Here is a 57,671-nt window from a genome sequence, read left to right on the forward strand (position 1 = left end):
CTTGTATCGGATCTGCATGCAGATCGACTGTAATAATGCGGTTAGCGCCAACTGTAGTCAGCACATCTGCAACCAGCTTAGCCGAAATCGGCTCGCGCGGCGCTGATTTTCTTTCTTGTCTCGCATAGCCGTAATAAGGCATGACGATATTGATGGTTTTGGCTGACGCGCGTTTTGCGGCGTCAATCATAACCAGCGTCTCAATCAAATGCTCGTTAACGGGATGCGAAAGCGATTGAATGATAAAAACGTCACAGGTACGAATCGATTCCCCGTAGGATACATGGATTTCTCCGCTCTGCTGCCTCGAGATAGCGACATTGCCGAGCGGGAGCTCAAGCTCCTTGCAAAGTTCTTCGGCAAGCCGTTGGTTCGAGGTGCCGGAAAAAATTTTAACCTTTTGCATTTGTTCCTCCTTAAAGGTTTGCGTAGCAAACCTACTTCGTAAGCGTGGGCTTAGGTTTGCGAAGCAAACCTACTTCGTAAGCAAATTTCATCGATAAGCGGTATTCTTTGCTCAATCATATCAAACAAAACATAGGAGAACAAATATTTGCTGTACCGTTTATCGTATTGGAACGAATAATGAAAGGCGACTTTTAATCAAAAAGCCTTACCGGAAACGTTGATCATTAAAAATGCCGTCCATTGAATAGAGAAATCTATAAGGAGACGGCTCTTTTTTTGCTAATTATGTAGGTGTATAATGTGTGCTTAGAAGGGAGTGGGAGCATGTCCGCAGAGATAAGGGCTTATGAGCTGGTCGCGTTGAAGGAAATCGCCGAGACGCTGAACAGCACCAACGACATGGAAGAAATGCTGAAAGACGTGCTTGCCAAGCTGCTTCAAGTAACGGGCTTTACGACTGGCTGGATCTTTATGATCGATAATCATAGCGAAGATTTATGCGTGACAGCGCAAAATTTGCCGGAGGGACTTCGGGCAAATAATCAAGCGGTCATGTGCGGATCAGGATGCTGGTGCGTAGAGAGATTCAAGCAAAAAAAGCTGGAGCAAGCGGTTAATATTATCGAATGCTCCAGAATTACATATGCAATTAACAATGAGCTGGGTGATACGGAGGGCGTTTCCCATCATGCGACAGTGCCGCTTCATGCCGGCTCAGACCGTTTCGGGCTGTTAAACGTCGCGCAGTCCGGCAAGGTTCATTTCTCCGAGGAGGAGCTGGCCCTGTTGCAAGCGGTAGCCTATCAGATCGGCACGGCAATTAAACGGATACGGCTTTACCAGGTACAGGAGAAACATGCCAGTCATTATGCCAAGCTTGGCGATGTTATTCAGAAAATAAATGCCATTCAGGATATTAACAATTTGCCGCTTCAAGCCGTCAGACATATTGGCGATACCTTCAATTGGCAGCATGTATCGTTGTTTATGTACGAGCATCAGCAATTATCACTGCGGGCGCATTATACGGATAAGCATGTCAAAAAAGAGTGGCTTTCCATGGAGATCGATCAAGGCGGAACGGTAAGTACAGCTTTTCGCGAGAATCGGATTGTAACTTTGTCCAATTGCCATCAGGTTCCGAGCTCATCTTTGTTGTCCATCGGTATTCCTCCGTTCTCCTCAGCCGTGGCGATTCCGCTCCGTGTTCGAAGCAAACCGATAGGCGTATTGTTTATTAGTAGTCAGCTCGGCAGACAATTTGATGACTATCTCGAGGATTTTTTATACTCTTTAGGGGATCATTTTACGCTAAGCGTAGAAAATTTACGGGTGTACGAGCAGCGGCGCGAACTTGCTAGAATGGAAGAGAGAAACCGGATGGCAAGAGATTTGCATGACTCGGTCATCCAAAAAATATTTTCATTATCCTTTCTAGCCAAAGGCGCAGAAACGGTTCTTGCGGGCAAAGAGCCGATCGTAGAACGATCGCTTCAAGAAATAAGGCAGCTTTCCCAGGAAACGCTGAAGGAAATGCGAACGCTCATTTGGCAGCTCCGTCCGGCAGGCTTAGAGCATGGCCTACTTACTGCGCTGAAGCAGTATGGCAAGAACATGGGCATAACGGTATTCGAGCAGGTTGAAGGCGTAAGGGAGCTGCCCCGCGCGATAGAAGAAGCCTTCTGGCGGATCGGGCAGGAAGCAATGAACAATGTAAAGAAGCACGCGGATACCAATATTGTACATGTTCGGCTAATAAAATCGGAGCAGTTCGCAAGCATTGAAATCAAAGACCAAGGCCGGGGGTTTTCGCCTGAGAAACGAAAAGGCAAGATGACGATGGGGATGCTGACGATGAGGGAGCGGGCGGAAACGCTAGGCGGCGAGCTGTCGATCATAAGCGCGAAAGGGCGGCCCACCATCGTGAAAGCGACAATTCCGGTTGCGACAGATATGGAAATGTGGGATGAGGAATGAGGAACAAACGTGAAGATCAAAATATTATTGGTTGATGATCATCAGATTGTACTAAAGGGTATTTCTTTTTTTCTAACGATGCAGCCGGATTTCGAATTGGTCGGAGAAGCCCATAACGGACAGGAAGCAGTCGAGAAGGCAGCCGAATTAAATCCGGATATCATTCTAATGGATTTGAACATGCCGATCATGGACGGGATTGAGGCGAGCACGCTGATCGCTAAGCAAAATCCCGAAATCAAAGTGCTCGTATTGACGAGCTTTTCGGATCGGAGCCATATTGTCCCAGCGCTGCAGTCCGGCGCTATCGGTTACATGCTGAAGGATGTCGAGCCTGATCAGCTCGCCGAAGCCATCCGCAGCGCATATAAAGGAAATATACAGCTTCACCCGGACATCGCGAGCGCGCTGCTTGCGGAGGTAGCACCGGAAAATGCGCCGTCGAAAGAGTTGCCGACCCGGGAATTAATCGAATTATTGACCCCGCGAGAGCTTGAAGTGCTTCAGGAGCTTACCAAGGGGATGAGCAACAAAGATATCGCGCGAAACCTGACGGTGGCCGAAAAAACGGTAAAAACACATGTTAGCAGTATTTTAAGCAAGCTGAATATGACGGATAGAACACAAGCCGCTTTATACGCGGTGCATCTAATGAAAGAAAACGACTAGACAACCGTCTAAGACTATAGTCGTAAGACTGGATCTCGGCCTTGAGCGGTTAATTATTATCTTTTTTTCGGTCTATTTACCGATGCTTCCCCCCACTAAACTATATACAATAAAGATACTTACCAAAAGTAAATCATACATTGTGGAGGGAAACAAATCATGAGTACAGTTTTATTTGTTAAAGCAAACGACCGCGGAATCGAACAGGGCACTAGCGTTAAGCTATATCACGCTTTTCTAGATAGCTACAAAGCCAGCCATCCTGAGGATGCTGTAGTTGAGCTGGATTTGTTTAAAGAAGAATTGCCATACCTGAATGCGGATATGATCAACGGTAACTTTAAAGCAGCCCGCGGCTACGACCTGACACAAGGAGAGCAAGCGGCAGTTGCGGTATCCGATAAATATATCAATCAATTCCTTGCTGCAGATAAAGTCGTATTCGCATTTCCGCTTTGGAACTTCACTGTGCCAGCAGTATTGCACACCTACATCGACTACCTTTCTCAAGCAGGCAAAACATTCAGTTATACAGCTGAAGGCCCAGTCGGCTTGATTACAGACAAAAAAGTAGCGCTGCTTAACGCACGCGGCGGTATTTACTCCGAGGGTCCTGCTGCTGGGGTTGAAATGTCGTTCAACTTCATTCGCAACGTTATGGGCTTCTTCGGCGTAAGAAACCTGGAGAGCGTAATTATCGAAGGACACAACCAACTGCCTGATCAAGCGGAAGCCATTGTTGCAGCCGGACTTGAGCAAGCGAAAAAAGTAGCAGCAAGCTTCTAATATCAGCTGAAAAGATAAGGCAACCGGACATCCGTCCGGTTGTCTTTTTTTAATATATGGCTATGTTAAATCTTAATGTTGATATTTGATATTTACGAACGAATGTTCTATAATTGAGGTAACAGTTCGGTTCGGAGATGATATTTCAATGGATTTACGGGAGCTAAAAAAGCTTGCTGATACACTGGACGATAGCGGTAAGCAGGAACTAATCTTTGTTTATAAAAAAAGTCAAGGGAGGATATGGTATGAGTATTCAATTTGAAACGAAAAAAACCTTTAATGTTCCAAGAGAAAAAGTATACGAAGGCTTGTTGGATTTGGAGTCAGCAAAGCATTGGATGCATGGGTTAGTTCGAATAGAGCGATTGGATGAAGGTCCAATAAAGGTTGGAAGTGTGTGGAAAGAAACCAGGAGAATGATGGGGATAGAGGGGGCGGAAGTATTAAAAGTTACGGGTCTGGAGCCTAATAAAATTCAAATCTATGTAGACGGTTCAAAAGGGACAAGCGGTAAAGGTGAACATTTTTATACATATTCAATTAAAGAATTAGGAAATGCTACAGAGGTTACTTTACACGGTGAAATTAAAGGGATGACTGGAATTGCAAAACTGGTTAGTAAACTAATGACAGCCTCATACCGAAAAATTTGTGCCAAGGATTTGGACGGGTTGAAGAATTATCTGGAAAAATAGTATCCAAAGTTTACTCCTTCAACTAACGGAGAACGATAGCTTAATGAACCGCCTTATCACCAAGGCGGTTTTCTTATGCTCAAAAATCAACATCAGAGTTTAACATAGCCTAATATATAAAAATTTATATGTTTTCACATATAAATGTGCTTATATATCTCCGCGAAACGACTGCTTTTGCCACAGAGGACGGCGACAGCCGGTTACGCTTGTTGCAGAGTGCTTTTTGTAAATAAAAAATGGTTGACTCCAACCGCTGATCGATGTTTATATTATATAGACCGATCGTTATAATCGAGGAGTGAATGAATGTCAGAAAAACATAATACACGGCATGCCATTCTTGAAACAGCAGCAAGACTTTTTTTTACAAAAGGTTATCATGCTACTGGTTTAAGCTTAATTATTAAAGAGAGCGCATGTCCGAAGGGCTCACTGTATTATTATTTTCCCGATGGTAAAGAAGAACTGGCGCTTGAGTGCATCAACTGCACACGCGATCTTGTTATCGAGAAATGGAATCGTAAATTTTCCGCCTACGAAGAGCCGGCAGAAGCCGTACAGGCATTCGTTATCGATATGGCAGAGGATGCCGAGAAATACGATTACCAAGGCTATATGCCGTTTAGCTTCTGGATGGCGGTGGAAACCTCATCGATCAGCGAGAAGTTAAGAGCCGCCGGACAGGAAGTGTTTGCGGCATGGCAATCGGTCATTTCCGAACGGCTTGTTGCTTATGGCATGGCTGAGCCCAAAGCAAAAGAGATTGGCGTCGTCGTCGTTTCACTGCTGGAGGGCGCGCTAATACTGACGTTGACGAATCGGGATAAACAGCCGCTTCTGACCGCAGCAAAGTGTATACCTTACGTCATAAACAAATGCCCTTCTTTCTGAGAAGGCATAAATAAAGTTAGATAGATATGGGAGAGTGGAGTAGCTTGCAAGCAACAATGGCAGTATCGCAGCAAAAAACGGAGCAGAAATATAAAGTATTTCCGATTATGATTTCCTTGCTTTTGGCCGGCTTTGTCGGCATGTTCAGTGAAACGGCGTTAAATGTAGCGCTTAGCGATTTAATTCGTGTTTTTAATATAACCGCACCGACGGTACAATGGCTGACGACCGGCTATTTGCTTACACTTGGTATTTTAGTTCCGGTGTCGGGCTTATTGCTTCAATGGTTCTCAACAAGGCAGCTGTTTATAGCTGCGGTAAGCTTTTCGGTGCTAGGCACGCTTGTAGCAGCGCTTGCTCCAAGCTTCGAAGTGCTCATGGCTGCGCGCGTCATTCAAGCCATCGGGACGGCACTGCTTTTGCCGCTTATGTTTAATACGATACTTATTATTTTCCCGCCTGAGAAGAGAGGAGCGGCGATGGGCGTAATCGGGCTTGTTATTATGGTTGCCCCCGCGGTTGGACCGACGATTGCCGGACTTCTCATTGAAAATCTGAGCTGGCATTATATTTTCTGGCTGTCGCTTCCTTTCTTAATCATAGCCCTTGTTTTTGGAATCTTCTATATGCAAAATGTGTCCACGATTACTAAACCAAAAATCGATGTTTTCTCACTTGTATTTTCGACCATTGGCTTCGGAGGAATCGTGTTTGCATTCAGCAGCGCAGGTGAAGGTGAAGGCGGGTGGAGCAGCACGAAGGTTGTAACATTTATGATCATTGGTATCGTCGCGCTAATCGTTTTTGCTATTCGTCAACTGACGATGAAACAGCCGATGATGAACTTGCGAGCCTTTAAGCATCCGATGTTCGTTGTGGGAACACTGATGGTATTTATTTGCATGATGGTTATTTTATCCTCTATGCTCGTTTTACCGATGTATTTGATCAGCGGGCTGGGTCTTAGCGCTCTCACGGCTGGTCTAGTCTTATTGCCGGGCGGACTCATCAACGGCATTTTGTCGCCTGTAATGGGCAGCTTGTTTGATAAATTCGGTCCAAAATGGCTCGTCATTCCGGGGCTTGTTATCCTTGCAGCTGTGCTTTGGTTCTTTACCGGTATTACGACGGCTTCGACGCTCGCGCTCATCATCGTGCTTCATTCTTGCTTGATGATAGGGATCTCGATGGTTTGGATGCCGTCGCAAACCAATGGCCTTAACCAGCTTCCACGTGAACTGTATCCTGACGGCACAGCAATTATGAACACGCTGCAGCAAGTGGCGGGAGCCATAGGCACAGCGGTAGCAGTTAGCATTATGACTGCTGGGATGAACAGCTTTATGAAGGATGTATCGGATCCGGCTGATCCGGCAAATGCGCCGCTAGCATTAACGTCGGGTATACAGGATGCGTTTATTTTTGCCATGGTCGTTGCGGTCATTGGTCTAATTGTCGCTTTCTTCATTAAACGGGTTCATGTGGCCAAGCAGCATTAAATCCTGTATAGACAAACCCCCTTAATCCCGATATGATTGATTAAATAATCGAATATTTGTTAAGAGAAGGTGCAAACAGAAGCTAGCTTTTTGTTTGCTTAAAAGGGAAGTCCGGTATCACGCCGGCGCGGTCCCGCCACTGTATGTGAAGAGCGTTTCTCTGAATTTACCACTGTCTGCCGTTAGGATGGGAAGGTAGTGAAACGCGTTGACGCACGAGCCAGGAGACCTGCCTTTTCTTATTTTGCTTCTCATTCTTCGGGGGTAAGGATGGCGAGCGCAACCGTTAGGCAAAGCGCATGATGTTTATTTTATATGCAGCTGCTAATCTTTCATTTGACATGCAGATCCCCTCTAAGCAGGGGATCTTTTTTTTGTTTTTGCAGCCAAACGGCAGTGAGACGAGGAAGCGTGTGCATGAAATAAGAAATGGATAAAGGGAGTAGGAAGGCAATGATGGCAAAGAAAAGCAATCGATGGTTACCCATCTTTTTCATTTGGCTGCTGATTGTGGGCGCGTTAGTCGGCTGCGCGAATTCGGGAACTAATGGAAATACGTCAAGCAATCAAACGCAGGCGGGCAATGCTTCACAAGTGCCGCAACAATCCGATGATGCCGGCGGCGGTCAGCCAAGCGGCGGAAGTAAGGAAGAGGAAGCGGCCAGTCCGTCTCCGTCTGCGGAACCGACGGCATCAACGCCTGCCATCGCGGAACCTGACGCGGATAAAAAACCAGAAAAGGATAACGCAAGCGAGAAACCTGCTGTATCTGTGAAACCGGCGACGCCGTCGGTTTCACCGGGAACTGGTGATCAGAAGGCGACGCCTTCGCCAAAGCCGCAAGTGACGGAAAAGACTGTCCAGGCACCGTCTGCCTCACCGGCCGAAACTGCGGAGCCGATTAGCTCGGTTACAATATCCATCGTAGCGGACGAAGAAACAGGCACTGTACTTGCAGCTACGGCCGTCGAGCTAAAGAAAGATGATACCGTGCTTGAGGTGCTAAAGAGAACCACCCGGAAAAACAAAATTCAAATGGAATATAGAGGCGCAAAGGCTGCTGCATATATTGAAGGCATTGATAATTTGTATGAATTCGATCTCGGCGCAAAGAGCGGATGGATGTACAGGGTGAACGGCGAGTTTCCAAACAAAAGCGCAGGCGCCTATAAGCTCAAAGACGGCGATGTCATTGAATGGCTGTATACCGTTGATCTCGGCAAGGATCTGGGAGCTGAAGTGGAATGAACAATGCCTTCAGCTCCATTCATCCGATTACCAGCTTCAGCTATTATGCGGGTGTCATTACATTCAGCATGCTGTTATTTCATCCGATATTCCTCATGACCTCGCTTGCTGCGATTACGGCTATTATTGTCATTCATGGAGAAGGGAAGCGGCTGCTTAAGCTGCTTCCCTATTATGTTCTTATGGGCGGCTCCGTTGCTGTTCTCAACCCGCTGTTCTCCCACCGGGGCAGGCATATTCTATTTTATTTTATGGATCAGCCGATAACGCTGGAAGCGATCTTGTATGGCGTGACGATGATGCTCTCGTTATTATGTATTTTGCTTGCGTTCGTTTCCTTTCAACAAATCGTCACCACAGATAAATGGATGTACTTGTTCTCGAGAGTTGCTCCGCGCACGTCGCTGTTAACCTCCATGTCGATCCGCTTCGTGCCGCTTTTCTTACGAAGGCTGGAGCAAATTACGACTGTGCAGCGGATGAAGGGGGTGTCCATTCATGAGGGCAGCCTTAAAAAACGAAGCAAGGACGGCATGCTGCTCGTTCGCGTTCTGTTGACCTGGTCTTTGGAGGAGGCGCTGCAGACAGCGGATTCCATGAAAGCGAGAGGTTACGGCGCAGCCAAACGAAGCTCATACGTTATCTATAGAATGGATCAAAGAGATTGGTATGTGCTCGGATTTTTAATCGTGTTGGGAACAGCTTGCGTGTGGGGCTGGATGCAGGGCTTCGGCGTATTAACCATTTACCCGCGTCTGGAATCGATGGATTTCCGCAGAGGAGAAGGCATTGCATTTGCCTGCTATTGCGCTTTTTTATTAACGCCAGCTGTTCTTGAAGGAATGGAGAGAAGGACATGGAAATCATTCGAGTAGATCAATTATCGTTCTATTATCCTGATACCCCGGCAGCCGCGCTCGATAACGTTTCGTTATCGGTGAAGCAGGGTGATTTTGTCGTCTTATGCGGAGCGTCCGGCTGCGGAAAAACAACATTGCTTCGTCACTTGAAACAAGAGGCGCAGCCAACCGGAAAACGCTCAGGCAGCATTTTATTTAACGGAATCCCGCTTGGGGAGCTTCCTGCGGTGGCCGCTGCAGAGCAGATCGGAATGGTTTTTCAAAATCCGGAAAATCAAATTGTAATGGATCAGGTATGGCATGAGCTTGCTTTTTCGATGGAAAATGTCGGTTATGCCCAAGCGGTTATGCGCAAGCGACTGGCTGAAATGAGTCATTTTTTTGGGCTGGAGGATCTGCTTTACAAATCCGTGCATGAAATATCAGGCGGTCAGAAGCAGCTGATTAATCTGGCTTCAGTGCTTCTTCTGCAGCCGAAGCTGCTGCTGTTGGATGAGCCGACGTCACAGCTTGATCCAGTCGCTGCGCGTGATTTTTTGCAGCTTATTTATCGCTTGAATCAAGAGATGTCAATGACGGTCATCATTAGCGAGCATCGGCTAGAGGATGTTATTCCGCTTGCGGATCGTATCATTATGCTTGATGGCGGAAGGGTGAAATACGATGCTGCGCCAAGGGAGCTGTGCCGGCTCATAAGCTCTGATGATGCGTCAACGGATCTACCGTATCTCCCCAGCGTGTCCAAACTTTATTTATCAGCCGAATCGGCAAGGCTTTCTCCGAATACAATTGAAATTCCGCTCACCGTGCGGGAGGGGAAGCAGTGGCTTGCCGGGATAGGCGGAATACAGTCGGATCCTGCCATGCAAGCGGACGAGTTGACAAATAAGCGGAATGAAAAGAAAGAACTCCTGCTGGCCTGCGAGGAAATGACGTTCAAATACGAGAAAGACGGTCCTGAGGTACTGAAGAAGCTCTCGCTAAACGTATACAAACATGAGTTTTTGGCCGTATTGGGCGGTAACGGCGCTGGAAAGACGACGATGCTGCAAATAATGGCCGGGTTATTAAAGCCGCAGCGCGGCAGGCTGAAGCGAGAGAAAGGTGTTAAGGTCGGTTATTTAGCTCAAGATCCGCTGCTCTATTTTAGCTTTGATACCGTCGAGGAGGAGCTCCAGAGGATGGCTGATTATGCCGGACTCGCGGAGCGGGAGCATAAAATAGCAAGCGTTGCGGCTGCCCTGCAGATTGCCGATCTATTGCCAAAGCATCCTTATGATTTGAGTGGAGGAGAACAGCAGAGAGCAGCGCTTGCGCTGGTTCTGCTTGGAGAACCGGATATCCTGTGCTTGGATGAGCCGACGAAGGGACTGGATCCCATAGCCAAGCAGCGAACGGCGGAATTGCTGCAGCAGCTATGCCGATCCGGTAAAACGATTGTCATGGTCACGCATGATATTGAATTTGCGGCGGAGCACGCTTCGCGCTGCGCGATGCTGTTTGACGGGACCATTTCAGCCGAAGCGGCTCCTGCTCCATTTTTTGGTACCAATTATTTTTATACGACAGCAATTAACCGAACGGTGCGCGAGTGGCTGCCGGAAGCGCTGACGACCGGGGATGTGATGGATCAATGGGCAAAATAAAGCTTTTGTTTCTCGCTAGTATTGCTCTGTTCGTTGCGGCGATGGCGTTGTCTTCGGCTATAACTGATGAGCATTACCTCATGCTGAGCATGGTGCTGCTTTTCGTAACGATGCTTCCATTTTTCGCTCGATTCGAGAGACGAACCATCGAGGCCCGCGAGATCGTTATCCTTGCAGTGCTGGCCGCTATTGCGGCGGTTAGCCGAGTTCCCTTCGCACCGCTGCCAAGCGTGCAGCCTACATCCTTCGTCATTATGATTGCGGCAATCGTATTCGGTGCGGAATCAGGCTTTATTATCGGTGCGATAGCTGCAGTCGTGTCCAATATTTTTCTTGGACAGGGCCCATGGACACCATGGCAAATGTTTTGCTGGGGTATGATAGGGGCTACGGCGGGGTGGTTGCGTCATACGTGGCTAATAAAGACAAAGACAGGCTTGCTCGTATTTGGTTTCGTCTGGGGATTTTTGTTCGGATGGATTATGAATATCTGGTATATCATAGGCTTGCCCGACGCCTTAAGCTGGAAGCTGATTTTTATCGCCTATATACAAAGCTTTTACTTTGATCTGGCGCATGCTTTGTCAAATGTGTTTTTCCTTGCGGTGTTCGGCAGCAGTTGGATCGCAATTTTGCATCGGTTTAAGAGGAAATACGGCTTACTCGAGTCATAGCATGATAAGAAAAGCGTAAATTCCCGCCAAGTCCTAATAAATGCTACAATGGTAGAAAAAACATGAGGGGAAGTAATCGGGCGCTTACGTTAGGGTATGCCCCGGAATAACCGATGGATGAAACAGAACCCCTAGCTTCCAAGCTGTGTGCAAGCTGTAAAGAGATGAAGCCGCTCTCAGAGTTTTTACGCCGAACGGGAAGACGTTCTAGTACGGGATCGCGGCGCGGCGCATGCTGGTCTTGCCGAAAGGCGAAAGCGGCGGCAGCGCCCTTGCCGGATCCAATCGATCATAAACAGAAAGCAATACTAAGAAGAGCACAGGCCAAAAAGCCGAGTACGTCTCCGCCAATGCCAACCATTCCCCTGCCCAATGACTCTGCCGCGCTTAAGAAGACCCGTCAAGGAACGGTTTGGATGAGGGGGAAAACGGATAAAGGGCGTCGTTGGTATCAGGAAATAGAACTGGAGCTAGCGGTTATTCTCGTAAATGAGCATGCCGCCGTACTTGTAAACCGCTCCACGATCCGACGCTTATTCAGTAACAAGGAGTTCAGGCGTTACATCTTGGATCGAGACAACCATACCTGTTTTTTTTGCGGCGAATATGGAGATACGATTGATCATTTGCTGCCGCGCGCAAAGGGCGGGCACACGACACCCGTGAATTGCGTATGTGCCTGTCATGCATGTAATCAATCCAAAGCGGATCAGGATTTGCAAGCGTTTATGAAAAACGAAGACAGTATCACTTAATCGCAATTTAAACTTTTTCTGCAAAGGTATGAAGAGGGGAACTGCTAAAACGATCATTATCGTTCTAGCGGTTCCTCTTTGTTTTTGTGCAATTGCCGACATCCAGCTTTGCAAAGCTCAATAAATAGATAACAAATAACAAAATGTTATGTATAATCTACTAAATATTATTATTTGTAAATTTATGTTATTTTTGTTATGTTTTTGATAACAAAAAACATGTAAATTTATCCAGCTTGCGATCAATTCACCAGCAACGGACTGAAGGTTTTATAAGGGGGTGATCAACATTGGGAGAATCTCGTAATTAACGGAACAAATGGGATTTGGGCAACATCCACAAAGGCAACTGTATTTAACGACAGCAGCACGGCTCTATATGATTTTGAAAGTAGTAATACGCAGGGGTGGACGGCCCTAAATGTTACGGGCGGACCATGGTCGGTAACTGAATGGGCGGCAAGCGGCAGCAGCTCGTTAAAGGCTGACGTCACGCTAGGCGGTGGTCAATTTACGCTGCAATATACCGGTTCGAACAATTTCAGCGGCAAATCCTCGATTTCCGCCAAAGTGAAGCATGCCGCTTGGGGAAGCGTAGGGAGCGGTTTGCAGGCGAAGCTGTTTATTAAGACAGGCTCTAGCTATACTTGGTACGATTCGGGAACGGTGAACATAAATTCAACTGGCGCATCAACGCTTACATTAAGTCTTTCCGGAATATCCAATTTGGGCGATGTGCGAGAAATAGGCGTTCAGTTCCTGTCACCAACGAACTCCAGCGGAACATCTGCGGTTTATGTAGATAGCGTAGAGCTGCAATAAGGATTAAAAAAAGGTTATTCTTTAAGGCGCAATCTCTCATAAAGAATAACCTTCTATTAAATGCATTAATTTCTAATCATAACCTCAGCCTGAATAAGTGTTTTTTCATAACTTGTGGCGGGATTGAGAATGCGCCAAAGAATTTGATCAACGGCCCGTTTGCCTAGCAGCTCCTTATCGACATTTACGGTTGCCAAGAACGGAATTTGCGGATGCGTATTGTCGAAGCCGGTAAAAACAAGATTTTCAGGTATTTCCATACCCATATCCCTCAAGGTCTCCAATGCGAATAATGCAAAAATATCGTTGGCGCAGACGAACACCTCAGGCAAGCCATGCTCTAAGACAGCATCCTTAAAGGTATCATGGAAAGTATCGATCTCTGGTCCCATTAGCGAGGGGATCTGCTTTAATTCGATATCATGGTCTTCAAGGGAAGAGCGGAATCCAAGATAACGTTCGTAAAAGCTTTGTGCGTCTCTGATGTTACCTAAAAACTGATAGCTTTTGTATCCTTTTGAAATAACGGAACTCATAACCTCTCTCATGCTGGACAGGTTATCCGTAAAGATCGAATCGCAATAAAAGCTTGGATCATAATGATCGACCATCACGACTGGAATGCCTAATCTTTTGATGTCTAACAAAACAGGAGTCGAAATAGATCCGACTGTTATTATTCCCATGATCGCTTCTGGATTCAATAGTGAGAACATGGAGTCACCCGTCGGCTCGGTTAAGGTTAAAATGTTAATGCCTTTCTGGTTAAGCCTTAGGGATATGCCGTTAAAGATCGGACCCCAATATAAAGAATCGGTATTCTGATACCGCACATTCGGAAAAAGCACAAGAATCGTACCTGACCAGCTCCTCGCTTCAATGTCCATAAGTTCATTTGGAACGGGTGCAGTTTGTGCATCCTTAAAGTATCCGAGCTGTCCTGCCGCTCTTAATATTAGCTCTCTTGTTTGCGGGCTTACGCCTGATTTTCCGGATAATCCTCTGGATACCGCGAATTTTGACAGTCCAGTAAAATCAGCAATTGATTGAATGGTTACTTTACGCCTCATCATTGTCATCCTACCTTATTTTGTTTTTCGGAGTTTGTGAAATGATAGCCACATCAATGAATAATTCATCTCATTACATTACTGAATTTGCGTTTTGTTATTTTGTTATGTGATCTAATATAACGGGTTTTTTTTTAGATTACAAGCGGTTCAAAAGAAAAGGCGAGCACATCAGCTAAAGATATTATGTTATTTTAAATAACAAATAAAAAACAATTGACCATGTTTGTTTTTGATGATACATTTGTTATGCAATAAAATAACAAAACAAAAAAACAAAACTAAAAAAAGAGGTGGTTGCAGGTTGAGTGATAGGTGAGAAATTTTTTTTGCATTTTATGCAAGCGCTTTAAAATGGAAGTTATTACTTTATACCAACTGATGAATGTAAAAACGGGAGGTTCGGTCATGAGAAAAATACAAGGGTTATCCATTTTGGTGTTATGTTTCATGCTTATTCTTACAGCCTGCAGCGGCGGAAACGGTGAAAATAAAGGAACGAATAACGCTCCAAAAGAGAGCGCTACAACGGAAGCAACGTCAGCTTCTGAGGATACTACCGTGACGCCGGAGCCAGTAGATATGGGTGGCCGTGTTATCAAAATCGCGGCATGGTGGGATTTGAAGCCAGCTGGAACAACAACCTCTGAGAAAGAGCGACTGGCAAAGATTGAAGAAGTAGAGAAAAAGTATAACGTAAAAATTGAATTCGTAAACGTTCCTTTTGAAGAATATATGCCGAAATTTACGGCTACCGTTTTGACAGGCGAGCCGTTCGCCGACATCGTTCAAATGGAATATAAAGCAGCGCTGCCGGCAGTTTTGAAAGGCCAACTGCTACCGATTAGCGAATTTACGACTACAGCTAATAACATCAACAATGAAGAGAACCTAATGGCAAAAGCTCCTCCGATTGCCGGCGAGGTTTACGCATTCGATAACCCAGGCTCAGGCGGAACAGCAATGCACTACAACCGGGATTTGTTCAAAAAGCTTGGACTTCCGGATCTTCAAGAACTATATACAGGCGGGCTTTGGAACTGGGATAAATTTTTAGAGATCGCCAAGCTGGCTACAAAGGATACAGACAATGACGGTAAAATTGACGTTTATGGCTTTTCCGGCTGGTCGATTGATATTTTCCGTAACTTCACAGCCGCTAACGGCGGGAAAATCGTTGACGAGGCGACTGGCGTTCAAGGCTTAACGGATCCAAAAACGATTGAAGCAGCTGAATTCGTAAACCGTTTATACAATACTGAGAACGTTGTTAAAGTAAAAACGGGCGACAGAATGATGTATGAAGAATTTAACACATTTAAAGACGGAGACGTAGCTATGTTTCAAGCCCCGGTTTGGAACATCGGCGAATTAACCTTTGATATCGGCGTTGTGCCAATTCCAAACGGTCCGCAAGGAAGTCCGGAAGTAACCTATGCTAACCCAGGTCAAGCCGCGAAATTTATTCCTAAAGGCGTGAAGGACGCGCAGTTGGTTTACCAAATTTATGAAGAAACATTTGACATCACTCAAACGGAAGAGTTCCCTAGCCAAGAGTGGCTGGAGGGTCTTTACAATCATGAGGAAGACGTAGCCATGCAGCGTGATCATGTCACGGGCACTGGGCAAATTTTGCTGGACGACGCTTATCCTGAATTTCCTACCGGGAAGTTTCTTACCGATATTCTAGTGAATAATCAATCGGTAACTGCGACTGCCGAGAAATATAAGCCGGAAGCAGAAGCTTCCATAGCCAAGCTTGGCAAGTAATCATACGCAGCGATTTTAATGTACAGGCCGGGGGATGTCTACGTGACCTCCCCCGCTTGTATGAATACGAGGAAAATTAATGAATGAAGATATATGGGAATATGGGCTTATATTTCACCATAAAACGTAAGCTTCCCCGCCTAAGGACGGAGAAACCGTTTACGCTTGTAAGGAGGACTTCTGGTGATTAGCAATTTGCGGCTAACCAATATGGCAAGGAAGATAGTCCCTTTTGTTTTGGCGGTATTCATTGCACTTCCTTCAGTACCTAAGGTACAGGCAGTCGGAAGTCCGAATCTTGCTTTAACGGAGGATACAGTCAGCTCTGAATCTAACAAAAAATCGTCCTATAATGAACAAAAATATCATGATTATTTATCGCAATATGAAGCGGCTGCGAGACCAGAACGAGAGATTGTATTGGAAGCAGCAAAATATTCCCGTGTGGAAGGGACTGAATTTAAGAAGCTTGAAGATTTCGAGGGGATGGACGGAACCTCCCTATTAACAGGGGAATCAGGCAAAGTGGAATGGTCTTTCGATGTGCAAGAAGCGGGTTTATACCATTTGTCTTTGCTCTATTATCCTATTGAAGGGAAAAGCTCGGCCATCGAACGGGATTTGAGCATTGATGGAGAACGTCCTTTCAGGGAAGCTGCCTTCTTACAGTTTGACCGTATTTGGAACAATCAGAAGTCTCAGGTTGTACGAGACAACCAAGGCAACGAACTAAGACCAAAGCAAGTAGAAAAGCCCAGATGGAGCGAAAAGTCGTTTCAAGATTCAGACGGTTATGAGAACGAGCCATTCCTATTTTATTTTTCGCAGGGCAAACATACGATTAAGCTTGAATCCACAAGGGAACCGATGGTAGTTAAGCACTTGAAATTATTTCAACAGCCTTCGCCATTAACCTACGATCAAGTGCTTCAACAATATGAAGCGGATGGCATGAAGGCGACGGATGGCCAATTGATAACGATTGAAGGGGAAGCCTCGATTGCGAAATCGTCGCCAACCTTATATCCTCTCAGCGAACGTTCAAGTGCTGCTGTAACCCCGTATAGCGCTTCGAAAATAAAAATCAATACCATCGGCGGCCTAAATTGGCGTCTTCCGGGTCAATGGATGGAATGGGAAATCGACGTTCCTGAAACGGGGCTTTACAATATTGCTTTTAAGACACAACAGAATTACGTCAGAGGCATTTACTCGACTCGAAGATTGACCATCGACGGCGAAATTCCTTTTAAGGAAATGGAAAAGGTTGCCTTCCGCTATAGAAGCGCTTATCGGCTTGATGTGATGGGCGGCGATTCTCCCTATATGTATAGTTTGGAAAAAGGCAAGCATACGCTCAGGCTTGAGGTTAGCCTTGGCGAATTTGCGCCATTAATCCGAGAAGTCGAAGGCAGTCTTTATAATCTGAATGAAATGTATCGCAAAATATTGATGATTACAGGAACGAAACCAGATGAATACCGAGATTATCAGATAGACAAGAAAATTCCTGACTTGCTTAAGGTATTTGATGAAGAAAGTGTACGTCTTAAAGGCATTGCCAAACAGCTTGTCAAATTATCCGGACAATCCAGCGACCAAGAAGCCCTTCTCAAAACGATGGCCGTACAATTGGACGAAATGATTGAGAAGCCGGAGACGGTTCCGAGAAGGCTGACGGCTTACAAAACAAATACAGGCGGACTTGGCACATGGGTTCAGCAGGCAAGGCAGCAGCCGCTTGAGATCGATTCGATTTATGTAGCATCACCCGGCCAAAAATGGCCGAAGAAAGGGATGGGCTTCACTTCTAAACTGAAGCATCAGACATCGACTTTTATATCCTCGTTCTTCACCGATTACAACCAAATCGGAAATATTTCTGAAGATGACGAGCAAAAATCGATTACGGTTTGGATTGGAAGCGGACGAGATCAAGCCAACACCATGAAGGCCATGATTGATGAAAATTTCACTTCGGTGACGGGCATTAATGTCAATTTGAAGCTTGTTAATATGGGTACGCTTCTGCCTGCTACGTTGGCGAATCAAGGGCCTGATATCGCAATGCAAATCGAAAATGATTTGCCGGTCAATTTTGCGATGCGCAACGCTTCGGCCGATTTGACTCAGTTTGCCGATTTCGAAGAAGTAAAAGAACGGTTCCGTTCAAGCGCTATCGTTCCTTACAGCTATGATGGCGGAGTTTACGCATTGCCGGAAACACAAACGTTCAATATGCTCTTTTACCGCAAGGACGTGCTTGACGAGCTGGAATTAGACATCCCCCAAACCTGGGATGATGTGTCTAACCTGCTTGCCGTGCTTAGTAAAAACCATATGCAATTCGGTTTGCCTGTCGTCGCGCAGGCTGCTGTGCAGGGGCAAAATATTCCGCCTAACTCGATGTACGCAACGCTGTTGTTTCAAAACGGCGGGGAGCTTTACCGCAACGGCGGCAAAGAATCCGATCTCGATTCACGGATTGGAATCGAAACGTTCAAGCAATGGACCGAATTTTATACGGATTACAAATTAGAGCGTGAGTATGATTTCTCAAATCGCTTCCGTACAGGTCAGATGCCGATTGGGATCGCGGATTATACCACGTATAACCAGCTTTCCGTATTCGCTCCTGAGATTCGCGGCATGTGGGGCTTCGCGCCCGTACCGGGAACGATTCAAGAGGACGGCTCTATTAATCGCGATGTTCCAAGCGGGGGCAGCGCGGTTGTCATGATGAAAAAAGCCAAAGACAAGGATGCGTCATGGGAGTTCATGAAATGGTGGACAAGCAAAGCGACGCAAACGGTGTTTGGACGGGAAATGGAAGGTTTAATGGGCGCCGCTGCGCGTTATCCGACAGCGAACATTAAAGCTTTAGACAGCTTGCCATGGCCTGTGGACGACTATGAAAATTTGAAAGCGCAATTTGAATGGGTACAAGGCGTTCCGGAAGTGCCAGGCGGTTATTTTACGGGGCGGCATCTATTTAATGCCTTTTATAAAACGGTAGTCGGGCAAGTGGAAGCTCGCGAATCCATTATGGACTATGTCCAATATATGCAGGATGAGATCAGCACGAAACGGAAAGAGTTCGGGTTACCGCAATAATGAGGGGAGGGTCAAGCGTGCAAAATTGGTGGAACCTGAAGTTGCGGGAAGTGAAAGCAAGTAAGCATTCTTATTTTTTGCTGGCGCCGTACATGGTATTGTTCGCCGTGTTCACCGTGCTGCCGGTTTTGGTGTCGGTTGTACTTAGCTTTACGTACTTCAATATGCTCGAGTTTCCAAGATTTGTCGGATGGCAAAATTATACGCGATTATTTCTAGAGGATGACGTGTTTCTCATTGCAGTGAAGAACACGCTGCTGTTCGCCGTCATCACCGGGCCTATCAGTTATATCGCTTGTTTTGTTTTTGCATGGATTATTAATGAACTGTCACCGAAGCTCAGAGCGGTCATGACGCTCGTATTTTATGCGCCGTCCATTTCCGGAAACGTATATTTCATATGGCTCATGATCTTCTCTGGTGACCGCTATGGCATTGCAAACGGACTTTTGCTCAAGTTTGGCTTTATACTGGAGCCGCTGCAGTGGCTTAAAACCGAGGATTATATCTTGCCGATCATTATCCTCGTCCAACTGTGGCTCAGCTTAGGAACAGGCTTCCTTGCTTTTATTGCCGGACTGCAAACGGTCGATAGAACACTGTACGAGGCGGGGGCCGTGGACGGCGTTAGAAACCGTTGGCAAGAGCTTTGGTATATCACATTGCCTTCGATGCGTCCGCAGCTCATGTTCGGAGCCGTCATTCAGATTACGACCGCCTTTGCGGTTGCAGACGTTTCAATAGCTCTCGCAGGTTTTCCTAGTGTAAATTACGCGGCCGAAACGATTGTTACTCATTTGATCGATTTCGGAACTACCCGTTTTGAAATGGGTTACGCTTCTGCCATTGCTTCTGTCTTATTCATGATTATGGTGGGATCGAATCTCATCGTTCAAAAACTTCTTCGCAGGGTAGGTGAATGAGTACATGAACTTCTCTTTTCGAATCCCGAGAAAACGGGTCAATCGATCGTTTTGGGGCAGCTTCTCGTTATTCGTTTTACTGACCGCGTTTGGGGCATTCATGATCGTGCCGCTTATCTACGCCATCAACAATGCTTTCAAACCGTTGGATGAAATCTTTATGTTCCCTCCAACACTATTTGTCCGCAATCCGACCATGAATAATTTCATTGACTTATTCAGTTTGTTGGGTAACTCATGGGTTCCGTTCTCGCGATACATTTTCAATACCGTTTTCATTACGGGCATGGGAATAATAGGGCATGTCCTGCTCGCTTCGGCTGCCGCTTATCCGCTTGCCAAGCATAAGTTTCCAGGTAAAAACTTTATGTTCAGCATCGTAGTTCTATCACTGATGTTCACGCCAGCAGTTACCGCTATACCAAACTATATGATTATGTCGTGGTTAGGCCTGATTGACACCTATTGGGCAGTCATCATACCGGCATTCGCTTTTTCACTTGGTCTTTATTTAATGAAACAATTCATGGAACAAATTCCCGATGTGCTGCTTGAAGCGGCAAAAATCGACGGAGCGAGCGAATACCGCATTTTCTGGACCATTGTCATGCCAAATGTAAAACCGGCATGGTTGACTCTTATTATTTTGCTGTTTCAAATTCTTTGGGGCAGCGACGGTAATGGCTTCATTTACAGCGAGCAGCTTAAATCGCTTCACTTTGCCGCTAACCAGGTTGTAGCTGGAGGCATTGCCCGCGCGGGAGCCGCAGCAGCGGTAGCGCTTATTCTGATGAGCGTTCCCATTACGCTGTTTGTTTTCTCGCAAAGCCGAATCATCGAAACGATGGCTACTTCTGGAATGAAAGATTAAAGGGGGAAACGCACATGTCAGCGAAAAAATGGTTTCTCGTCATCGCGGCGGCTTCCCTATTGTTCATTCAAGCAGCGCCTGCACCGGCGTCTGCTGCGTCGACGCCATATGAGAGCTACAATTATAACTTTTGGGAAGAAGCGGTTCCGGCTCCTGCGGCATATGTACCTAAACTTTCGATTTCCGGAGCAGATATTGGCATAGGCGACTTTGTCGAGCCAAGCGATATGGTTGTCTCTTCAAGCGGCATGATCTATGTCGTTGACAGCGGTAACGCTCGCATCGTCAGCTTAAACGACCAGTGGAAGGTTCAACGCTTGATTAACGGGTACGAGAAAGACGGGGAAACGGTAGGTTTTAAAAATCCGTCGGGGCTGTTTGTTGACGACGATGAAAATCTTTATATTGCAGATACGGATAATGGCCGTATTGTCGTGCTTTCGAAGGACGGCGGATTGCTAAGAACCATTGAGCAGCCTACGTCCGATGTTTTACCCAAGGATTTTAAATTCATCCCGCTAAAGGTGACGGTCGACCGAGCCAAAAGGATCTATGTCGTAGCCCAAGGTATTTACGAAGGCATTATGCAGTTCGATGAAAAAGGTCAATTTATCGGCTATGTCGGGACAAACAAAGTTCAGCGCGACTATACGGAAGTGTTGTGGCGCTTGCTTTCGACCAAAGCCCAGAAGGCCCAAATGGTACTGTTCATCCCAACAGAATTTTCGAATATTGACATTGATGCAAAAGGGTTTGTGTATGCAACGAATATTGATCCGGATTCCAAGGAACCGGTAAAAAGGCTTAATCCTTCAGGTGAGGACGTGCTGAAGCGGTTTGGCTACTTCGATGTCGTAGGCGATATTCGTTACCGTATTTCCGTCGGACCGTCGAAGCTAATCGATGTAAAGGTGCTAGGGAACGGTATGTACAGTGTCCTTGACGCGAATCAAGGTAAGGTATTCACCTATAATGACGAGGGCGATTTGCTCTATGTATACGGAGGCAAAGGAAACCAGACTGGTACCTTTAAAATTCCGGTAGCTGTCGAGCATTTGGGAGAAAAACAGCTTGTGCTTGATCGCGGCAAAAGCAACATCGTCGTCTTCGAGCCGACGAAGTTTGGCTCCAGCGTAAATGAGGCCGTGAAGCTGCACTACAACGGCGAAGATAAGCAGGCGGTACCGTTATGGCAAGAAGTGCTGCGATTAAACAGTAACTATGATATCGCCTATATAGGCATAGGCAAATCTCTGCTAATGGATAAGAAGAATGGCGAAGCGCTGAAATACTTCAAGCTCGGCATGGACCGGGAGAGTTATTCTGTTGCGTACAAAAGATATCGCAGGGAAGTTATGAAGGAGCATTTTGGAACATTTCTGACGCTACTGATGGTCATAGCAGGAGCATGGCTGGCGTTCAAATTGGTTATCTCTCGCAGAAAAAAGAGGAAGCTTGCCATTTCGAACTTCGCTTCGCAAACCCTTAAGGAGGGCAAAACGCTATGAAGCAGGATTTCATTAAGTTTCCGCTGCACGTCATCGTGCATCCGTTCGACGGCTTCTGGGATATGAAGTATGACAGCAAAGGAAAAGTAAAGGTTGCCTTGACTTTTTTGCTGCTGGTCATCATTGCCGTTATTTTGAGAAATCAGTTTGCTGGGTTTCTCGTCAACTATAACGATCCGCGTTATTTGAATAGCTTGACGCAGCTGGTGACGATCGTATTTCCGTTCTTTCTGTGGTGCATATCCAATTGGGCGATTACCACATTGATGGATGGGGAAGGAAAGTTTAAGGAAATCGTGATGGCAACAGGCTATGCGCTAGTTCCGCTAGTGATCATATACGTACCTATGACGATTGCCAGCCGGTTTATGGTTAAGGAAGAAACGGCTTTTTATTATTTGATGATGACGATATCTACCATTTGGTTTTTAGCGCTGCTGTTTGTAGGGACGATGACCGTTCATCAGTATTCCGCGTTTAAAACGATTATAACGATGGCGCTGACGGTCATTGTCATGGGAATCATCGTATTCCTAGGAACGCTGGTGTTAAGTATGCTCCAGCAAATGGCGGATTTTTTCTTTAACATTTACCGAGAACTCATTTTCCGTACGTAAAGGAGGCCGCACCCGTGAAAAATCGTAAAATGCTGGTTGCGGTGCTGGCCTGTACCGCAGCAATTTGTATTGCCGTCTGCTCCGCAATATGGTTTACGAGTCGTGGAGTTAAAGCCGTTGAAGCAGCCGCTTATATGAAAATGACAACCGAATTAGAGACAGGAAGCGCGATAAAGGCATTGCCAGATTCATCAAAAGGCTTACCGGGAATGAAGCTTGTGGCAGACAACTCTGAATTATCGTTGTATTTTAACGCTGAAACAACGGAGGTGGCTGTAAGGGATAAGCAGCAAGGCCAGGTTTGGTATAGCAATCCGCCTAATCGGAGTGAGGATACTGTCGCTTCAGGCTTTGAGAAGGAGATATTATCATCACAATTAACTGTTTTATTCCGTGACGCGGTCGGCACATTGGATACCTTCACCAACTTCTCGCAAAGCATCGGCAATAAGCAGTTTACGGCCGAAAGCATCGAAAACGGGATTCGCATTACGTATACGATTGGCGATACTTCAATCGGCGTAGATGCTTTTCCGAAATATATAAGCAAAGCCAGAATGGAAGAAAAGGTGCTCTCCAAGCTTGATAAAACAACGGCGAAATATGTCGGGCTTCGCTATTATCCGAAAGAGGATAATCCGGAAATATTAGAGCGTTTGGACGCGCAGGTCTCCAAGCAACTCGTGCTGAACAAAATGACGGCTGCTTTTGCGAAGGCGGGCTATACCGAGGAAGATCTAGCTTTTGACAATGAGGAAAATGGCGGCGCAAGCGCAGGCGAATCGTCCAAGCCGAATTTCGTTATTCCTTTAGAATACCGAATTGACGGCGGCTCGCTGGTTGCATCTGTTCCGGTCAATCAAGTCAAAGAAAGCGGAGAATATCAAATTCGCAGCATAGAACTGCTTAACTTTTTTGGAGCTGCGGATAAAGAGAATGAAGGCTACATGTTCGTGCCGGACGGGACGGGCAGTCTGATCCATTTAAACAACGGCAAAGTGAAGGAAGAGCAATACGTGCAGAAGGTGTATGGCTTTGATCCGAACGATAACAGCTTCAGGCGGGGCCAAGTAAGCGAGAGCGCCCGAATGCCTGTATTCGGAATGAAGGCAGGCAGCGCAGCATGGTTTGCCGTTATTGAGGAAGGCGATGCGGTCGCCAGCATATCGGCTGATATTAGCGGCAAAAAAAATTCCTACAATTATATTCACAGCAGCTACGCGCTGCGCGGTGAAGACGAGCTGGAACTTTATACGGGTTCTACCATCCAAGAGATCCAGTTGCTGAATGAAGAAATTTATAAGGGCGATATTCAAATCCGCTATAGCTTTCTCTCGGGCGACAAGGCGAGCTATTCGGGAATGGCAGAGCTTTACCGTGACAGACTCGTAGAAGAGGATAAGCTTCAGCCAATAAATGAAGATCAAAAACTTCCTTTCTATTTGGATATTCTGGGAACCGTCGACAAAAGAAAATCCTTTCTTGGCGTGCCTTACAGCTCCGTCATTTCGATGACCTCCTTTGAACAAGCCTCTCAAATGGCTGAGCAATTGAAATCGGACGGAATCGAACGGGTGATGATGCGGTATACGGGCTGGTTCAGCAACGGCGTCAATCATCAAACGCCTGTTAAGCTGAAAGTAGACCGCGAACTTGGGAACAAATCGGATTTTATCGATTTATCCAACCAGCTGGAACAGTCGGGCGGGATGTTGTTCCCGGATGTCGCATTCCAACAAATTTATCATGACGACGGCGGGTTTGCGCCTTCCTCCGATGCTTCAAGGTTCGTTACGCGCGAAGAAGCGGAGCTATATCCATATAATAGGGCGCTGAGCCGAATGGACATGATGCTGGGCTCCTACTATTTGTTATCGCCGGCAAAGCTTCCTTATTACGTAGATACTTTTATGAATAAGTATGAATCGCTTGGCATGCAAGGATTAGCGCTTCGCGACCTCGGCAGCATGCTAAGCTCGGATTATCGCTCAAGCAGAGTGATTCAACGCGAAACGGCAAAAAAAATCGTTGAGGATCAGCTTAGAAACGTCGAAGAACGTATCGACCAGACGATGCTTTCCGGAGGCAATGCTTATGCTTGGCCATTTGCAGATCATTTGATTAATGTGCCGACGGCATCGAGCGGTTTCGTCATTACGGATGAGGAAGTTCCTTTTTACCAAATGGTCATTCACGGTTATTTGGATTATTCCGGAGGCGCGGTTAACCTGGATGACGAACAGGATCTGCAGCGTCAGCTGCTTCGGTCTATCGAGCTTGGCTCGGCACCGCATTTTGCATGGAGCTATGAATCGTCTTCGAAATTGAAATTCACTCATTTTGACATGATGTTCTCTACCTATTACAAAGACTGGTACGAGCAAGCAGTGTCGATGTACAAGGAAGTGAATGACGTCCTCTCAGGAGTAGAAGCCGAACAAATGGTGAACCATATCCGCCATCAAGAAGGCGTGGTTGAGGTGCAATACAGCAATGGGAAATCGATTATCATTAATTACACCGACAAAAAAGTCATCGTGATTGGCAATACGATCGAAGCTCAAAACTATTGGGTAGGGGGTGAGCGTTCATGAACGGATTTAAGCTAGCTTTACGGCACAAGCGCTCACTTCTAGGAGTGGCATTTATTTTCCCATGGCTGCTTGGATTCGTATTCATGTTCGCAACGCCGCTGATCCAATCCATCCGATTTAGCTTCAGCAAATTAACGGTAGATCCAAGCGGTTTTATGTTGGAGCCGGTGGGCTGGGCTAACTTTAAAGAAGCCTTGTTCGTGGATGCTACCTTTAATCGGATTTTGACGCAATCGGTTTCGGAAATGGTGCTAAACGTGCCGATGATCCTATTTTTCAGCCTATTCTCTGCTACGCTTCTAAATCAGAAGTTCCGGGGCAGAGTACTCGCCCGAGCCATATTTTTTCTGCCGGTCATACTCGCCTCCAATGCGATATCGGCAGCCGAGACGGCGGGATTAATCAATTTGGTTGGCGATTCAACCGTCGTCAACGAAATGGGCGAAACCTCTTCTACTTACAATATCATGTCAATGGTCATGATCCTCAGCGATATCGGTCTGCCGCTTTCTTTCGTAGACTATATCGTTCAAGCCATTACAAGAATATATGACATTATTACGAGCTCGGGCGTTCAGATTCTTATTTTCCTAGCTGCCCTGCAATCCGTTCCAGGAGCGATGTATGAGGTAGCCAAGATGGAAGGGGCAACAGCCTACGAATCGTTTTGGAAAATTACTTTCCCGTTAGTGAGCCCGCTCATCCTGACGAATGTCATCTATACAATTATTGATTCATTTACGGGCAGCGCAGTGACCGATATGATTTTCTCCACTGCATTCACGACGCAAAACTTCGGACTCAGCGCGGCAATGTCTTGGATTTACACGATAATCATAAGCGTCATTTTGGTCATAATCGGCGTGCTGCTATCGAGAAGAGTGCATTACAACTGAGTTAATTGCAAAGGAGGAAGATGCATATGGAATCTTCACAAGCTGTTCGCACCGAGGACAATAAATATCGGCTGATGAAAATAAAAAATAAGACGATCGATACCTTGTACGCCATTTTTCGTTATGCGCTTGTTATCGGAATATCGTTCATCATTATTTACCCGCTGCTTATGAAGTTTTCTGTAGCTTTCAAAGACAAAATCGATATTTACAACCCAACGATTTACATGGTACCCGTCAGCTTTACACTCGACAACATAAAAATGGCCATGGAAATCCTGAACTATTTTCCACTGATTGGGAATACATTGGTATTCGTCATCGTGACCACGCTGCTAACTACTGCTTCCTGCGCATTGGCAGGTTACGGCTTTGCCCGGTTTTCCTTCCCGGGCAGCAACGTGTTGTTCGCTTTGGTCATCCTAACGATACTTGTTCCAACAAGCACTCTGATGGTACCAATGTATCTTCATTTTAGAAGTTTTGACATTCTTGGCTTGCTACATTTATTTACCGGCAAGGAAGGCGTTAATTTGCTGAATACGTATTGGCCTTCGATCATTACTTCGGCGACCGCGATCGGACTGAAAGCAGGATTGTTCATTTATATTTTCCGTCAGTTTTTTAAAGGGATGCCTAAGGAGATCGAGGAAGCCGCATTGATCGACGGTGCCGGCGGCGTGAAAACATTTTTAAAAATCATGCTGCCAAACGCAGTGCCGCCGATTATTACGGTCGTATTGTTTTGCTTCGTTTGGCAATATAACGATACCTTTTTCACTTCCTTATTTATGAGTGAATCTGCTCTCATGCCGATTAAAATATCGACGTTATCTGCCCAAGCAAATGCATTGATTCCAGGATTGATAGGTGTCGGAAGCGGCGCTAACGTTAAGGCCGATCCGAACCATGTGGCGATGATTATTGATACGGGCATTTTACTAGCCATTATTCCGCTCATCATCCTGTATTTGGTCGTTCAGCGTTATTTTGTTGAGAGTGTCGAGCGCAGCGGCATTATCGGTTAGCGCATCACTTGCTGTGCATAGAATGATAAACATGAATAGAAGACAACGAGAAAGGTGAGAAATCATAAATGCTGAATGCGGAGAGACAATCTCGTTTTAATGTAGAGCCAGAGCTTATAAATCCGAATGCTGATGAAAATGCCAAAAGGCTGATGACGTATTTGTGCGACATTTATGGAAGCCGCATACTGACCGGCCAGCAAATCGGGGTAGTGTCTACACTGGAGCTCGAAATCTTGCATGAAGTTACGGGGAAATATCCAGCCGTATACGGCTTCGATTTCATGAATTATTCACCCTCGCGCACAGAGCGCGGGGCAGAATGCTCAGATACCGATATCGCCATCGATTGGTGGCAAAGCGGAGGCATTGTCACCTTTTGCTGGCATTGGAATGCGCCTAAGGATTTAATTGATTTGCCGCCGGACAGAACATGGGGCAGCGGCTTTTATACGAAAGCAACGACGTTTGACGTTCAGAAGGCGATGGCTGATGAAGATTCCGAGGATTATAAGCTGCTCATAAGGGATATCGACGCGATTTCCACCCAGCTGAAAAGGCTGCAGGATGCAGGCGTGCCAGTGCTGTGGAGACCGCTGCATGAGGCATCGGGAGGATGGTTTTGGTGGGGGGCGAAGGGGGCGGACCCATGCGTTCGGCTGTGGAAGCTGATGTATGACCGAATGACGAACATGCATAAGCTGAATCATTTAATTTGGGTGTGGAACGGCCAACATGCGGATTGGTATCCGGGCGACGAATATGTCGACATTATTGGTGAAGATATTTATCCTCCTGATCGAAATTACGAGTCGCAGCTCGAGCGTTTTCAGACTGCTCTTTCTTACACGAAGATGAACAAAATAATTGCTTTGTCCGAAAACGGGCCGATTCCTGATCCAGATCTCATGATGCGGGATCAAGCCCTTTGGGCATGGAATTGCACGTGGTACGGCACTTTTGTCTACGATACGGTGGATGGCCGCAGAGTGTATGCCGAGAAGCATACGGAGCGAGATCAGCTTATTAAATTTTACCATCACCCGTTCTCCTTAACGAAGGACGAGCTGCCAGATCTTCAGAACTACCCGCTGCGGGATTAGCGTATGGCGGCAAGGCTCGGTAAGGCCTAATACTTCTTAAGGAGTTTGTCATTGATGACTTTGTCTATATGGAATCACAGGAGCAAACTGCGTCAAACGCGGCTCAAAATCCAGGCGGGATGCTTGTCAGTGGGTTTTATCGGCGGCTCGATCACCGATGCAAGGCCGCGCCACAACTGGCCGGAGCCGGTCATTGCCTGGCTCACGGAGGAATTTCCGGAAACGCGCATAACGGTCGAAAATGCGGCAATCGGAGCAACGGGCAGCGATTTAGCCGTCTTTCGCGCCAAGCGGGACTTAATCGATACCCGTTGCGATTTGGTTTTTATTGAATTTGCGGTCAATGATGAAGGCGAGCCTACCTTGAAACGCAACCGTTCAAGAGAAGGGCTGATCAGGCAGCTGCTTGCTGATGGTCATCGCGATGTTGTTATCGTATACACGTATTCACAGAACATGTACGACTCGATTCAGGATGGCTTGGTTCCGGATACGATTAGCGAATTTGAACGATTAGCCGACCATTATCACATCGGCTCGGTATGGATGGGACTATATGCTTTGAACGAAGTGAGGAAAGGCAAGCTCCGCTTCGAAGAATGGCTGCCTGACGGCCTTCACCCAACGAGCAGAGGCAGCTTGAGCTATGGTCAAAGCGTCATTTCCTTTCTCGCGAAGGAATTATCGGAAGGAGAACACGCCACGCAGGCTGACCAGGTTTCGCGCCTGCTACCGGCGCCGCTTGATGACCTGTGCTGGGATAAGGTTTCTGCACTGCCTTTCGAGCATATCCGAACGAATGGTCCTTGGACGATTCGGAGATGGCCGCATTTGGAATGGATCGATCAAGTGCTTGAGACATCGGCAGTCGGGGCAAAGCTCTCCTTCTCGTTTGAGGGCAGAGGCCTCGTGCTTGGGTTCGATTTTGGGAGAAGCTCCGCAGAATTTCGATATCGAATGAACGACGGGGAATGGCAATTGACGGAACGGGAAAGGCCGTCATGGGTTGGAGACGACGGCTGGTATCGACTTAGCTTTTTTGGAGATGAATGGCCTCTTAGCCTGCACCGCTTCGAGCTTGAGGTGATTCATGGCAACCGCCCCGATTGTACAGGTGCCAACTTTCGTCTTGCGAAGGTAGGGATTATAAAGTGACCGCTGTGAAGAACAAGCGAATCGTAATCGGCATCACGGTCGCTGCAGGTTTAGCGCTATTAGGTTCAGCTGCAGCGTTCGGGCTTCCTGCTCCGCAAAAGAAACAATAGCCCGTTGTGCTCTATGAGGCGGAGGCTGGGCAGCTTACGGGAACCGTGGTTTCTCAAGAAGCAGAGGGCTTCTCTGGCACTGGATTTGTCACCGATTTTACCGATGAGCAGGACCAGTTAACGATGCAGGTTGAAGTGCCCAGAACGGCATTATACAATATGTGGGTGAGCTACCGTGCTCCAAATGGAAATAAAGTGGCTGGTCTCACCTTAAATGACGAGCCGCATGGAGAATTGGTTTTACAGCCAATTGAAGGATTCACGGAGCTCAAAGCAGGGAAAATGCTTTTGAGAGAAGGCTCTAATACGATTAGCTTGACTCGCGGCTGGGGTTATTATGATATCGACTATATCAAGCTGCAGAAAACGAAGCCTGAAGTCAAACATCAGGTCACCGGTCAATTAGTTAATCCGAACGCTTCTGCAGAAGCGAAAAAACTAATGAAATATTTGGTGAAAAACTATGGCAAGTCGATGTTATCGGGTCAAACCGGGTTGGATAACGTTTTATGGATTGAGAAGGTTACCGGCAAGAAGCCTGCCATCGTTGGGTTTGATCTCATCGATTATTCCCCCACTAGAGCGGAGCATGGAGCAGTATCGTATGAAGTGGGAAAAGCAATTGGCTGGCATCAGCAGGGAGGCATAACTACCTTTTTATGGCATTGGAACGCGCCCTCCGGCCTGATTGACGAGACGGGAAAAGAATGGTGGCGGGGTTTCTACGCGGATTCTGTAACCTTTGATTTGGAAAAAGCATTGGATGATCCCGTATCGGAACAGTATAAGCTTCTGATCTCCGATATTGATGTGATCGCCGAGCAGCTCAAACGATTAAGGGATGCCCATATCCCGGTACTGTTCAGGCCGCTGCACGAAGCAGAGGGCGGATGGTTCTGGTGGGGAGCAAAGGGGCCGGAGCCTGCCAAGCAGCTGTACCGTATAGTATACGACCGTTTGGTTTACAAGCATAAAATGAACAATCTCATTTGGATATGGAATTCTGTGCTGCCCGAATGGTATCCGGGAGACGATGTTGTAGATATCGTGAGCGTAGACAGCTATCCAGCCCCGGGAGATCATTCGCCGGTCATCAATCATTATGATAACCTCGCGGCTCTAGTAAATGACAAAAAGCTGGTCGCTTTAACGGAAAACGGGTCTATTCCTGACCCGGACTTAATGAAGGCCTATGGAGCGAATTGGAGTTGGTTCGTGACCTGGCAGGATGAATATCTAACCGATGGAAAGCATAACAGCCAAGATCTATTAAATAAAATTTATAACCATCTAAAGGTGATTACGCTTGATGAGCTGCCAGACTTATTCGGAATGAAAAAAAAGTAGATAAAGAAGATTGATAACCGATGGGAAGACACATATTTTTAGGAGGACAAAATGAGAGAAACAAAACTAGTGCTGGATAATTGGAAGTTTAAGGCTTGTCAGGAAAAGGAATGGTTGGAGGCGGCCGTTCCGGGCTGCGTACATACGGATTTACTGCGGAATGGAATTATCGATGATCCTTTTTATGCAACAAATGAGCATGATTTGCAATGGATCGACAAAATAGATTGGGAATATGAATCACGGTTTGATGTCGCAGAGGAGCTGCTGCAAGCATCCGCTTTAGAGCTCGTATTTGACGGTTTAGATACGTACGCTGATGTCTATTTGAATGGTCAGCAAGTGCTTTCTGCCGATAATATGTTCAGAACGTGGAAAGCTGATGTTAAATCGATCGTGACGGCTGCAAATAATCATTTAAGGATAAAATTCCGTTCGCCCGTGCAGGAGGATCTGCCTAAAATCGATAAGCTGGGCTATAATTTACCGGCTTCAAACGACCAATCCGAGCTGGGCGGACTGGGCGCGCAGAAGATTAGTATTTTTGCTAGAAAAGCGCCTTATCATTACGGCTGGGATTGGGGTCCGCGATTTGTTACGAGCGGAATTTGGCGCGAAGCTAGACTGGTAGGCTGGTCTGAGAGCAGGATCGTTGACGTGCATGTCCAGCAGGACAGCGTAACGGCATCGCAAGCCAGCTTATCTGTCAGCGTGGAAATCGAGTCCGAGGAATCATGGAGCGGAACCGTAAGAATTAGCGCGGACGGACAAGTTTGGGAGCAAGAAGCTGTTTTGGAGCAAGGTAGCAGCATCGTAGAAGTCAAGGCGGTTATTGAGCAGCCCAAGCTTTGGTGGAGCAGAGGGCTCGGTGAGGCCCATATGTATACTTTTACGGCAGAGCTTATTAATGAAGATAAAGCTGTCGCGGCGAAATCCGTTCGCACCGGATTGCGGTCCGTCCGCTTAGTGCGCGACAAGGATGAGAAGGGCGCCAGCTTCTATTTCGAGCTGAACGGAGTGCCTGTCTTCGCTAAGGGTGCGAACCATATCCCAAATGACAGCTTTATAACGAATGTGACCGATGAACGCTACAGGCATGAAATCGCTGCGGCAGCAGAATCAAACATGAATATGCTGCGCGTTTGGGGTGGCGGGATCTACGAGCAATCGGTTTTCTACGAGCTGTGCGATGAGTACGGCATCATGGTATGGCAGGACTTCATGTTCGCTTGCAGTATGTATCCGGGCGACGAAGCATTTTTGGAAAATGTTCGGCTTGAAGCCATCGAGAACGTAAAGCGCCTCCGCAATCATCCCTCCATCGTGCTATGGTGCGGCAATAACGAGATCGATTCGGCATGGGCCGAATACGATGAAGACGGCGGTTGGGGCTGGAAGAAAGAATATACGAAGGAGCAGCGTAAAGTTATCTGGTCAGATTACGAAGCAGTGTTCCATGACATATTGCCTGAAGCGGTTGCGACATTTGCGCCCGGCACGCAATATTGGCCGTCATCTCCTCTTATTTCATTGACTGGCGACATTAATCAGCATGCCCACCCGCTCTCCGCAGAAGGTGATATTCATTATTGGGGAGTTTGGCACGCGGTTGAGCCATTTGAGAATTACAATATCAAAGTCGGACGTTTCATGAGTGAATACGGCTTTCAATCCTTCCCTGAATACGATACGGTAATGACCTTCGCAACCGAGCAGGATTTGGCGCTGGATTCGAAAGTGATGCGCGCTCATCAGAAGAACGGCGATGGAAACCGGCTTATTAAAGAATATATGGATATTTACATGAATCAACCGAAGGATTTCCCTGCATTTCTTTATATGAGCCAAGTCCTGCAAGCGGAAGCGATGAAAATGGCTATTGAAGCCCATCGCCGCAACATGCCATATTGCATGGGGACACTCTATTGGCAGATGAACGATTGCTGGCCGGTTGCTTCCTGGGCGGGCATGGATTATTACGGCAAGTGGAAAGCCATGCAATACTATGCGAAAAGAAGCTTCGCCGATACGATGCTTTCATTTGACCGCACGGATGACGGCGTGGTGAACGTACATTTGGTTACCGATTTACTTACGCCGATTAAAGGGGAGCTTAGCCTAAGGATGTATGATTTTTCTGGCGCACTGATTAAGCAGGCCTCAACCATTGTTGCCATGGATGGCAATCGCGCAGCTGTAGTCAGCTCGATCAACGAGCAGGAGTGGCTGGATGGATACGAAGCAGGCAGCGTTGTGTTGTATGCTGAGCTTGAGCAAGACGGCCAGCTCGTGGATAATAAGACTTATTATTTCGCTAAAGCGAAAGAGCAGAAGCTGACGAACAGCGTTATTCGCATAACGGAGGTTGAGGGCAGCAACGGCACTGCATTTACGCTTACTGCGGATGCCCTCGCAAAGCAGGTATGGGTTACAGCGGAACATGAGGGTATGTTCACTGACAATTTCTTTGATCTTATACCGGGTGTAACGAAAACCGTACAATTCATGTTCCGTATTGAAGGTGAGAAGGTAGGGAAACCTGCTGCTGCCGGCAAGGTACAAGTTCGTTCCATGGTTGATTTTTTGGCTTAACGCAAAGCAGAATAGAATGAGTGTTGCCTCAATCAGCGTAAATAACATATAAATTTTAAGTTTATAAAAAAATGTAAGTATTTCTGCAACCTTTTGTTCGAAAGCCCGTCTATGAGGAAGGAACTTTCCAAATACTAGATGAGGTGATAACGATGACTAACAAAATCAAACTGATGACATTAGCTGCTACAGCTGTACTTTCTCTTTCCATTGCTGGCCAAAGCTTTGCGGCGACGTCTTCGTTTACAGATCTGATGAATGTGACAGCGAAAGAAAAAATTACCGCCCTGCAGGAAAAAGGACTCGTTCACGGAGTTAGCAGCGACCGGTTCAACCCGAATGCAACGCTCACAGCAGCTCAAGGCATTCAGCTTATTGTGAACGCACTCGATTTGAATATTGATTTAATCCGTTTTATAAAAGAGCCTCAAGCGACGGATTATTTTGCAAAAGCGGATAATGCCGCTTGGTATGCGGATGCTTTAATCATCGCTGCCAACAATAACATTGGCTTGCCGAATGATCTGGATCCAAACAAGACATGGACGAGAGAAGAGTTTACGCATCAGCTTATTTTGGCAATCGAGCTACACAGTAATTTGCCGATGATCAAAATCATACCGGTTGAGATTGGCGATCAAGCTGAATTGACGGTCGATTTTGACGGATCGGTCCAACGTGCGCTTGTTCTCAAAATTGCCGAGCTGGATGCGGAAGGGAATTTTAACCCGAAGGATGAAATTACGCGTGCGGAAGCGGCGGTACTTATCTACAATGCACTTGAATACATCGAGGCGCATCCTGCGCCTGCAGCAGAATAGTCGAAATGTTTTAATAGGGTAAGCGGTTTGTGTTTTAAAGAAAGGGGCTCACTCTTAGGAGGGGCTCCTTTTCTGTTTATAAGTGTGTAAAAACACACATCAACTCTTTACCGCGACAAAGGATTAATGTATTATAGTGTTAAAGGTTTTTATTCTAATGATGAAGGTGATTTTATTTATGCAAGAGAATATCGAGGTTCGCGCACGTAAAGCAATTGAGCAGCTGAAGCCTTACTCACCCGGAAAGCCGATATGGGAGGTGCAGCGCGAGCTGGGCTTGGAGCGGGTAATCAAGCTTGCCTCCAATGAAAATCCGCTGGGACCGTCACCTAAGGCTGTAGAGGCTATGCAGGCGGCTCTATCAGAGCTTCACCGATATCCGGATGCTCAAACCTTGGATTTAAAGCAAACCCTTGCGACTCATTATGACCTAAGCCCGGAGCAAGTTTTGGTTACAAATGGCGGAGACGAACTCATCACCCTCGTGTCAGAAGCGTTCTTGGAAGCCGATGATGAAATTATTGAACCCAGCCCAACATTTAGCGAATATGCGTTTGGCGCTCAAATTATGGATGCTAAAATAGTCGTCGCACATCTAAAAGCGGATTTTCAATACGATTCGGAAGCGATCCTTGCAGCGGTGACAGATCGCACGAAAATTGTGTATCTGTGCTCGCCCAACAATCCGACGGGTACTTTTTTGCCGCGAACAGAGCTGAAGCATATTCTTGATTCGCTTCCTAAGCAGGTGCTGGTTGTGCTCGATGCCGCGTACAGCCACTATGCCACAGACGAGCAATATTCGGATGGTACCGAATTTGTGAGGGCAGGCTACCCTCTGCTTATTTTAAGAACATTTTCCAAAATATACGGGTTAGCTGGCATACGCATCGGCTTTGGCATTGCACATCCGTCCATAATCCAAAACATATTGAAGGTTAAAGAGCCGTTTAACGTAAACGCATTGGCCCAAACTGCGGCCGCAGCAGCTGTCGGTGACGTAGAGCATGTGCAGCGGTCACAGACGCTTGTTTTTGCGGAGCGGGAGCGGTTTTACAAAGCATTAGAAACGCTTGGCTGCAGCTTTACGGTGAGCATGAGCAACTTTGTGCTTGTGGAGATGGGAGAGAAGTCGGCAGTTATTTATGAGGAATTAATGGCTAGAGGCATTATCGTAAGGCACGGAAAAACATGGGGATTGCCGAATCATTTGCGGATTACAATCGGAACGCCGGATGAGAATGAATGCTTTCTAAAAGCGTTAAGCGATATTTTGGATACAAGTAATATGCAAGCTTAATAAATGAGCAGCCTGTTCGGGAATAGTCCGGAACAGGCTGCTTTTTGTTAGAAGAGATTAGCCAATAAACTCTTGTACCCATGAGCCGTTATAATGAGCAACACCGATTTTATTGAAGCTGCTTTTCAAAATGTTGGCTCTGTGCCCCGGGCTGTTCATCCAGTCGCTCATGACACGCTCGGGTGTCGGTTGACCTTTGGCGATGTTTTCGCCGGCTGAGCTATAGGTAATTCCAAATTGCTTCATCATATCGAAAGGAGAACCGTACGTCGGCGAATTATGATCAAAGTAGTTGTTGTTGGCCATATCCTTTGCTTTAACCATCGCCATATTAGCAAGCGGGCCATCCATGCTTAGAGCGCCTAACCCGGCTTTGGACCGCTCGGCGTTGACGAGCTGAAGCACTTGCTTCTCAAATTGGCCGACAGCTGCATTTTGTCCGTCCGGAGTTGGATTAGCCGGGGTTTTAGGAGCGGGCCTCTGAGTAGTAGGGTTTTGAACATTAGGATTCTGACCTGTTGGCTGCTGAACTACCGGATACCTCGTTGCTGGATTTTGGACTTGAATATCGCCAAAAATCCAATCTGGAAAATTGAAATTCGAACCCCTCATCGAAGATAACGGTTCTGCTGCATTCGGTGTAGTAATGGATGAGGCACGCGTAATAATTGGCGCAGCAGTAATGACAGGTGTTTTGATTTGGGCACGATTAAGAGCATTCTGTTTGTGCATGTCATTGGAATTCGTGTTGGTCGCACAACCTGTCACAACTAATAATGCTGCGATTGCAATGTACTTTTTCAATTAAGAACACCTCTGATTTTAGGATAAAGTGCTTGCCACGCCTTTTATAATCTCCCGTCAGCGCGGCTGTTATCCTGTATGAAAATAAATGTTTATGGATTTTGCTTGGGGACTTGCTTATTCCAAACGCCTATGGTATATTATCAATACAAATAACAAATTTAATCCTTGAATTCACATATTGAAAAGGGTTGTCATTTGTATAATGATACTTTTCTCAATATGTGATTTTTAGTTTTTCTGGAAAAAACATGTTAAAAAAATTATTGGAGGTTTTTATAATGGAACAAGGTACAGTGAAATGGTTTAACGCAGAGAAAGGTTTTGGCTTTATCGAAGTAGAAGGCGGCAATGACGTATTCGTTCATTTCTCCGCTATTCAAGGCGAAGGCTTCAAATCCCTTGACGAAGGTCAACGCGTTGAGTTCAACGTAACTCAAGGCAACCGTGGACCACAAGCAGAAAACGTTGTAAAACTGTAGTATTTACAACATCGAGAGCCCTTAACATTTGTTAAGGGTTCTTTTTTATTACAAAGGAGGATTAATCAATGTATTTTCGCAGAAAATCGTTAGAAGATCATCCTCAAGAAAACACAATTATTTGGACTTGCCAAGAAGAAAGCTGTACGGGCTGGATTCGCGATGACTTTGCATTCGATCACATACCGGCGTGCTTTCAGTGTCACTCTCCCATGGTAAGAAGTGAAAAGATGCTTATCTCGCTAAACAATTCGAATAAAGACATGAAGTCCCTAAAACCAGGCAAGTTAATTTCCTAAAAGCTTATAATGAAAACAGCAAAAAAGCCGTCGGTTCGGACATACGAACCAACGGCCTTTTTCTTTTTAACGAAGATTTGTAATATTTACTTCAGGATTTACGTCTGCTTCATAATTGATGCCGTCGGTTTCAAAGCCGAACAGCTGGAAAAATTCCCGACGATAACCTGCAAGATCGGAAAGGTCATAGACGTTTTCGGTGGACAGCTTGGCCCAAACCTCTGCTACCTCTGCTTGAATCTCAGGTCTCATTTCCCAATCATCGACACGGATAAGCCCTTTTTCATCGACGAGTGTTTCGTTGTTGCCATACAGACGCTCAGAGAATAAGCGATACATTTGCTCGATACAGCCCTCATGAATGCCTTTTTCCTTCATCACTTTGTAAAGCGCGGATATATAGAGCGGTACAACAGGGATAGCTGAGCTGGATTGCGTCACTAATGCTTTGTTAACAGAAACGAAGGCACGACCGCCATTTGTGCTTAGCTGCTCATTCAAGCGCTTAGCCGTTGCTTCCAAATCGTTTTTCGCAGCGCCAATTGTTCCTTCACGGTATACCGCATGTGTAATTTCAGGCCCGATATAAGAATAGGCTACGGTCGTTGCGCCTTCTGCAAGTACACCAGCCTGTTTCATATCATCGATCCACATTTGCCAATCTTCGCCGCCCATAACGGCAATCGTCTGACGGAGCTCGTCCTCGGTTGCAGGCTCGATTGTAGCTTGCGACACCTCGCCGCTATGGAAGTTCACGGTTTTGTTTGTGTACGTGCCTCCAAGCGGTTTTATGACGGAAGAAAAGGTTTCGCCTGTCTTTGGGTGCGTACGGCGTGGAGAAGCGACGCTGTAAACAACGAGATCGATTTGCCCAAGCTCCGTACGAATTAAGTCAATCGTTTTTGCTTTTATCTCATCGGAGAAAGCATCACCAACGATGCTGTAGGATTTGCGGCCAGCAGCTGCAGCTGCTTCCTCAAATGCCGCGGAATTGTACCAGCCGGCAGAAGCTGTACGAGCGCCCTCAGCGGCTTTGTCGAAGTAGACGCCAATCGTATTAGCGCCGGCTGCGAAAGAGGAAATGATGCGTGAAGCGAGCCCGTAGCCTGTTGAGGCGCCGATGACCAGCACATTGCGCGGTCCTGTAATGCTTGGCTGCGCGTTTACGTAATCAATTTGGCGCTTTACCTGTTCGGCGCAGCCCTCTGGATGAGCAGTGGTGCAGATAAAACCGCGTGTTTTCGGTTGAATAATCATATTAGAATATTCCTTTCTTTAATGGAATTTGCAAGTATGCGTTATGTACGGGACAACTCTATCTCATTTTACCGACTTTTAGAGCAGAAGGGAAGTTCTCGACTCGCGACAAGAGTATTTATTTACACAAATTCATATGTATTGTCATAAATAAATAAGCGCCAAGACAGCAGTTCTGCTCTCTTGGCGCTTATTTATGAAGAAAATTAACGTCGACCTGATAGCTGCTGTTCTGCCATCTGAATGAGCCGGCGAGTAATCGATCCGCCGATGGAGCCCATGTCGCGCGTAGTCATATTTCCATAGTAGCCGTCTTGCGGAAGTTGAATGCCAAGCTCTTGGGCAACTTCAAATTTGAGCTGCTCAAGCGCTGCGCGGGCTTGGGGTACAAGAAGTTGATTTGTTCGGTTTGCCATCTTTTCTCAGCCTCCTTCTTGGAATTATTATGCGGAAACAATCAGGAGATTATTCACCAAATTCACCTGAAATTACCGCCGATTTTTGGAGTAGGATCATGTTAAAATGGTTACACGGAAGGAGGCGCCGTTATGTTTGTGAAACCTATGCTTTTAACCGAGCACGAAAAGCCTTTTGATGATGATAATTATCTGTTTGAGCCCATTATTGACGGACATCGTCTGCAGCTTTCCTTTATTGGGGGCAAGCCGAAATTATATACCAGGCACTGTAATGAAGTTACAAGGCAATATCCTGAATTACATAATGTACCTTTGCGAGAGCCAGCCGATGTTTTGTTCGACGGCGAGGTGGCTTATGTAAATCCAATTTCGGGAGCATTTGAGTTCCATACTCTGCAAGAGCGCTACCGTTTGAAAAAAGAACCGAGCATCCGTGATGCGAAGCGTTCGAATCCTGTCTTATTTTTTGTATTTGATCTTTTGTATTATAACGGAGTGGATTTGAGACAGCATCCTCTGCTCGAGCGTAAGCGGCTGCTTAGTTATATTTTGGAGGACAATGCTTATTTCAAAAAGATGCTGTACGTCGAGAAGGAAGGCTCCGCCTTGTACGAGCTTGTGAAAAGCTCTGATTTAGAAGGCGTGGCTTGCAAGCGCAAAGACAGTGTTTATTCCGAAGGCCGCAGGGATAGTTGGCTTAAAGTGATGAATGGTGAATATAAAAATTTAGCAATGGATGTGGATCAAAAAAGCTTTTTCGTATCCTAATCGGAAATATGTTAATGAAATTATTAATTAATTTTCGCATCACTAAATATAGGGATTTGTCTTGAGAGGGATACTGCCGGTCAATGCCGTCGGTATCCTTTTTTCTATTTTCATGAAGTATGAATCTTTATTCGGTTGCTAATAAATCAACAGCATAATGCATCTCAGAAGAAATTTTTATATTGACGATATGCGGGCGATATCGTTACAATATAATCGTTAACATTATTAGTAATCAGTTAATAATTATATTCTCGATATTACTATTAATGTTTGTGCTGCTGGGAGGATGAGATCATCCTTTTTTTTTCAGATACAAATGTAAGCGCTTATTTATCGGATTGAGAAAGAACAGACAGAAAAGAGGTGGAATGAAAAGGTTAGTGTATTTAAGGTATGCAAAATTGCTTAGCCAATTACGAATTGGAGTCGGAAGGGGTTATACGAGGTGAACAAATCAATGAACAAATGGATTGCGATTGCCCTTACAGCCACATTGCTTGTCCCTGGCCAGCTTACTATGGCGGCGGGCGGAAACGCGAATGCTGAATCTGGCGTCAAAGATAGCTTGTTACAAAGTACCGTTAAGTCTGATGTACAAGGTCACTGGGCAGAACAGGACTTTAATTCCTGGTACGACAAGCAGTTGATTAAAGGATATGGAGACGGAAACTTTAAGCCGAACCAAGCGATTAGCCGCGTAGAATTTATGACGCTGATCAATCGGGTTTTTAATTTTGTTGAGGAAGCAGATGTATCCTTTCTTGATATTACTGCCGCGAACTCTTTTTATAACGAAGTAAAGAAAGCGGTTGCAGCTGGATATTTATCCGGATATAGTGACGGAACCATTCGTCCAAACGCTCCGATTACTCGCCAAGAGGCTGCCGTTATTTTATTTAGAGCGTTCCAGTTGAAAGCATCGGAAAGCAGCGAAAGCATTCTAACTGATACTGCTGGTTTACCTGCATGGAGCAAAGATGCTGTAGAAACCTTTGTGAGCGAAGGTTATATTACCGGCTATAACGATCAAACCTTCAGACCTGCTAACAAAATCACAAGAGCGGAGGCGCTCCGTCTAGTCAATAACATCTCAGGAGAGGTTTTGACCCAAGAAGGTACGTTTACAGGCCTGAAAAGTAAAAATGTAATCATCAATAAAGCGAATATTACGTTGAAGGATACGGAAATAGAAGGCAATCTGTACTTAACCGAAGGTATTGGCGAAGGGGATGTCACTCTTGAAAATGTAACCGTAAAGGGCATCATTCGGGTGCAAGGGGGCGGACAGAACAGCATTAAAGTGAATGATTCAGAAATTGCGCAGATTTTTGTTGATAAGAAAAACGGGAAACTGCGGATTTTGACGCAGGGCACAACAACAGTCGGCCAAGTATTCGTTCTATCCGGTGTAAAGCTGGAGGAAGAAGCTGCGTCAACCGGTACTGGCTTCAGCAAGGTCATCGTCGACGAAGCTGCGGATACGGATGCATCGATTGCTTTTTCTGGAGATTTTGAACAGGTTGAAGTTGCCGCGTTATCTTCCCCGACTATCCAAGTGCTAAAAGGCATCATTAGCAAAATGGTTCTGAAGCAGAAGGCCTCCTTGCATGTGGATGAAGCCGCTGAGATCAAAGATATCGTCATTCAGGTGGACGGTAAAATCAAGGTTACAGGCAAAGGGAAAGTGACAAGCGATTCACAAAACGGAACAAAGCTTGACCGTGAGACGACAACGCCAGCTGTTCCAAGCCAAACGCCGGCGCCAACACCGGTGCCCACGGCGACGCCGCTTCCAACGGCAACTCCGGTACCAACCGCAACGCCGGCTCCTGTATTCCATAATGTATCCGTGCATGATCCGTCGGTCGTTAAGGTTGACGGTACCTATTATGTGTTCGGCTCGCATCTGGCGGCTGCCAAATCGACGGATCTTATGAGCTGGTCATTAATTGATTCTGGCGTTACCGAAACAAATAAATTGTTTAAAAGCGCAGAGAGCGATGTCAAAAAAGAGCTGGCAGAAGCGCTCGGATGGGCAGAAACCGATACGCTGTGGGCAGCTGACGTCATTCAGCTGGCAGACGGCAAGTTTTATATGTACTATAACGCATGTAAAGGAGATCAGCCGCTTTCCGCCTTGGGCGTAGCAGTAGCGGATAACATTGAAGGACCTTATGTCAATAAAGGCATCTTCTTGAAATCAGGCAAGGGCATCAGTGCCGACGGTACGGCTTATAACGGCACTCAGCATCCGAATACGGTTGACCCGGACACTTTCTTTGATAAGGACGGCAAGCTGTGGATGGTGTATGGCTCGTACTCGGGAGGTATATTCATCCTTCAGATGGATCCGGAAACGGGCTTTCCGTTAGTGAATCAAGGCCATGGTAAACGTCTGATGGGACAGAATCACAGCCGGATTGAAGCGCCGTACATTCAATACAATCCGTCTAACGGCTACTATTATTTGTTCGTTACGTTTGGCGGTCTGGATGCGATCGGCGGCTACAACATGCGGATATCCCGTTCCTTGAATCCTGACGGTCCTTATGTCGATTATGAAGGCCAGGATATGATCGATGCTCATGGAGCAGCAGGGACATTCTTTGAGGATGAGGCCATTGAACCTTACGGCGTGAAGGCTTTCGGCAACTTTATGTTCAGCAACCTGAACGGAGAAACGAACTTTCCAACCTATGGTTATGTATCTGCAGGGCATAACTCGACCTACTATGATGAAGCAACGGGCAAGTGGTTTAACATTTTCCACAGCCGTTTCCCGTTCCGCGGGGAAGGCCATGAGGTTCGCGTGCATCAGATGTTCTTGAATCAGGACGGTTGGCCGGTAGTCGCTCCGCATCGATACAGCGGGGAGACGATCGCAAAAATTTCTGAAAGCGATGTCGTTGGCGCTTACCACTATATTAATCATGGAAAAGAGATAACAAAGGATATCAAGCCTTCTGTTTATGTGAAGCTGCTGGGAGACGGAACGATTGTCGGAGCCGTAAGCGGCACATGGGAAATCGACGGCGACTATTATGCCGAACTAACCATTAATGAGACGGTCGATAACCAGGCAGTGCAAACGACGTATAAAGGTGTATTCATCCGTCAATGGGATCCTACAACCGAAACCTACGTGATGGCTTTCAGCGCATTGTCTGGAGAAGGCGTTGCTGTATGGGGCAGTCAACTGGAAGAGCTGTCTGATCAAGAGATTGTGACTAACGCTGTCCAAATGTTAACGATTGGCGATACAAGCCGAGTTTATAAGGATATCGTGCTGCCTGCTAAAGCAGCAAGCAATTGGCCGATCACTTGGGAATCCTCAAACTCTGCTGTAGTAAGCGCAAGCGGAGCAGTAACACGACCAAATGCGGGTGCCGGAAATGCAGAGATACAATTAACAGCAACCATTACTTTAGGAAACGCGACAGCGTCCAAGACGTTTACAGTCAACGTACAGCAGCAAAGCGATAATGCTTTAGCTGACGGAATAGTTGCGCAATACGATTTTGAAAATAATTTATATGAAGCTGCTGACAGGTCCGATGCTGGTGAGGTAACCGGCAATCGAATAAATAATACGGGCGGAGAAATTGCTTACGTTGAAGGACTTAGCGGGAAAGGCAAGGCAGTAAGCTTGAGCGGTTCTTCAGGCGTGCGTTTGCCAGACGGTTTAATTTCTACAAATGAGTATACGGTTTCAATGTGGCTGAACCCAACTGAGGCAGCTAACCTTGCCCCGGCCTTCTTCGGCGCTCAATCTGAGGAAAGCTGGATCAGCTTCTTGCCGAGAGGCCATGATTTCGCAACAAATAACACGATGCTTTGGTCAGGTACGGCTTGGTTTGATGCCTCGACAGGCATGAAAATAAAATTGGGTGAATGGACGCATGTCGCCTTTACGGTTCAAAACGGCGAAACCAAGGTTTATATCAACGGCGTCCAAAAATATAGCGGAACAGGCATGACAAACGTATTTAATAACAAACTAAGTGTCTTTGCGCTTGGCGTCAATTATTGGGATACGCCTTATAAAGGGCTGATTGATGAAGTTCGTATTTATGAAATGGCGTTAAATGCGGAAAAAATCGGTTGGCTTGCATTCGGTGAGCCGGATGCTTCCATAGTCGTCAACGACATTCAATTTGGGGCTTCTCAAAAAACGATAGCTGTGGGTACGGCTTATACGCCTGAAACAACTGTACTGCCAGTGAATGCTGCGAATAAAACGATTGTTTGGTCAACTGGAGATCCCGACATTGCAGCTGTAAATGAATCAACAGGACAAGTGACGGGCGTAGCAATCGGAACGACAACGATTACTGCGGCAGCAGCGGATGATGGACATCATACAGCTGCTTATACGGTACATGTGACCGATGGCGATTTGGCGCATTACGCGTTCGAGAGCAATCTCGCAGATTCGTTGGATCGCTCGGCAGCGGGTTTGATAACTGGGAACCGCATTAATAACACAGGTGGGAACATCACCTACAACACAGGTATTGCGGGAGCGGCGGCTGTACTAGACGGTACATCGGGCATACGGCTGCCAGACGGAATCATCAACGGTAATGTTTACTCCGTATCCATGTGGCTGAATCCGGCTGAAGCAACTAATTTTGCTGCTGCTTTCTTTGGATCTCGGACGAATGAAAGCTGGATTAGCCTTGTTCCGAGAGGTCCAGGCAATAATGATACAATGCTCTGGTCAGGCACGGCTTGGTATGATGCCAGTACCGGCCTCAAGATCAATCTTGGTCAATGGACGCATGTAGCGTTCACCGTTAATAACGGAACGGCAAAGGTTTACATTAACGGTGTCCAAAAGTTTTCTGGAACTGGCTTTCCGAACGTGTTTACGAATGAGAACGGCGTGTTCGGAATAGGCGTCAACTACTGGGATACTCCTTACAAAGGTTTAGTGGACGAATTGAAACTCTATAACAAGGCGCTTACTGCTCAGCAGGTAGCGGCGGATTTTGCAATTGGAAACATGGTTACTCTTGATCTAGCGGCAAAATCGCTTAAAATAGGCGAGAATGTAACGCTAACCGCCAATCGGTCCGTTACATGGAGCTCGAGTAATGATGCTGTGGCTGCTGTTGATACAAACGGACTGGTGACCGCAGTATCTGCAGGGACCGCTGTGATTACTGCCGCTTCAATAGCGGACACGACACAGAAAGCGACTGCAACGATATCGGTAACCGAAGCTTCAGCAGTCTTTGACGAAGCGGATGGTCTGCTCGTTAAACTGGATTTTAACGGCAACGTAAGCGACAGCAGCGGAAACAATAAAAACGCTGAAATCAAAAATAATCGGGTTGAATATGTAGCAGGGCGATCGGCGGATAATCAAGCTGCTCAATTTTTGAAGGCGGAAAGCGGCGCTGCGTTTGACAACATCCCTGTTAAGCTGCCAGACAATCTCATTGCAGGGGATCAAGCATACACCGTAGCGGCATGGGTCAAATGGAACGGTTCGTCAGAAAGCTGGACGCAAGCATGGTCGAGTATTTATTTTAGCGATACATTCGTAGCTGCGGACAGCCCATTAAATTATTATTTAAATGTAGGGCTAAGCGGTACAAATCAGTTGTTTATCGGGAGACCAGCTGCTGCATCGAGCAACCAGCTGCCTGCTCACGAGTGGGCACATCTCGCGATGACGGTAGTTCCTAACGGGAAAACGACGCTTTATCTAAATGGTATTCAGATTGCGCAAGCCGATTCCGATATCAGAACAACGCAGGGTTTCAATGAACATTTTATCGGAGGAAACTTCTGGGATCAGAACTTTAACGGAGCTATGGATGAATTCCGGATGTACGGAAAAGCATTGACCTCTGATGAGGTTTTGATTTTGGCTGAAGCAGCAAATTAACAACAAAAATGACATGCAGATCATCAAATGATCCAGCATGTCATTTTTTTAATCCATTTTAACTGTTCAAAAGCTCAGAAACTTGCAATACTAGATAATAAAATGTTGAGATCTTGTCCTAATAGGAGGCCATATGAACTTTTTGTTCGATCCGGTTAAGTTTGATGGACAGACGATGCTGTGGTCGCATGTCGCCAAATCAGATACCGCTTACCCCGGTTTTTATCACTGGCATCAATGCATGGAGCTGCTTTATGTTCATGAAGGGGAGGGAAGCATTATCGTGAACCAGCATACGTATGAAATGCGTTCAGGGATGCTGTTCCTGTTCCAACCCTTCCAATTGCATAAGGTATTTGCCAATGTGAGCAAAGAGAAACCTTATAAACGCACGATTGCGTTTTTTGATCCGTCCGTATTCTCAGATAACCTAGCACCTTTCCCGCTGCGTCACAGCCTGTTTATGAAGATATGGCAGGGGAGATCGACAGGGCCTGCATTCGATTTATTTCAGGAAATCAAGCAAATAGAAGACTGTTTTGTTCATTTCGATGAGATGAGCAAGCAGGGCAGAGGCCAAGAGCAGGAGGAGGTTACGATGCTGCTTCTACAGCTGATGGGGATCATTCATAAAGCAAAGGGCGATCTGCAGGACCGGGAAGCAATCGAAACGGATGGAAGAGCATTGCGTTATGCGGAAAAAATTATGCAATGGATCGAAACGCATTATGCCGAAGAGGTTAGTCTGGACCATTTAGCAGAATGGCTGCATTTATCCAAATTTTATGTATCGCGAGTATTTCATGAGGAGACAGGAAGCCATATTACGGATTATTTGACCGCAAGAAGAATTAAACAAGCGAGCAGGCTGCTTCAATCTACTACGCACTCTATCGAGCAGGTCGGTATTCTAGTCGGTTATCCTAATGTTTCATATTTTATTCATATGTTTAAGAAGGTAGTAGGTGTTACGCCGTTAAAGTATCGGCAGCGGCATGTAGGGAACTGAAGTGAGAAATGAATAGCACAATAAAATACAAAAAGCTGCTGTCGCAAAGAGCGACAGCAGCTTTTGATCAGCGGGCTTAATGAAGCCTAAACTAGCTTAAAACACGTCTTGCCGTGACATACTTCTTTGCCCAATAGCCTGTATCGAGGCTCGTAACCGTAACGCCTTTGCTTGTGGAGCTGTGAATAATTTTGTGGTTGCCTGCATAAATGGCTACATGGCTAATCGACTTGCCGTTTGTATTGAAGAAAACAAGATCGCCCATGCTTAAAGAGCCCTTAGGAACCTTCTCGCCGATTGTAGCTTGAGCTCCAGAGGTGCGGGGAAGGGAAACGTCGAGTCCCTTAAACAGAAATTGGGTAAAAGATGAGCAGTCAAAAGCGTATGTAACGCCAGCAGGTGCACCGAATTTATAAGGTGTCCCAAGGTATTGTTTGCCTGTAGAAATAAGATTTAACGTTTGTGGTGTTGCCGCATGCGCTTCAGGCGCAAAAGATCCGAATGTGATAGCCGACATGACGACCGCGCTGCAAATGCCTGCTTTCGCAATCGATTTCATAAAGTTTGATATTCTCATGCTGTCAGGATGTCCCTCCGCGTTTCGTATTATGTGTATGACTATAACACATCTGAAACATGGGAAATTTCCACATGAGAGCGAAGGGTTAGCTGTTTCAAGGATTCTGAGCGATTATGAGAAATAAATGAAAAAATATTAATAAATTAAGGGTTGCAACTTGCATTAAGGCATGTTTACGCCTCTAGCGCTTACGAGCAGCGAGTACCATTGCTCTCTCGTCATGATTTCGGATTGCCGAACCGCGTCCTTACAAGCAATAATTCGCTCAGGATTAACCGTGCCAATAACAGGCTGAATCCGTGCAGGGTGCTTCATGAGCCATGCGAGCACGACCGATTCAGGAGTTGTCTCGTTCTCGTCAGCAATTTGCTTAACCATAGCGGCTGTTTGAATCTCCGCTTCGGATGCATTCTCCGAAACCCTTCCAGAAAATCTTCCTTGCGCAAGCGGGCCCCAAGCTTGAATTTGAATGTCTTCCATCTGCATGAATTCCATTAGTCCCTCAGCAAAATTATCTTTTAAGCCAGCCTTTTGGTTAACATGAATGCCTTGATCGACCCAGTCATGGCGAAGCAAGCTAAGCTCAAGCTGGTTTACGACGATCGGATCTGGCAGCGCGCGCTGCAGGAAACGGATTTGTCCGGGGCTCATATTCGACACGCCAAAGTTCCGTACCTTTCCAGAAAGTTTCAGCTTCGTAAAGGCTTCAGCGATTTCATCCGGCTCCATAAGCGGATCTGGACGGTGAAGCAGCAATACATCTAGATATTCCGTTCCGAGACGCTCTAAAATACCGTCCACGGAAGGCAAAATATGCTCTTTCGAAAAATTGAATCTACCAGGCAATACACCGTCAGAGAGCTGGATGCCCACCTTGGATTGAATGACGATTTGTTCACGAAGCTTAGGCTGCTGCTTCAGGACTTGTCCAAACACAGACTCTGCTTTGCCTCTCGTATAAATGTCAGCATGATCATACATGGTAATGCCAATGGATAGGGCAGCTTCAATGGCTGCTTCAGCCTGACGAATATGATTTGTCGTGATGGGGTCTGCAAGATCCCAGCTTCCGCCAAGGCCCATGCAGCCTAGCGCCAATCGGCTATCAGATATCCCGCGACGCTCTAATGGCATCAATTTCATTTTTCATCAACCTCCGCATATTTATATTCAAGCTCAGACGGTTACTATTATACCTTGCTATCAATTTTCATATAAGGACTGAAAAAAAGTTCACTAAGTAACTTTGTTACGCGCGAGGGAAATGGCGGTATCTTAGATTGCAAGCGCTCCATATTGATGCTACATTACTAGTGATGAGTACAGTTTGTTACTATTATATTTTGGGAGGTATATCGATTGGCGTTTATTACTTGTAACTTTTTCTCTGAAGCATTAGGTCTAAGTACGTCGATGACCGTTATTTTACCTCAACAAACCGCCACGCAAATTGGTATGAACAGTCGAAGCAGCCAGAAGCTGCACAAAACATTATATTTATTACACGGTTTCTCCGATGACGATACGATATGGACGAGAAGAACGTCTATCGAACGATATGTAGCCGAGCTTGGGCTCGCTGTTGTCATGCCTAATGTCCATCAAAGCTTTTATACGGATATGGAATACGGCAATAAGTATTGGACCTTCTTGACTGAAGAGCTTCCAGCAATAGCCCGTTCCTTCTTCCCTCTATCAGACGAGCGTGAGGATAATTATGTTGCAGGTTTGTCGATGGGAGGATATGGCGCATTCAAATGGGCGCTAAGGCATCCTGACCGGTTTGCTGCCGCGGGCAGCTTGTCAGGCGCTCTTGATATGGCTAACCATATCAAAGACCCGGCTGCGCCCCATATGAAGCCTTATTTCCATCTGATTTATGGAGAGAAAGATATTAAGGGGACCGATGAGGACTTGCTGCATCTCGTAGCGGAGCGTAAGGATACGTCTTTGGCAAAGCCATTGCTCTATCAGTGCTGCGGGACGGAAGACTTTCTCTACCAAGATAATGTCGCGTTCCGTGAAGCCTGTGAGGCAGTTGATTATCCGCTGACTTATATAGAAGGGCCGGGAAGCCATGAGTGGGGGTATTGGGACACACATATTCAATCTTTCTTGCAATGGCTCTCGATAGAAAAATAAGGAAATGATTCACAATAAAAAATCACGCGCGATTGTCTATCATCGCGCGTGATTTTTTTTTACCAGCAGAAGCATTTTTCGATAAATATTTTATGGTTTATTGCAGATAAGGGTTGCAAAATGAATCCGCTCCCATTATGATTTGAGTAGGATTAACATTTACATTTTTGGATAAATAAATATATTAATCCAATGAAATGATGAAGTCATTTTAACCCAACATACGAAGCGAGGATGATTCATTTGGCAAACCGTATAACGATTAATGCCGATTTGGCAGCCGGCACGATTAACCGCAACATTTATGGACATTTTTCTGAGCATCTTGGACGCTGTATTTATGAAGGAATTTGGGTAGGCGAGGATTCTCCGATTCCGAATACGAACGGGATCCGCAACGATGTAGTCGCTGCGCTTAAGCAGTTGAAAATTCCGGTTCTTCGCTGGCCGGGCGGTTGTTTCGCTGATGAATATCATTGGAAGGACGGCATCGGTCCGCGCGAGACGCGCAAACGTATGATCAACACGCACTGGGGCGGTGTGCTTGAGAACAATCATTTTGGAACGCATGAGTTTTTGATGCTATGCGAGATGCTGGAATGCGAGCCGTATATTTCGGGTAACGTGGGAAGCGGGACGGTTCAGGAAATGTCCGAATGGGTTGAGTACATGACCTTTGACGGCGTATCGCCTATGGCGGAGCTGCGCCAAGAGAACGGCAGGGAAAAGCCTTGGAACGTCAAATATTTTGGCGTAGGCAACGAGAACTGGGGCTGCGGCGGCAATATGCGTCCAGAATATTACGCTGACCTCTATAGAAGATATCAAACGTATGTCCGCAACTACGGCGAGAACAAGATTCACAAAATCGCATGCGGTCCAAACGTGGATGATTACCGCTGGATGGACGTCGTGATGCGTGAAGCGCACTGGATGATGGATTCAATCTCCTTGCATTATTACACGATTCCAGGCGAGTTCTGGACAGGAAAAGGCGCGGCGACTGGTTTCTCCGAGGATGAATGGTATATCACCATGAAAAAAGCGCTTTGGATGGACGAGCTGATCAAGCGTCATTCTACAATTATGGACCGTTATGATCCGAGCAAACGCGTTGGCCTTATCGTAGACGAGTGGGGCACTTGGTTCGACGTTGAGCCAGGCACTAACCCAGGCTTCCTTTACCAGCAGAACACGATTCGCGATGCGCTCGTTGCGGGCTTGACGCTAAATATTTTCCACGATCACTGTGATCGGGTTCAGATGGCGAATATCGCTCAAGTGATTAACGTGCTGCAATCGGTTATTTTGACCGAGGGCGAGAAAATGGTTCTAACGCCGACTTATCATGTTTTTGACATGTATAAAGTGCATCAAGACGCGACCCTGCTTACTACATCGATTGACAGCCAGGATTACGCACATAATGATCAGAAGATTCCTCAGGTATCGGTATCGGCGTCCAAAGATGCAGAAGGCCGTATCCATGTTAGCTTGTGCAATCTGGATAACTATTCCGGCGCTGATGTTGAAATTGATGTACGCGGCCTCATCGGAGCGGGACTTCAAGTTACAGGCACGGAGCTTACAGCGTCAATTAAGGATGCACACAATACCTTTGAGCAGCCGGAAGCGGTAGTTCCGACAGCGTATCAGGCTTTTACAGTCGACGGCTCAAAAATCAGCGCGAAGCTCTCGCCAATGTCTGTTACGGTGCTTGAGCTGATCTCAGAGTAAGGCAAGCCTCAAGATGAGCAGCAAAAATCAATGCAAGGGATGCCGGGATGATTACCGTGTAACCGATGAGCAGATTGACCGTATTTTGGCAGCGCCGATGTTTCAGTCCGACATTAGCGTACCGGATGACGTATACGAGCAGCGTTTGCTGGCTTGCAGAGCCTGCCCAAAGTTTCAGTATGGCACCACTTGTACTGTTTGCGGCTGCTTCGTGCGTATCGCTGCCAAATATAAAGACCGTGCTTGTCCGAATCCCGGAGACAGCCGTTGGAAGAAGTTTGCGTAAACATAATCAGGATCGTTTAAAAGGCCGCTTTCCGTTATTACGGGGAGCGGCCTTCGTTATATTTAAGGAGAACAATGGAAAGGAACGGCGGAAATTCATAAATTTTAACCTGATATTGCAAATACATTCCGAAATCATCTTTGTAAAATAAAACTTATGAAGGGATGGCGCACTTATCAGAACTTAGGCTAAGGGAGCTCTTACCTATAGGGGCGCCTTTCATCATAGTTCTGATGATACATTATGTATCATTATGCTGCATGTATGCTTCTTCTAGCGATCATGCTTATCTCTCAATATCACATTTTGTACTTGGAAGGGACGATTTCAATGATGAATTGTAAGCGTTTTATGTCGGTTGGTTTAATCGTTTTATTGCTGGCCATGGCCGTACCTAGCTTTGCTTTTGCTGCGGAATCTCCTGTATTTACGCTCACGCAGGAGAAGTCGGACAACAATATCAAAATCGTCGTTAATGCGGATAAATTAAAGGATATGTACGCATTTGAAGTAAAGCTTTCCTTTGATACAAAGAAGCTTCGTTTTAAGAGCGCAAGCAGCGGTATCACGGGTTATTCGATATCACCGATCGTGGAAGGGAACCAAATCGTTTACGCAACGACAAAAATCGGGAAAAAACAAGGCGACAACGGAAAGAGCATGTTATCCAGCTTCTTATTCGAAGTCTTAGGCAAAGGGGAAGCAGAGGTTAAGCTCACTGATGTAAAGCTTGTAAACAGCGAACTCCAATCGGTTACGCTTAAACCAAACGTGAAGATCTCGGCCGCTTTGGTAGATTTCGCTGCTTTATTCAAAGATATTACAGGACACTGGGCAAAAGCGGCAATAGAACAAGCGGTCAAACTGAGCTTCATTAATGGTTATACCGACGGCACCTTCCGTCCGAATGCTCAGGTAACCCGTGCTGAGTTTGCGGCAATGCTCGTCCGGGCACTGGATTTGCAAGCAAAAACGGGAGATAAAGCATCGTTTACGGACGCAAGCAGCATACCAGGCTGGGCCTCCGGATTTGTAGCCACGGCGGTAGAGGCGGGTATTCTAAAGGGTTATGAGGATCATACTTTCCGACCTGGCAAGCCGATTAACCGCAGCGAAATTGCCGTGATGATTACGAGAGCTCTTGCTTGGCAGGCAGATCCAGCCAAAAAATCATCTTTTGCTGACCGTGATTTGATTCCGGCTTGGGCGCATCCTTCCGTTGCGATGGCTGCTGAAGCAGGCATCATCAAGGGCAGAGGCGCGAACCAATTTGCACCAAGCGCAAATGCGACCCGAGCGGAAGCGGTAACTCTTTTGCTTGCCGTCATTGATTTAAAGGAGTAAGCAGCCCTGCTGCCGAGCAGCAGGAAACAGATGCATGAGGAGTAGATCAAATGAAAAGCTCGATTTTGATTATTGGCGTTTTTCTTCTAGCTACGGCCTTCGGTTTACTCCTAATGCTGAAATCGGATAAAACGAGCGGAACAGAAGGCGGCAAATTGAACGCTTCCGCGCTTGAGAATATATTAAGCGTGGATCAGGAAGCCGCCTTGCATCGTACAGCTACCTCCGGTGTCAAAGCGCCTGCCTTTACTTTGAAAGCTGTAAATGGAAAAACGTATACCGTTGCTGAAACAAATGACAAACCGATTGTTTTGCAATTTTGGGCCAGCTGGTGCGAGGCTTGCAGCGTAGAGGCCCCTACCTTGAAGAAGCTGCATGAGACGTTTCGGGATAAAGTCGATTTTTATGGCGTGAATTTATCTTCAGAGGAGAAGCAAGCCGATCAAATAAACGCATTCATTCAGAAAAACGAATGGGGCTTCACCAATCTGCTTGATGCTAACAAACGTGCCTCCTATTTATACGAGCTGCATGCCTTGCCTACCACATTCATCATCGATAAGGACGGTACTGTGCTGGATACATTTCATCTGATTGATCCGATGGAATTCGAGAGCAAGCTGGAAATGTTAACGGAGGGGAGGTGAGCACGGGCGACAAGGACGAAGGAGGAACGTTAAACAAAGAGTCCAATTTAACCGCTATTCATCGTGACCAAAGTTTGAGGGAGTGAAGCAAGATGAGGTTCAGCGCAAAGCTGAAAACAATGATCGTTTTACCGCTTGTTTTCACCATGTACGTAAGCTCCTTTTTGCCTGCTGTGCATGTAGAAGCATCGGCGGAGGCAGAGCCTGGATTTTTCGAGGATCATTTCAATCGGTCAATTATAAATGACAATTGGAATGTCATCGATGGAGCATGGTCAATTTCAAACGGCAAATTGACAGCAGAAAGCAGCACGGCCTCTAAAGCGCTCGTAAAACAAACGGAAATTCAGGACGGCAGCGTCGAAGCCGACATCAACTTTCCTAATCGGAACGGGGATGCAGGCTTTCTGATTCGTACGGTCAGCGCAGCGCCGGGCGCAGACAATGTGAAAGGTTATTACGCGGGCATATCCGCCCAAGGATCGGGCAGTGTATTCCTGGGACGCATGGATAACAAATGGACAGAGCTGAAGCGTGCTTCAATTGCCGTCAATCCAAATGCGGCTTATCACTTTAAAGTCAGCGCTGTAGGCTCGCAAATCAAGTTTTATGTAAACGGTGCGCTTGTTTTAGAGCAAACGGATACAACCTACGCGAAAGGTCAAGTAGGCGTTAGGCTCTATCAGTCCCAGCCGGCCTATGATAATTTACAAGTTTCCGATGATAAAGGCGAGACTTTATTCACGGATGCATTCGACACTTCCGTACCAGGATTGACTTTGCCAAATTGGCAATCCTTGCAGGGTGAATGGAAATTGCAATCGGGCGGGATCACTGTAGATGCCGGTCAGCATCAATCACTGCTCGTGAAAGAAACGGTTTTCAATGATTTTACGGTGGAGACGGATGTTAAGCTCCAGGCAGCAGCCGGTATGGCGGGACTATTATTTCGCAGTCAATCCGGCAGTCCAGGACACGAGACTGAAGGCTATTACGCCGGTCTGCGCGGAGACGGAAATCTCGTGCTTCGCCGGTTAAATGACGAATGGACCGACCTCAAGGTCGTTAAAGCCTTGGATACGGTAACGGCGAACAAATTCTATCAGTTGAAGGTCGTAACCTATGGAAACGGAATTAAAATCTATTTGGATGATATGCATAACCCGGTTCTAGAATACAGCGACGAAAGTGCGGATAAATTCACTTCCGGAGGAGTAGGCGTATGGGCGGATGAGGTTCAGCCTGTATTTGACAACTTTATCGCAAGCGACTATGCCGTCCCCGCAGAGACGTTCAAAGAGCCGGTGAAAAATAAGGACCCATTGGTGCAAACACCGTTTGTACCGCTTCCGCTTGGCTCCGTAAAGGCAGATGGCTGGCTGCTAAAGCAGCTGGAGCTTATGAAGGACGGAGCGACCGGCTATGCGGAGGATCTATACGGCGAGCTGAACACAAATTCGGAATGGCTGGGGGGAACAGCGCCAGAGTCGAACTGGGAACGCCCTATCTATTATGTGAAGGGTTTAGTCTCGCTTGCATATACGCTGGACGATCCGGAATTGATTGCGAAATCGCAAAAATGGATCAATTGGATGCTGGAGAGCCAGAAAGATGACGGTTCATTCGGTCCTGCCAGCGACAATGATTGGTGGCCGCGCATGGTCGCGATCTATGTGTTAAAGGATTATTACGAAGCGACAGACGACGAGAGGGTTCTTACCTTCCTAACTAGCTATTTCCATTATCAGCAAAACAACCTGGATCAGCGACCTTTAAGGGATTGGGGTCAAATTCGCAGCGGCGACAACTTGAATGTCGTGTTATGGCTTTATAACCGAACAGGCGATCCATTCCTGCTTCAGTTAGCCGAGAAGCTGCATAGTCAAGGCACTGATGCGACCGATGTTTTTGCTAATAATAACTTCCTAACAGCCGCTAAGAGCAACCCCGATAACTTCTACACGCAGCATACGGTCAACGTAAATCAAGCGATTAAGACACCTGCCATATATTATCAATTATCGAACAATGTAGCGGACAAAGAGGCTTTCCATGCCGGCGTCCAGCATTTGAACCAATCGCATAATCAAATTACCGGCATTAATTCCGGTACAGAAATGCTTGCCGGGCTGGCATCCACGCAAGGCGTTGAGCTTTGCGCGATCGTGGAGCGGGTACATAGCAACGCGGTTGCTGCCATGATTACCGGCGATCCGACGATCGGAGACGCGCTTGAGAAGATTACCTTCAACTCGCTGCCAGGCGCGATGAGCAAGGATATCAAGACGCATCAATATTACTCGCTTCCGAACCAAGTGCAAAGCGGGGTAACGGATCACGGTTTTAAGCAAAATTACGGTAATGGCACCGTGCAGTCCCCTTATTCGGGCTTCCCGTGCTGCCGATTCAACATGCATATGGGCTGGCCTTATTTTGTAAAGGACATGTGGGCGGGTACATCTGATGGAGGGCTTGGGGTCATCGCATACGGGCCCAGCCGCGTTTCATCCAAAATCAAAGGCGCGAATGTCACGGTGAAGGAAACGACGAATTATCCATTTGAGGATCAAATTCGCTTCACGATCGAAGAGGCGTCCGAGAGCGTGAAGTTTCCGCTTAAGCTGCGTATTCCGGATTGGACGGAAAATGCTGTTATCACGGTAAACGGACAGCCGCAAGCTGCGGTTAAATCGGGAGAGTATTTCACGATTGACCGGCAATGGGAACAAGGAGATACGGTTGTATTGACGCTGCCGATGGAATTGAAAACTTCAACTTGGGTTAACAATTCAATTGGCATCGAACGCGGACCGCTTGTTTTCTCGCTAAAAATTGAGGAGGACTGGAAAGAGAAATCTAATCCAGCACCTCAGATTAAGGAGCCCGGCTTCAAGGAATACACCATTGATGCGGAATCACCTTGGAACTATGGTTTGCTCCTTGACCGGGATAATCCAGCGGCATCGATTGAGGTTGTAACCTCTGAAATGCCAGAAAATCCATTCTTGCAGGAGACGACCCCGATTAAGCTGATCGCGAAGGGCAAACGTATTCCGGCATGGGGCAAAGCGCCGAACGGTGTCTCGGCCGCAGAGCCTCCTGTCGGCCCGGTATATTCAGCTGAGCCTACGGAGAATATCACGCTGGTGCCTTTCGGAGCTGAAAACCTGAGGGTAACGTATTTCCCTGAGGTTACGGAAGACTTAAGCGTTAAGCCGGCAAAATATGAAGCGGAGAATGCTCAGCTGTTTAAGGCGACCGCTCGCAGCAATAATGTTCATGCGTCCGGATTGAGCTACGTAGGCGGCATGGATTATGCGGACAGCTACGTTGACTTTAATCAAGTGGCGGCTCCAGCAGCAGGGACGTATAAAATGTTCATTTGGTACGGCCAAAACACCGGAAACTACCAGCCTGCAACCGCCAAAATTATTGTAAACGACGGCGAAGAACAGACGACTGAGCTCGCAGGCACGATTAATTGGGGCAGGTTCATGGCAACAAGCATAAACGTTGAGCTTAAGGAGGGGCTCAACTCGATTAAATTTATGCGGGGCACGGGACCGAATCCGGGTTTCTATGAGCTGGACTATATCGCCTTGTCCAAAGCAAGCGATACAGCCGTTGAACCATCGGATGAACCGACAGCTGCATGGACGGGGGCAACGAGCATCCCGAGCGGTGAGCAAGCCGAGCTTGTCTTAGGGGTTCGCAATGTGACGGACAGCGTATATCAGAGCGTGTACGCACAGGATGTAACGGTTACCTTTGATCCAAGCAAGTTAAGTTTCTCAGGTGCCGTCTCCTTACGGGAAGGTCTGAGCCTACTGGAGCCAAAGGTGCTGGAACCGGGCAAAATCCGGATTCTAGCATTCGGTGAAGGAGCAGGCTTGTCGCCGAACGAGGAATGGCTGAAGCTTACCTTCCAGGCCGGAATGCTGGAGGAAGCGGCAAGCACGACCGTTGCCGTAACCGACATACTGCTCGCTAACGCCGAGGGGCAGGAGCTTCGCCTTAATGCAGCGGAGCATCTCCTGCAAATTCAAGCTGCTCCTGCGGATAAATCAGTATTGAACGCGGATATTACGGCAGCGCAAGGTTTGCATGATGAAGCTGTGACAGGCACACAGCCAGGTCAATATCCAGCGGCGGTTAAGCAGCTGCTGCAAGCAGCAATAACCAAAGCGAAGCAAACAGCTGACGATGATCAGGCAACCAAAGAAGAAATCACTGCCGCTATAGC

45 protein-coding genes and 1 riboswitch (2 of these 46 running past the window's edge) are annotated in these 57,671 nt (G+C 46.6%); of the genes, 38 read left to right on the forward strand and 7 right to left on the reverse strand.

Going from position 1 to position 57,671, the window contains the following annotated elements; all coding sequences use genetic code 11:
• A protein-coding gene (locus tag AC1DLI_RS19300) for a ribose-phosphate diphosphokinase (protein ID WP_477605412.1) crosses the window boundary here: on the reverse strand, positions 1-406 show its start. It extends 536 nt beyond the left edge of the window; only the first 406 of its 942 coding nucleotides appear in the window; the start codon lies at positions 404-406; its stop codon lies off the left edge, out of view.
• Between the two features lie 326 nt (positions 407-732).
• Between AC1DLI_RS19300 and AC1DLI_RS19305 the strand changes: the two genes are divergently transcribed.
• The 12 genes from AC1DLI_RS19305 to AC1DLI_RS19360 all read left to right on the forward strand — a co-directional run bounded on the left by AC1DLI_RS19305 (position 733) and on the right by AC1DLI_RS19360 (position 12,936).
• The gene (locus AC1DLI_RS19305) at positions 733-2,385 is read left to right on the forward strand and encodes a GAF domain-containing sensor histidine kinase (RefSeq protein WP_477605414.1); all 1,653 of its coding nucleotides are present in this window, start codon (positions 733-735) and stop codon (positions 2,383-2,385) included.
• A gap of 9 nt (positions 2,386-2,394) precedes the next feature.
• Entirely contained in the window at positions 2,395-3,054 is a 660-nt protein-coding gene (locus AC1DLI_RS19310; protein WP_477605416.1) for a response regulator, read from the forward strand.
• 159 nt (positions 3,055-3,213) lie between these two features.
• Positions 3,214-3,840 carry an FMN-dependent NADH-azoreductase gene (locus tag AC1DLI_RS19315; protein WP_477605418.1) on the forward strand — a complete coding sequence of 209 codons (627 nt, stop codon included), beginning with the start codon at positions 3,214-3,216 and terminating at the stop codon, positions 3,838-3,840.
• A gap of 248 nt (positions 3,841-4,088) precedes the next feature.
• Complete coding sequence (locus tag AC1DLI_RS19320) at positions 4,089-4,538, forward strand: SRPBCC family protein (protein ID WP_477605420.1); 450 nt, start codon at positions 4,089-4,091, stop codon at positions 4,536-4,538.
• Between the two features lie 309 nt (positions 4,539-4,847).
• Positions 4,848-5,432 carry a TetR/AcrR family transcriptional regulator gene (locus AC1DLI_RS19325; RefSeq protein WP_477605422.1) on the forward strand — a complete coding sequence of 195 codons (585 nt, stop codon included), beginning with the start codon at positions 4,848-4,850 and terminating at the stop codon, positions 5,430-5,432.
• Between the two features lie 56 nt (positions 5,433-5,488).
• Complete coding sequence (gene lmr(B), locus AC1DLI_RS19330; RefSeq protein WP_477605523.1) at positions 5,489-6,931, forward strand: lincomycin efflux MFS transporter Lmr(B); 1,443 nt, start codon at positions 5,489-5,491, stop codon at positions 6,929-6,931.
• Positions 6,932-6,981: 50 nt separating this feature from the next.
• Positions 6,982-7,182, forward strand: a riboswitch (cobalamin riboswitch).
• A gap of 202 nt (positions 7,183-7,384) precedes the next feature.
• Positions 7,385-8,179, forward strand: coding sequence for a DUF4430 domain-containing protein (locus AC1DLI_RS19335; protein ID WP_477605424.1), 795 nt, complete (start codon positions 7,385-7,387; stop codon positions 8,177-8,179).
• A complete protein-coding gene (locus AC1DLI_RS19340; RefSeq protein WP_477605426.1) occupies positions 8,176-9,054 on the forward strand; it encodes an energy-coupling factor transporter transmembrane component T in 879 nt (292 codons plus the stop codon). Before AC1DLI_RS19335 ends, AC1DLI_RS19340 begins: the two co-directional genes overlap by 4 nt.
• Entirely contained in the window at positions 9,036-10,685 is a 1,650-nt protein-coding gene (locus tag AC1DLI_RS19345; protein ID WP_477605428.1) for an ABC transporter ATP-binding protein, read from the forward strand. The genes AC1DLI_RS19340 and AC1DLI_RS19345 overlap by 19 nt, the downstream gene beginning before the upstream one ends.
• Entirely contained in the window at positions 10,673-11,359 is a 687-nt protein-coding gene (locus AC1DLI_RS19350) for an ECF transporter S component (protein ID WP_477605430.1), read from the forward strand. The genes AC1DLI_RS19345 and AC1DLI_RS19350 overlap by 13 nt, the downstream gene beginning before the upstream one ends.
• A gap of 113 nt (positions 11,360-11,472) precedes the next feature.
• A complete protein-coding gene (locus tag AC1DLI_RS19355) occupies positions 11,473-12,114 on the forward strand; it encodes an HNH endonuclease (RefSeq protein ID WP_477605432.1) in 642 nt (213 codons plus the stop codon).
• 324 nt (positions 12,115-12,438) lie between these two features.
• Complete coding sequence (locus tag AC1DLI_RS19360) at positions 12,439-12,936, forward strand: hypothetical protein (protein ID WP_477605525.1); 498 nt, start codon at positions 12,439-12,441, stop codon at positions 12,934-12,936.
• A 65-nt stretch (positions 12,937-13,001) separates the two neighbouring features.
• Here AC1DLI_RS19360 and AC1DLI_RS19365 read toward each other — a convergent pair whose 3' ends face one another.
• Positions 13,002-14,009 carry a substrate-binding domain-containing protein gene (locus AC1DLI_RS19365; RefSeq protein WP_477605434.1) on the reverse strand — a complete coding sequence of 336 codons (1,008 nt, stop codon included), beginning with the start codon at positions 14,007-14,009 and terminating at the stop codon, positions 13,002-13,004.
• Positions 14,010-14,414: 405 nt separating this feature from the next.
• Here AC1DLI_RS19365 and AC1DLI_RS19370 point away from each other — a divergent pair, with 405 nt between their 5' ends.
• The 15 genes from AC1DLI_RS19370 (at position 14,415) to hisC (ending at position 35,755) form a co-directional block, all read left to right on the forward strand.
• The gene (locus tag AC1DLI_RS19370) at positions 14,415-15,776 is read left to right on the forward strand and encodes an ABC transporter substrate-binding protein (RefSeq protein WP_477605436.1); all 1,362 of its coding nucleotides are present in this window, start codon (positions 14,415-14,417) and stop codon (positions 15,774-15,776) included.
• 183 nt (positions 15,777-15,959) lie between these two features.
• Positions 15,960-18,890 (forward strand): extracellular solute-binding protein, encoded by a 2,931-nt coding sequence (locus AC1DLI_RS19375; RefSeq protein ID WP_477605438.1) that lies wholly within the window; start codon positions 15,960-15,962, stop codon positions 18,888-18,890.
• Positions 18,890-19,813, forward strand: a complete 924-nt coding sequence (locus AC1DLI_RS19380) for a carbohydrate ABC transporter permease (protein WP_477605440.1) — start codon at positions 18,890-18,892, stop codon at positions 19,811-19,813. The genes AC1DLI_RS19375 and AC1DLI_RS19380 overlap by 1 nt, the downstream gene beginning before the upstream one ends.
• 4 nt (positions 19,814-19,817) lie before the next feature.
• Positions 19,818-20,684 carry a carbohydrate ABC transporter permease gene (locus AC1DLI_RS19385; RefSeq protein ID WP_477605442.1) on the forward strand — a complete coding sequence of 289 codons (867 nt, stop codon included), beginning with the start codon at positions 19,818-19,820 and terminating at the stop codon, positions 20,682-20,684.
• A 14-nt stretch (positions 20,685-20,698) separates the two neighbouring features.
• Positions 20,699-22,192 carry a gluconolactonase gene (locus AC1DLI_RS19390; protein ID WP_477605444.1) on the forward strand — a complete coding sequence of 498 codons (1,494 nt, stop codon included), beginning with the start codon at positions 20,699-20,701 and terminating at the stop codon, positions 22,190-22,192.
• A complete protein-coding gene (locus tag AC1DLI_RS19395) occupies positions 22,189-22,809 on the forward strand; it encodes a Yip1 family protein (RefSeq protein ID WP_477605446.1) in 621 nt (206 codons plus the stop codon). Before AC1DLI_RS19390 ends, AC1DLI_RS19395 begins: the two co-directional genes overlap by 4 nt.
• A gap of 14 nt (positions 22,810-22,823) precedes the next feature.
• A complete protein-coding gene (locus AC1DLI_RS19400) occupies positions 22,824-25,403 on the forward strand; it encodes a DUF5696 domain-containing protein (protein WP_477605448.1) in 2,580 nt (859 codons plus the stop codon).
• On the forward strand, positions 25,400-26,299 hold the full coding sequence (locus AC1DLI_RS19405) for a carbohydrate ABC transporter permease (RefSeq protein WP_477605450.1): 900 nt from the start codon (positions 25,400-25,402) through the stop codon (positions 26,297-26,299). Before AC1DLI_RS19400 ends, AC1DLI_RS19405 begins: the two co-directional genes overlap by 4 nt.
• Positions 26,300-26,325: 26 nt before the next feature.
• Positions 26,326-27,327: a carbohydrate ABC transporter permease gene (locus AC1DLI_RS19410; protein WP_477605452.1), complete on the forward strand. Its 1,002-nt coding sequence runs from the start codon at positions 26,326-26,328 to the stop codon at positions 27,325-27,327.
• A gap of 68 nt (positions 27,328-27,395) precedes the next feature.
• Positions 27,396-28,430: a glycosyl hydrolase gene (locus AC1DLI_RS19415; protein ID WP_477605454.1), complete on the forward strand. Its 1,035-nt coding sequence runs from the start codon at positions 27,396-27,398 to the stop codon at positions 28,428-28,430.
• Positions 28,431-28,484: 54 nt separating this feature from the next.
• Positions 28,485-29,585 (forward strand): SGNH/GDSL hydrolase family protein, encoded by a 1,101-nt coding sequence (locus AC1DLI_RS19420; protein ID WP_477605456.1) that lies wholly within the window; start codon positions 28,485-28,487, stop codon positions 29,583-29,585.
• A gap of 116 nt (positions 29,586-29,701) precedes the next feature.
• A complete protein-coding gene (locus tag AC1DLI_RS19425) occupies positions 29,702-31,042 on the forward strand; it encodes a glycosyl hydrolase (protein WP_477605458.1) in 1,341 nt (446 codons plus the stop codon).
• A 51-nt stretch (positions 31,043-31,093) separates the two neighbouring features.
• Positions 31,094-33,634, forward strand: coding sequence for a beta-mannosidase (locus AC1DLI_RS19430; protein WP_477605460.1), 2,541 nt, complete (start codon positions 31,094-31,096; stop codon positions 33,632-33,634).
• Between the two features lie 152 nt (positions 33,635-33,786).
• Positions 33,787-34,455, forward strand: coding sequence for an S-layer homology domain-containing protein (locus AC1DLI_RS19435; RefSeq protein WP_477605462.1), 669 nt, complete (start codon positions 33,787-33,789; stop codon positions 34,453-34,455).
• A gap of 178 nt (positions 34,456-34,633) precedes the next feature.
• Positions 34,634-35,755 (forward strand): histidinol-phosphate transaminase, encoded by a 1,122-nt coding sequence (gene hisC, locus AC1DLI_RS19440; protein ID WP_477605464.1) that lies wholly within the window; start codon positions 34,634-34,636, stop codon positions 35,753-35,755.
• Positions 35,756-35,812: 57 nt separating this feature from the next.
• Here the strand turns inward: hisC and AC1DLI_RS19445 are convergent, their stop codons facing one another.
• On the reverse strand, positions 35,813-36,559 hold the full coding sequence (locus AC1DLI_RS19445; RefSeq protein WP_477605466.1) for a CAP domain-containing protein: 747 nt from the start codon (positions 36,557-36,559) through the stop codon (positions 35,813-35,815).
• Between the two features lie 281 nt (positions 36,560-36,840).
• On the opposite strand from AC1DLI_RS19445, the gene AC1DLI_RS19450 reads away from it, so the two are divergent.
• Positions 36,841-37,041 (forward strand): cold-shock protein, encoded by a 201-nt coding sequence (locus tag AC1DLI_RS19450; protein WP_053377054.1) that lies wholly within the window; start codon positions 36,841-36,843, stop codon positions 37,039-37,041.
• A 68-nt stretch (positions 37,042-37,109) separates the two neighbouring features.
• Complete coding sequence (locus AC1DLI_RS19455; protein ID WP_308998218.1) at positions 37,110-37,340, forward strand: cold-shock protein; 231 nt, start codon at positions 37,110-37,112, stop codon at positions 37,338-37,340.
• A 66-nt stretch (positions 37,341-37,406) separates the two neighbouring features.
• On the opposite strand, the gene fabV is transcribed toward AC1DLI_RS19455, so the two are convergent.
• Together fabV and AC1DLI_RS19465 are read right to left on the reverse strand one after the other, a co-directional pair.
• Positions 37,407-38,597 carry an enoyl-ACP reductase FabV gene (gene fabV / locus AC1DLI_RS19460; protein ID WP_477605469.1) on the reverse strand — a complete coding sequence of 397 codons (1,191 nt, stop codon included), beginning with the start codon at positions 38,595-38,597 and terminating at the stop codon, positions 37,407-37,409.
• 206 nt (positions 38,598-38,803) lie between these two features.
• Complete coding sequence (locus tag AC1DLI_RS19465; RefSeq protein WP_477605471.1) at positions 38,804-39,013, reverse strand: small, acid-soluble spore protein, alpha/beta type; 210 nt, start codon at positions 39,011-39,013, stop codon at positions 38,804-38,806.
• A 132-nt stretch (positions 39,014-39,145) separates the two neighbouring features.
• Between AC1DLI_RS19465 and AC1DLI_RS19470 the strand changes: the two genes are divergently transcribed.
• The 3 genes from AC1DLI_RS19470 to AC1DLI_RS19480 all read left to right on the forward strand — a co-directional run bounded on the left by AC1DLI_RS19470 (position 39,146) and on the right by AC1DLI_RS19480 (position 46,692).
• Complete coding sequence (locus AC1DLI_RS19470; protein ID WP_477605473.1) at positions 39,146-39,784, forward strand: ATP-dependent DNA ligase; 639 nt, start codon at positions 39,146-39,148, stop codon at positions 39,782-39,784.
• Between the two features lie 460 nt (positions 39,785-40,244).
• Positions 40,245-45,683: a LamG-like jellyroll fold domain-containing protein gene (locus AC1DLI_RS19475; protein ID WP_477605475.1), complete on the forward strand. Its 5,439-nt coding sequence runs from the start codon at positions 40,245-40,247 to the stop codon at positions 45,681-45,683.
• Positions 45,684-45,816: 133 nt separating this feature from the next.
• Positions 45,817-46,692, forward strand: coding sequence for a helix-turn-helix domain-containing protein (locus tag AC1DLI_RS19480; RefSeq protein WP_477605477.1), 876 nt, complete (start codon positions 45,817-45,819; stop codon positions 46,690-46,692).
• A gap of 91 nt (positions 46,693-46,783) precedes the next feature.
• Here AC1DLI_RS19480 and AC1DLI_RS19485 read toward each other — a convergent pair whose 3' ends face one another.
• Both AC1DLI_RS19485 and AC1DLI_RS19490 read right to left on the reverse strand, forming a co-directional pair.
• Entirely contained in the window at positions 46,784-47,269 is a 486-nt protein-coding gene (locus tag AC1DLI_RS19485) for a C40 family peptidase (protein ID WP_477605479.1), read from the reverse strand.
• Positions 47,270-47,434: 165 nt separating this feature from the next.
• Positions 47,435-48,415 carry an aldo/keto reductase gene (locus AC1DLI_RS19490; protein ID WP_477605481.1) on the reverse strand — a complete coding sequence of 327 codons (981 nt, stop codon included), beginning with the start codon at positions 48,413-48,415 and terminating at the stop codon, positions 47,435-47,437.
• A gap of 216 nt (positions 48,416-48,631) precedes the next feature.
• On the opposite strand from AC1DLI_RS19490, the gene AC1DLI_RS19495 reads away from it, so the two are divergent.
• From AC1DLI_RS19495 to AC1DLI_RS19520, 6 genes are all read left to right on the forward strand, one after another.
• On the forward strand, positions 48,632-49,414 hold the full coding sequence (locus tag AC1DLI_RS19495) for an alpha/beta hydrolase (RefSeq protein ID WP_477605483.1): 783 nt from the start codon (positions 48,632-48,634) through the stop codon (positions 49,412-49,414).
• Positions 49,415-49,657: 243 nt separating this feature from the next.
• Positions 49,658-51,151, forward strand: coding sequence for an alpha-N-arabinofuranosidase (locus tag AC1DLI_RS19500; RefSeq protein ID WP_477605485.1), 1,494 nt, complete (start codon positions 49,658-49,660; stop codon positions 51,149-51,151).
• A 13-nt stretch (positions 51,152-51,164) separates the two neighbouring features.
• The gene (locus AC1DLI_RS19505) at positions 51,165-51,437 is read left to right on the forward strand and encodes a DUF6171 family protein (protein ID WP_477605487.1); all 273 of its coding nucleotides are present in this window, start codon (positions 51,165-51,167) and stop codon (positions 51,435-51,437) included.
• Positions 51,438-51,767: 330 nt separating this feature from the next.
• Entirely contained in the window at positions 51,768-52,781 is a 1,014-nt protein-coding gene (locus tag AC1DLI_RS19510) for an S-layer homology domain-containing protein (RefSeq protein ID WP_477605489.1), read from the forward strand.
• Positions 52,782-52,831: 50 nt separating this feature from the next.
• On the forward strand, positions 52,832-53,428 hold the full coding sequence (locus AC1DLI_RS19515) for a TlpA family protein disulfide reductase (RefSeq protein WP_477605491.1): 597 nt from the start codon (positions 52,832-52,834) through the stop codon (positions 53,426-53,428).
• 92 nt (positions 53,429-53,520) lie between these two features.
• A protein-coding gene (locus AC1DLI_RS19520; RefSeq protein WP_477605493.1) for a beta-L-arabinofuranosidase domain-containing protein crosses the window boundary here: on the forward strand, positions 53,521-57,671 show its 5' portion. It continues 232 nt past the right edge of the window; 4,151 of the gene's 4,383 nt are visible here — the first part of the coding sequence; it begins with the start codon at positions 53,521-53,523; its stop codon lies beyond the right edge, outside the window.

This window comes from Paenibacillus sp. 01T443, assembly GCF_056398325.1.

What these genes read in the sequence shown, in the direction of transcription:
- AC1DLI_RS19305 (WP_477605414.1), top strand. Translation starts at nt 733, where the DNA reads ATGTCCGCAGAGATAAGGGCTTATGAGCTGGTCGCGTTGAAGGAAATC.
- AC1DLI_RS19315 (WP_477605418.1), top strand. Translation starts at nt 3,214, where the DNA reads ATGAGTACAGTTTTATTTGTTAAAGCAAACGACCGCGGAATCGAACAG.
- AC1DLI_RS19320 (WP_477605420.1), top strand. Translation starts at nt 4,089, where the DNA reads ATGAGTATTCAATTTGAAACGAAAAAAACCTTTAATGTTCCAAGAGAA.
- AC1DLI_RS19325 (WP_477605422.1), top strand. Translation starts at nt 4,848, where the DNA reads ATGTCAGAAAAACATAATACACGGCATGCCATTCTTGAAACAGCAGCA.
- AC1DLI_RS19335 (WP_477605424.1), top strand. Translation starts at nt 7,385, where the DNA reads ATGATGGCAAAGAAAAGCAATCGATGGTTACCCATCTTTTTCATTTGG.
- AC1DLI_RS19340 (WP_477605426.1), top strand. Translation starts at nt 8,176, where the DNA reads ATGAACAATGCCTTCAGCTCCATTCATCCGATTACCAGCTTCAGCTAT.
- AC1DLI_RS19345 (WP_477605428.1), top strand. Translation starts at nt 9,036, where the DNA reads ATGGAAATCATTCGAGTAGATCAATTATCGTTCTATTATCCTGATACC.
- AC1DLI_RS19350 (WP_477605430.1), top strand. Translation starts at nt 10,673, where the DNA reads ATGGGCAAAATAAAGCTTTTGTTTCTCGCTAGTATTGCTCTGTTCGTT.
- AC1DLI_RS19355 (WP_477605432.1), top strand. Translation starts at nt 11,473, where the DNA reads ATGGATGAAACAGAACCCCTAGCTTCCAAGCTGTGTGCAAGCTGTAAA.
- AC1DLI_RS19365 (WP_477605434.1), bottom strand. Translation starts at nt 14,009, where the DNA reads ATGATGAGGCGTAAAGTAACCATTCAATCAATTGCTGATTTTACTGGA.
- AC1DLI_RS19370 (WP_477605436.1), top strand. Translation starts at nt 14,415, where the DNA reads ATGAGAAAAATACAAGGGTTATCCATTTTGGTGTTATGTTTCATGCTT.
- AC1DLI_RS19380 (WP_477605440.1), top strand. Translation starts at nt 18,890, where the DNA reads ATGAGGGGAGGGTCAAGCGTGCAAAATTGGTGGAACCTGAAGTTGCGG.
- AC1DLI_RS19385 (WP_477605442.1), top strand. Translation starts at nt 19,818, where the DNA reads ATGAACTTCTCTTTTCGAATCCCGAGAAAACGGGTCAATCGATCGTTT.
- AC1DLI_RS19390 (WP_477605444.1), top strand. Translation starts at nt 20,699, where the DNA reads ATGTCAGCGAAAAAATGGTTTCTCGTCATCGCGGCGGCTTCCCTATTG.
- AC1DLI_RS19395 (WP_477605446.1), top strand. Translation starts at nt 22,189, where the DNA reads ATGAAGCAGGATTTCATTAAGTTTCCGCTGCACGTCATCGTGCATCCG.
- AC1DLI_RS19405 (WP_477605450.1), top strand. Translation starts at nt 25,400, where the DNA reads ATGAACGGATTTAAGCTAGCTTTACGGCACAAGCGCTCACTTCTAGGA.
- AC1DLI_RS19410 (WP_477605452.1), top strand. Translation starts at nt 26,326, where the DNA reads ATGGAATCTTCACAAGCTGTTCGCACCGAGGACAATAAATATCGGCTG.
- AC1DLI_RS19415 (WP_477605454.1), top strand. Translation starts at nt 27,396, where the DNA reads ATGCTGAATGCGGAGAGACAATCTCGTTTTAATGTAGAGCCAGAGCTT.
- AC1DLI_RS19420 (WP_477605456.1), top strand. Translation starts at nt 28,485, where the DNA reads ATGACTTTGTCTATATGGAATCACAGGAGCAAACTGCGTCAAACGCGG.
- AC1DLI_RS19430 (WP_477605460.1), top strand. Translation starts at nt 31,094, where the DNA reads ATGAGAGAAACAAAACTAGTGCTGGATAATTGGAAGTTTAAGGCTTGT.
- AC1DLI_RS19435 (WP_477605462.1), top strand. Translation starts at nt 33,787, where the DNA reads ATGACTAACAAAATCAAACTGATGACATTAGCTGCTACAGCTGTACTT.
- hisC (WP_477605464.1), top strand. Translation starts at nt 34,634, where the DNA reads ATGCAAGAGAATATCGAGGTTCGCGCACGTAAAGCAATTGAGCAGCTG.
- AC1DLI_RS19450 (WP_053377054.1), top strand. Translation starts at nt 36,841, where the DNA reads ATGGAACAAGGTACAGTGAAATGGTTTAACGCAGAGAAAGGTTTTGGC.
- AC1DLI_RS19455 (WP_308998218.1), top strand. Translation starts at nt 37,110, where the DNA reads ATGTATTTTCGCAGAAAATCGTTAGAAGATCATCCTCAAGAAAACACA.
- fabV (WP_477605469.1), bottom strand. Translation starts at nt 38,597, where the DNA reads ATGATTATTCAACCGAAAACACGCGGTTTTATCTGCACCACTGCTCAT.
- AC1DLI_RS19465 (WP_477605471.1), bottom strand. Translation starts at nt 39,013, where the DNA reads ATGGCAAACCGAACAAATCAACTTCTTGTACCCCAAGCCCGCGCAGCG.
- AC1DLI_RS19470 (WP_477605473.1), top strand. Translation starts at nt 39,146, where the DNA reads ATGTTTGTGAAACCTATGCTTTTAACCGAGCACGAAAAGCCTTTTGAT.
- AC1DLI_RS19475 (WP_477605475.1), top strand. Translation starts at nt 40,245, where the DNA reads ATGAACAAATGGATTGCGATTGCCCTTACAGCCACATTGCTTGTCCCT.
- AC1DLI_RS19480 (WP_477605477.1), top strand. Translation starts at nt 45,817, where the DNA reads ATGAACTTTTTGTTCGATCCGGTTAAGTTTGATGGACAGACGATGCTG.
- AC1DLI_RS19485 (WP_477605479.1), bottom strand. Translation starts at nt 47,269, where the DNA reads ATGAGAATATCAAACTTTATGAAATCGATTGCGAAAGCAGGCATTTGC.
- AC1DLI_RS19490 (WP_477605481.1), bottom strand. Translation starts at nt 48,415, where the DNA reads ATGAAATTGATGCCATTAGAGCGTCGCGGGATATCTGATAGCCGATTG.
- AC1DLI_RS19505 (WP_477605487.1), top strand. Translation starts at nt 51,165, where the DNA reads ATGAGCAGCAAAAATCAATGCAAGGGATGCCGGGATGATTACCGTGTA.
- AC1DLI_RS19510 (WP_477605489.1), top strand. Translation starts at nt 51,768, where the DNA reads ATGATGAATTGTAAGCGTTTTATGTCGGTTGGTTTAATCGTTTTATTG.
- AC1DLI_RS19515 (WP_477605491.1), top strand. Translation starts at nt 52,832, where the DNA reads ATGAAAAGCTCGATTTTGATTATTGGCGTTTTTCTTCTAGCTACGGCC.